Annotated in this window: 56 protein-coding genes and 1 pseudogene (2 of these 57 only partly in view); 39 read left to right on the top strand and 18 right to left on the bottom strand. The window is 62.2% G+C overall.

From position 1 onward, the window contains the following. Positions 1-128: the end of a hypothetical protein gene (locus tag IB266_RS02575; RefSeq protein WP_192259947.1), read on the top strand. The gene continues 157 nt to the left of window position 1, outside the view; only the last 128 of its 285 coding nucleotides appear in the window; its start codon lies off the left edge, out of view; it ends in the stop codon at positions 126-128. A 5-nt stretch (positions 129-133) separates the two neighbouring features. On the opposite strand, the gene IB266_RS02570 is transcribed toward IB266_RS02575, so the two are convergent. Further along, positions 134-586 carry a DMT family transporter gene (locus IB266_RS02570; RefSeq protein WP_103309726.1) on the bottom strand — a complete coding sequence of 151 codons (453 nt, stop codon included), beginning with the start codon at positions 584-586 and terminating at the stop codon, positions 134-136. A 2-nt stretch (positions 587-588) separates the two neighbouring features. Beyond that, complete coding sequence (locus tag IB266_RS02565; protein ID WP_192259946.1) at positions 589-1,086, bottom strand: DMT family transporter; 498 nt, start codon at positions 1,084-1,086, stop codon at positions 589-591. 116 nt (positions 1,087-1,202) lie between these two features. Between IB266_RS02565 and IB266_RS02560 the strand changes: the two genes are divergently transcribed. Continuing rightward, on the top strand, positions 1,203-2,135 hold the full coding sequence (locus IB266_RS02560; RefSeq protein WP_192259945.1) for a LysR family transcriptional regulator: 933 nt from the start codon (positions 1,203-1,205) through the stop codon (positions 2,133-2,135). A gap of 13 nt (positions 2,136-2,148) precedes the next feature. Here the strand turns inward: IB266_RS02560 and IB266_RS02555 are convergent, their stop codons facing one another. Then, entirely contained in the window at positions 2,149-2,751 is a 603-nt protein-coding gene (locus tag IB266_RS02555; RefSeq protein ID WP_092145707.1) for an NADPH-dependent F420 reductase, read from the bottom strand. 142 nt (positions 2,752-2,893) lie between these two features. Here IB266_RS02555 and IB266_RS02550 point away from each other — a divergent pair, with 142 nt between their 5' ends. From IB266_RS02550 to IB266_RS02540, 3 genes are all read left to right on the top strand, one after another. Beyond that, positions 2,894-3,823: a LysR family transcriptional regulator gene (locus IB266_RS02550; protein ID WP_192259943.1), complete on the top strand. Its 930-nt coding sequence runs from the start codon at positions 2,894-2,896 to the stop codon at positions 3,821-3,823. Between the two features lie 98 nt (positions 3,824-3,921). Continuing rightward, the gene (locus IB266_RS02545; RefSeq protein WP_192259941.1) at positions 3,922-4,686 is read left to right on the top strand and encodes a hypothetical protein; all 765 of its coding nucleotides are present in this window, start codon (positions 3,922-3,924) and stop codon (positions 4,684-4,686) included. A gap of 76 nt (positions 4,687-4,762) precedes the next feature. Beyond that, a complete protein-coding gene (locus IB266_RS02540) occupies positions 4,763-5,350 on the top strand; it encodes a hypothetical protein (RefSeq protein ID WP_192259939.1) in 588 nt (195 codons plus the stop codon). A 1,893-nt stretch (positions 5,351-7,243) separates the two neighbouring features. Here the strand turns inward: IB266_RS02540 and IB266_RS02535 are convergent. The 3 genes from IB266_RS02535 to IB266_RS02525 form a co-directional block, all read right to left on the bottom strand. Further along, positions 7,244-7,960: an alpha/beta hydrolase gene (locus IB266_RS02535; protein ID WP_092472662.1), complete on the bottom strand. Its 717-nt coding sequence runs from the start codon at positions 7,958-7,960 to the stop codon at positions 7,244-7,246. 65 nt (positions 7,961-8,025) lie between these two features. After that, entirely contained in the window at positions 8,026-9,138 is a 1,113-nt protein-coding gene (locus IB266_RS02530) for a M14 family metallopeptidase (protein ID WP_060738276.1), read from the bottom strand. A 103-nt stretch (positions 9,139-9,241) separates the two neighbouring features. Beyond that, positions 9,242-10,021: an ABC transporter substrate-binding protein gene (locus IB266_RS02525; RefSeq protein WP_192259937.1), complete on the bottom strand. Its 780-nt coding sequence runs from the start codon at positions 10,019-10,021 to the stop codon at positions 9,242-9,244. A 609-nt stretch (positions 10,022-10,630) separates the two neighbouring features. Here IB266_RS02525 and IB266_RS02520 point away from each other — a divergent pair. Continuing rightward, positions 10,631-10,774, top strand: a pseudogene (locus IB266_RS02520) (fructose-bisphosphate aldolase); the annotation flags it as partial. Positions 10,775-11,006: 232 nt separating this feature from the next. Here IB266_RS02520 and IB266_RS02515 read toward each other — a convergent pair. Beyond that, the gene (locus IB266_RS02515) at positions 11,007-11,441 is read right to left on the bottom strand and encodes a rhodanese-like domain-containing protein (protein ID WP_092326789.1); all 435 of its coding nucleotides are present in this window, start codon (positions 11,439-11,441) and stop codon (positions 11,007-11,009) included. Between the two features lie 103 nt (positions 11,442-11,544). On the opposite strand from IB266_RS02515, the gene ftrA reads away from it, so the two are divergent. Next, positions 11,545-12,504, top strand: a complete 960-nt coding sequence (gene ftrA / locus IB266_RS02510; RefSeq protein ID WP_192259935.1) for a transcriptional regulator FtrA — start codon at positions 11,545-11,547, stop codon at positions 12,502-12,504. Positions 12,505-12,671: 167 nt separating this feature from the next. On the opposite strand, the gene cobF is transcribed toward ftrA, so the two are convergent. Further along, positions 12,672-13,430 carry a precorrin-6A synthase (deacetylating) gene (gene cobF / locus IB266_RS02505; protein WP_192259933.1) on the bottom strand — a complete coding sequence of 253 codons (759 nt, stop codon included), beginning with the start codon at positions 13,428-13,430 and terminating at the stop codon, positions 12,672-12,674. Next, complete coding sequence (locus IB266_RS02500) at positions 13,427-14,005, bottom strand: histidine phosphatase family protein (RefSeq protein ID WP_192259931.1); 579 nt, start codon at positions 14,003-14,005, stop codon at positions 13,427-13,429. The genes cobF and IB266_RS02500 overlap by 4 nt, the downstream gene beginning before the upstream one ends. 300 nt (positions 14,006-14,305) lie before the next feature. Here IB266_RS02500 and IB266_RS02495 point away from each other — a divergent pair, with 300 nt between their 5' ends. The 11 genes from IB266_RS02495 (at position 14,306) to IB266_RS02445 (ending at position 24,439) form a co-directional block, all read left to right on the top strand. Then, the gene (locus tag IB266_RS02495) at positions 14,306-15,160 is read left to right on the top strand and encodes a MurR/RpiR family transcriptional regulator (protein WP_192259929.1); all 855 of its coding nucleotides are present in this window, start codon (positions 14,306-14,308) and stop codon (positions 15,158-15,160) included. Between the two features lie 2 nt (positions 15,161-15,162). Next, positions 15,163-15,807, top strand: coding sequence for an isochorismatase family cysteine hydrolase (locus IB266_RS02490; RefSeq protein WP_192259927.1), 645 nt, complete (start codon positions 15,163-15,165; stop codon positions 15,805-15,807). Continuing rightward, on the top strand, positions 15,804-17,156 hold the full coding sequence (locus IB266_RS02485; protein ID WP_192259926.1) for a glutamine synthetase family protein: 1,353 nt from the start codon (positions 15,804-15,806) through the stop codon (positions 17,154-17,156). The genes IB266_RS02490 and IB266_RS02485 overlap by 4 nt, the downstream gene beginning before the upstream one ends. Then, positions 17,140-17,892 (top strand): N-formylglutamate amidohydrolase, encoded by a 753-nt coding sequence (locus tag IB266_RS02480; RefSeq protein WP_192259925.1) that lies wholly within the window; start codon positions 17,140-17,142, stop codon positions 17,890-17,892. The genes IB266_RS02485 and IB266_RS02480 overlap by 17 nt, the downstream gene beginning before the upstream one ends. 71 nt (positions 17,893-17,963) lie before the next feature. Next, on the top strand, positions 17,964-19,313 hold the full coding sequence (locus IB266_RS02475; protein ID WP_192259924.1) for an APC family permease: 1,350 nt from the start codon (positions 17,964-17,966) through the stop codon (positions 19,311-19,313). Between the two features lie 111 nt (positions 19,314-19,424). Then, positions 19,425-20,441, top strand: a complete 1,017-nt coding sequence (locus IB266_RS02470) for an arginine N-succinyltransferase (protein WP_192259923.1) — start codon at positions 19,425-19,427, stop codon at positions 20,439-20,441. Positions 20,442-20,502: 61 nt separating this feature from the next. Next, positions 20,503-21,537: an arginine N-succinyltransferase gene (gene astA, locus IB266_RS02465; protein WP_192259922.1), complete on the top strand. Its 1,035-nt coding sequence runs from the start codon at positions 20,503-20,505 to the stop codon at positions 21,535-21,537. A gap of 218 nt (positions 21,538-21,755) precedes the next feature. Next, a complete protein-coding gene (locus tag IB266_RS02460) occupies positions 21,756-22,529 on the top strand; it encodes a hypothetical protein (protein ID WP_225613377.1) in 774 nt (257 codons plus the stop codon). Beyond that, positions 22,526-23,167 (top strand): transposase, encoded by a 642-nt coding sequence (locus IB266_RS02455; protein WP_192259921.1) that lies wholly within the window; start codon positions 22,526-22,528, stop codon positions 23,165-23,167. Before IB266_RS02460 ends, IB266_RS02455 begins: the two co-directional genes overlap by 4 nt. A gap of 38 nt (positions 23,168-23,205) precedes the next feature. Beyond that, a complete protein-coding gene (locus IB266_RS02450; protein ID WP_192259920.1) occupies positions 23,206-23,388 on the top strand; it encodes a hypothetical protein in 183 nt (60 codons plus the stop codon). 181 nt (positions 23,389-23,569) lie between these two features. Further along, the gene (locus tag IB266_RS02445; protein WP_060738292.1) at positions 23,570-24,439 is read left to right on the top strand and encodes an isocitrate lyase/PEP mutase family protein; all 870 of its coding nucleotides are present in this window, start codon (positions 23,570-23,572) and stop codon (positions 24,437-24,439) included. A 270-nt stretch (positions 24,440-24,709) separates the two neighbouring features. Here the strand turns inward: IB266_RS02445 and IB266_RS02440 are convergent, their stop codons facing one another. Beyond that, complete coding sequence (locus IB266_RS02440) at positions 24,710-25,939, bottom strand: acyl-CoA dehydrogenase (protein WP_192259919.1); 1,230 nt, start codon at positions 25,937-25,939, stop codon at positions 24,710-24,712. A 189-nt stretch (positions 25,940-26,128) separates the two neighbouring features. Here IB266_RS02440 and IB266_RS02435 point away from each other — a divergent pair, with 189 nt between their 5' ends. From IB266_RS02435 to IB266_RS02425, 3 genes are all read left to right on the top strand, one after another. Continuing rightward, complete coding sequence (locus tag IB266_RS02435) at positions 26,129-27,058, top strand: LysR family transcriptional regulator (RefSeq protein ID WP_060738293.1); 930 nt, start codon at positions 26,129-26,131, stop codon at positions 27,056-27,058. Between the two features lie 187 nt (positions 27,059-27,245). Further along, positions 27,246-27,647 carry a MerR family transcriptional regulator gene (locus tag IB266_RS02430; RefSeq protein ID WP_192259917.1) on the top strand — a complete coding sequence of 134 codons (402 nt, stop codon included), beginning with the start codon at positions 27,246-27,248 and terminating at the stop codon, positions 27,645-27,647. Between the two features lie 151 nt (positions 27,648-27,798). Beyond that, positions 27,799-28,698, top strand: a complete 900-nt coding sequence (locus IB266_RS02425) for a hydroxymethylglutaryl-CoA lyase (RefSeq protein ID WP_060738294.1) — start codon at positions 27,799-27,801, stop codon at positions 28,696-28,698. Between the two features lie 368 nt (positions 28,699-29,066). Here IB266_RS02425 and IB266_RS02420 read toward each other — a convergent pair whose 3' ends face one another. Continuing rightward, positions 29,067-29,309 carry a hypothetical protein gene (locus IB266_RS02420; RefSeq protein ID WP_192260129.1) on the bottom strand — a complete coding sequence of 81 codons (243 nt, stop codon included), beginning with the start codon at positions 29,307-29,309 and terminating at the stop codon, positions 29,067-29,069. Between the two features lie 41 nt (positions 29,310-29,350). Beyond that, entirely contained in the window at positions 29,351-31,048 is a 1,698-nt protein-coding gene (locus IB266_RS02415; protein WP_192259915.1) for an AMP-binding protein, read from the bottom strand. A gap of 197 nt (positions 31,049-31,245) precedes the next feature. Here IB266_RS02415 and IB266_RS02410 point away from each other — a divergent pair, with 197 nt between their 5' ends. The 4 genes from IB266_RS02410 to IB266_RS02395 are packed head-to-tail and all read left to right on the top strand — an operon-like array spanning position 31,246 to position 36,809. After that, positions 31,246-32,409, top strand: coding sequence for an isovaleryl-CoA dehydrogenase (locus IB266_RS02410; RefSeq protein ID WP_192259913.1), 1,164 nt, complete (start codon positions 31,246-31,248; stop codon positions 32,407-32,409). 11 nt (positions 32,410-32,420) lie between these two features. Beyond that, positions 32,421-34,028 (top strand): carboxyl transferase domain-containing protein, encoded by a 1,608-nt coding sequence (locus tag IB266_RS02405; protein ID WP_192259911.1) that lies wholly within the window; start codon positions 32,421-32,423, stop codon positions 34,026-34,028. Between the two features lie 13 nt (positions 34,029-34,041). Beyond that, positions 34,042-34,863, top strand: a complete 822-nt coding sequence (locus IB266_RS02400; protein WP_192259909.1) for a gamma-carboxygeranoyl-CoA hydratase — start codon at positions 34,042-34,044, stop codon at positions 34,861-34,863. Then, the gene (locus tag IB266_RS02395) at positions 34,860-36,809 is read left to right on the top strand and encodes an acetyl/propionyl/methylcrotonyl-CoA carboxylase subunit alpha (RefSeq protein WP_192259907.1); all 1,950 of its coding nucleotides are present in this window, start codon (positions 34,860-34,862) and stop codon (positions 36,807-36,809) included. Before IB266_RS02400 ends, IB266_RS02395 begins: the two co-directional genes overlap by 4 nt. 29 nt (positions 36,810-36,838) lie before the next feature. On the opposite strand, the gene IB266_RS02390 is transcribed toward IB266_RS02395, so the two are convergent. Next, on the bottom strand, positions 36,839-37,486 hold the full coding sequence (locus tag IB266_RS02390; protein ID WP_192259905.1) for a LexA family protein: 648 nt from the start codon (positions 37,484-37,486) through the stop codon (positions 36,839-36,841). Positions 37,487-37,616: 130 nt separating this feature from the next. On the opposite strand from IB266_RS02390, the gene IB266_RS02385 reads away from it, so the two are divergent. Then, entirely contained in the window at positions 37,617-37,958 is a 342-nt protein-coding gene (locus tag IB266_RS02385) for a DUF6124 family protein (RefSeq protein WP_060738301.1), read from the top strand. Between the two features lie 496 nt (positions 37,959-38,454). After that, positions 38,455-39,606 (top strand): M14-type cytosolic carboxypeptidase, encoded by a 1,152-nt coding sequence (locus tag IB266_RS02380; protein WP_192259903.1) that lies wholly within the window; start codon positions 38,455-38,457, stop codon positions 39,604-39,606. A 201-nt stretch (positions 39,607-39,807) separates the two neighbouring features. Here the strand turns inward: IB266_RS02380 and IB266_RS02375 are convergent, their stop codons facing one another. Both IB266_RS02375 and IB266_RS02370 read right to left on the bottom strand, forming a co-directional pair. Continuing rightward, positions 39,808-40,344: a cytochrome b gene (locus IB266_RS02375; RefSeq protein WP_060738303.1), complete on the bottom strand. Its 537-nt coding sequence runs from the start codon at positions 40,342-40,344 to the stop codon at positions 39,808-39,810. Next, positions 40,341-41,423 carry a catalase family peroxidase gene (locus tag IB266_RS02370; protein ID WP_192259901.1) on the bottom strand — a complete coding sequence of 361 codons (1,083 nt, stop codon included), beginning with the start codon at positions 41,421-41,423 and terminating at the stop codon, positions 40,341-40,343. The genes IB266_RS02375 and IB266_RS02370 overlap by 4 nt, the downstream gene beginning before the upstream one ends. A gap of 167 nt (positions 41,424-41,590) precedes the next feature. On the opposite strand from IB266_RS02370, the gene IB266_RS02365 reads away from it, so the two are divergent. Both IB266_RS02365 and IB266_RS02360 read left to right on the top strand, forming a co-directional pair. Beyond that, on the top strand, positions 41,591-42,097 hold the full coding sequence (locus IB266_RS02365) for a sigma-70 family RNA polymerase sigma factor (protein WP_060738305.1): 507 nt from the start codon (positions 41,591-41,593) through the stop codon (positions 42,095-42,097). After that, positions 42,094-42,846 carry an anti-sigma factor family protein gene (locus IB266_RS02360; RefSeq protein ID WP_192259899.1) on the top strand — a complete coding sequence of 251 codons (753 nt, stop codon included), beginning with the start codon at positions 42,094-42,096 and terminating at the stop codon, positions 42,844-42,846. Before IB266_RS02365 ends, IB266_RS02360 begins: the two co-directional genes overlap by 4 nt. Positions 42,847-42,978: 132 nt before the next feature. On the opposite strand, the gene IB266_RS02355 is transcribed toward IB266_RS02360, so the two are convergent. Further along, the gene (locus IB266_RS02355; RefSeq protein ID WP_192259897.1) at positions 42,979-43,815 is read right to left on the bottom strand and encodes an IclR family transcriptional regulator; all 837 of its coding nucleotides are present in this window, start codon (positions 43,813-43,815) and stop codon (positions 42,979-42,981) included. A gap of 247 nt (positions 43,816-44,062) precedes the next feature. Here IB266_RS02355 and IB266_RS02350 point away from each other — a divergent pair, with 247 nt between their 5' ends. The 8 genes from IB266_RS02350 to IB266_RS02315 all read left to right on the top strand — a co-directional run bounded on the left by IB266_RS02350 (position 44,063) and on the right by IB266_RS02315 (position 52,461). Continuing rightward, entirely contained in the window at positions 44,063-45,088 is a 1,026-nt protein-coding gene (locus IB266_RS02350) for an ABC transporter ATP-binding protein (RefSeq protein ID WP_192259895.1), read from the top strand. Further along, on the top strand, positions 45,085-45,954 hold the full coding sequence (locus tag IB266_RS02345; RefSeq protein WP_192259893.1) for an ABC transporter permease: 870 nt from the start codon (positions 45,085-45,087) through the stop codon (positions 45,952-45,954). The genes IB266_RS02350 and IB266_RS02345 overlap by 4 nt, the downstream gene beginning before the upstream one ends. Positions 45,955-45,960: 6 nt before the next feature. Further along, complete coding sequence (locus IB266_RS02340) at positions 45,961-46,755, top strand: ABC transporter permease (protein ID WP_072405341.1); 795 nt, start codon at positions 45,961-45,963, stop codon at positions 46,753-46,755. A gap of 7 nt (positions 46,756-46,762) precedes the next feature. After that, positions 46,763-47,053 (top strand): (2Fe-2S)-binding protein, encoded by a 291-nt coding sequence (locus tag IB266_RS02335; protein WP_003199964.1) that lies wholly within the window; start codon positions 46,763-46,765, stop codon positions 47,051-47,053. A gap of 301 nt (positions 47,054-47,354) precedes the next feature. Further along, on the top strand, positions 47,355-48,710 hold the full coding sequence (locus IB266_RS02330) for an NAD(P)/FAD-dependent oxidoreductase (RefSeq protein ID WP_192259891.1): 1,356 nt from the start codon (positions 47,355-47,357) through the stop codon (positions 48,708-48,710). Next, positions 48,707-49,822, top strand: coding sequence for an NAD(P)/FAD-dependent oxidoreductase (locus IB266_RS02325; RefSeq protein ID WP_192259889.1), 1,116 nt, complete (start codon positions 48,707-48,709; stop codon positions 49,820-49,822). The genes IB266_RS02330 and IB266_RS02325 overlap by 4 nt, the downstream gene beginning before the upstream one ends. Before the next feature lie 18 nt (positions 49,823-49,840). Next, positions 49,841-50,902, top strand: a complete 1,062-nt coding sequence (locus IB266_RS02320; RefSeq protein ID WP_192259887.1) for an ABC transporter substrate-binding protein — start codon at positions 49,841-49,843, stop codon at positions 50,900-50,902. Positions 50,903-51,135: 233 nt separating this feature from the next. Next, a complete protein-coding gene (locus tag IB266_RS02315) occupies positions 51,136-52,461 on the top strand; it encodes a leucine-rich repeat-containing protein kinase family protein (protein WP_192259885.1) in 1,326 nt (441 codons plus the stop codon). Between the two features lie 188 nt (positions 52,462-52,649). Here IB266_RS02315 and IB266_RS02310 read toward each other — a convergent pair whose 3' ends face one another. Beyond that, positions 52,650-53,354 carry a YebC/PmpR family DNA-binding transcriptional regulator gene (locus tag IB266_RS02310; RefSeq protein WP_003183149.1) on the bottom strand — a complete coding sequence of 235 codons (705 nt, stop codon included), beginning with the start codon at positions 53,352-53,354 and terminating at the stop codon, positions 52,650-52,652. Between the two features lie 219 nt (positions 53,355-53,573). Between IB266_RS02310 and IB266_RS02305 the strand changes: the two genes are divergently transcribed. After that, a complete protein-coding gene (locus tag IB266_RS02305) occupies positions 53,574-54,980 on the top strand; it encodes a type VI secretion system Vgr family protein (RefSeq protein WP_192259883.1) in 1,407 nt (468 codons plus the stop codon). 123 nt (positions 54,981-55,103) lie between these two features. Continuing rightward, positions 55,104-55,652 carry a cytochrome b gene (locus tag IB266_RS02300; RefSeq protein ID WP_192259881.1) on the top strand — a complete coding sequence of 183 codons (549 nt, stop codon included), beginning with the start codon at positions 55,104-55,106 and terminating at the stop codon, positions 55,650-55,652. Positions 55,653-55,659: 7 nt separating this feature from the next. Here IB266_RS02300 and IB266_RS02295 read toward each other — a convergent pair whose 3' ends face one another. Further along, positions 55,660-55,905, bottom strand: partial view of a 1-aminocyclopropane-1-carboxylate deaminase/D-cysteine desulfhydrase gene (locus tag IB266_RS02295; protein WP_192259879.1) — the 3' portion only. 663 nt of this gene lie beyond the right edge of the window; the window shows 246 of its 909 coding nt (coding positions 664-909); its start codon lies beyond the right edge, outside the window; the stop codon is at positions 55,660-55,662.

The raw sequence follows: 55,905 nt of genomic DNA, 5'->3' as shown, positions 1-55,905 counted from the left end.
TGCCGGACGATCTGGAGAAGGCCGAGATCGTGGTGTTCAGCGCCGAGGGCCGGCGCCTGAGCGGCATCGTGCGCAGCACTGAACGCCTGGCCGATGGCAGCCTGCAACTCAACGTGGAACCCGACTGAACCGTTCAGGCCTGACGGGCATTGCTGCGATACATGAACACCAGCGCCAATGCCAGGCAGGCCATGGCGAAGACTCGGCTGCCGGACAATTCGATGGCCGGGTTGCCCAGCCAGCCGAAGTTGTCGATCAGCATGCCCATGCCCAGTTGCCCGACGATGACCGCCACGGTGGCCACGGCCGTGCCGACCCTGGGCACCGCGCCCACCATCACCATCATGTACACGACACCGAACAAGGCCCCGCTGAGTTGCCATTTCGGCATGTCCAACAGCGTCAACCCGTGGGCCGGTTCGAAAAACACGATCAGCAGCCCGGTGGTCACCGTGCCCACCGTGAACGTCAGCAAGCTGCTGCGCAACACACCGACCGTCTGGCCCAGGCGTCCGTTGATAGCCGCCTGCACACTCAACACCGCACCGGCCGCGACGACCAGCAGCAACAAAACAAACAGGTTCATGCTCAACCTCGGGCAATCAGGACAAGGGCGACGACAATCAAGGCCAACGCCAGCCAGCGTTCGCCATTGACCCGCTTGCGGGCCGTCCCGAACCAGCCGAAATGATCGATCAGGACACTTTTACCCACCTGGCCGGAGAGAATCGCGACCATGGTCATGGCGATGCCGATGTGCGGCGTGGCGAGTGTCAGCACGACCACATAGATCGGACCGAGGAAACCGCCGATCAATTGCCAGCGTGGCAACTCATGCAAGGCTGGGCCTTGCTGCCGGCCACTGAGCAACAACAGCAGGAAAAGAATCGCCGAACCGACGCCAAAGATGCTCAGCGTGGCCCACAGATGCCCGACCTGGGCCCCGAGCGGCCCGAGCAGGCCGGCTTCCACCGACAAGCCCATGCCGGCCAGGATCACCAGGGGCAGCAATAGCCAGCGCAGCCATGTCCGGGGTCTGGCGGGCGTCGATACCGGCACGGCCTCGCTCAGTGAAGATGTTTGCATGATCAGAACCTGTTCACTTGAAAAAGATGGCCGGCATTATCGGCTGGTGTCGCTGTGCAATAAATGCGAGTATCCCGACAACACTTTTGCGTAATACGCACAGGAACGCCCACCCCATGCACGGCCTCAATGAACTGGGCTTCAAGGCATTGCGATTGTTCGTCGCGGTGCTCGATCACGGCAGTTTTTCGGAAGTCGCACGGCGCGAAGGCCTGGCGCCGTCTTCGATTTCCCGGCAGATCCAGTTGATGGAACAGGCCCTGAACCAACAGTTGCTCTATCGCCACACCCGCGCCGTTTCACCCACCGAGGCTGGCCGCCTGTTGGGGCATCATGCACGGCTGCTGCTGGTGCAACTGGAGGAAGCCGAACAGGCGCTGCAGGAGCAACACAGCGAGCCGTCCGGACTGGTGCGGATCAATGCGCCGGTGGTGTTTGGCCAGCGCCACCTGACACCGTGGCTGGGGCAGCTATGCGAGCGTTATCCGAAGCTGCAACTGGAGATCCAGCAGACCGACAGCTACGTCGACCCACTGCAGGAGGGCGCCGACCTGCTGTTCCGTATCGGTCCGCTGCACGATTCGAGCATGCAGGCGCGCATCCTCGCGCCCCATCGCTTCCAGATCGCCGCCAGCCCGACCTACCTGGCCCGCCACGGCGCACCACTCAAGCCCCAGGACCTGGTTCACCACCGGTGCCTGGCCTACAAGGGCGTGACCGGTCAGCAGCGCTGGTTCTTCCGCCGCCCGGGCCAGGCCTGGACACCCTACAGCATCAGCGGCCCGATCACCGGCAACCACGCCGACACCTTGACCCAGGCCGCCGAACAAGGCCTGGGGCTGGTGATGTTCCCGTCGTGGCTGATCGGCGAAGCCGTGCGTAACGGCACGCTGGTCCCGGTGCTACAGGATTACCAGGCGTCCAACAGCCTCGAACCGCAACAGATCGCCATCCTCTGGCCGGGCAGTCGACGCCTGTCGGTGAAGGTCCGCACGGTCATCGATTTCTTCCTCGAGTGTTTTGGCGAAGTGCCCTACTGGGATCGCTGAACACGGCGCGGCCTCAGTCGAACTTGACCAGGTTCAGCACCGGCAGCGGGCCGCCCGGGAACTGGGTCAAGCGTGCGCCGACACTCAAGGGGCCCAGGTCCACGCCGAAAAAGCCCAGGCGCTCGATCAGCTGCGCGACTTCACCCCGTGCCTGCGCGTCGTCACCGGTCAGAAACAGCACCCGCTTGCCGCCTTCGGACGTTGGGTCTGCCTCCAGCAGGCGCGCCAGCAGATGATTGAAGGCCTTGACCACCCGTGCGCCCGGCACCCACTCGCTGAACACCTCGGTCGAAGCCCGGCCCTGGAGATCCACGGCCTTGAACCCCGGCACTTCGATCGCGTTGTTGGCGTCGATCACGATGCGCCCGGCAAAATCCGGCAGACCGCCCAGCGCCTGGGGCAACTTCGACCAGTTGACCGCCACCAGCACCATCGGCTGGGCGGCGGCCTCCTCCACGGTGCCGGCGCGTACGCTAGGACCGAGGTCAGCCACAAGTTCGGCCAGGCTTTGCGGGCCACGGCTGTTGGCAATCACGACGTTGATGTTCTGGCGGGCCAGGGCGCGGGCGAAAGCACTGCCGATGGCGCCAGCGCCAATGATGCCGATGGTGTCGATGCTGCTCATGTTTTGTGTCCTCAAGGTTGGATAAGCCTGGCGGTGATATCCGCCGTTGAGGTGCATGGTGCCCTTGCCATTACCTTCTGATTAGTCGGTAATATGGCGAATCATTTTCAAGCATTACTATCAGGTCTATGCCATGGAAAGCCTCGCCAACCTCGAATGCTTTGTTCGCAGCGCCGAAACTGGCAGTTTCTCGGCGGCCGCGCGGCTGCTTGCCCTCACTCCCGCTGCCGTGAGCCGCAACGTGGCGATGCTGGAGCGCAACCTGGGGGTGCGACTGTTCCAGCGCTCGACCCGCAAGCTGTCCCTGACCGAAACAGGAGAACATTTCCTGGCCAGCATCGGTGGCAACCTGCACGCCCTGCAGTCGGCCATTGGCGCGGTGACCACGGAGCGCGGCGAACCGGCCGGCGTCTTGCGCGTCAGCCTCTCGCCAAGTTTTGGCATCGGTCAGGTACTGCCGTTGATGCCGCAATGGCTGGCCCGCTACCCGCTGATCCGTCCGGACTGGCATTTCGAAAACCGCCCGGTGGACCTGATCGCCGAAGGTTTCGACGCGGCCATTGGAGGTGGCTTCGCCCTGACGCCCGGGGTGGTATCGCGTACCCTGGCGCCCGCTCACCTGATTGCCGTCGCCAGCCCCGCCTACCTGGCCGAACGCGCCCTGCCCCGGCAACCTGAGGACCTGGCCGGCCTGGACAACATCGTGCTGCGGGCCAGCCGCACCGGCCGGGTGCGCCAGACCGTGCTGCGCAACGCCGCCGGGGACGAATGCGCCGTGCAACTGGCCGAATCCATGATCTTCAATGATCCCGTAGCCATGCGAGAGGCCGCCTTGCTCGGCCTGGGCGTGACCCTGCTGGTGGTGCCCGACGCCCTGCCCTGGCTGGAACGTGGCGAACTGGTGCGGCTGTTACCGGATTGGTACGTCGATCTGGGGGTGATTGCCCTCTACTACCCCAGTCGCACGCTGATGCCGGCCAAGACCCGGGCCTTCATCGACTTCATCACCGAGCATTTCGAGCGCGAGGCGTTGGCTCGGCGCTTCAGGGCCGGGCCGGGTTGAATATCGGCGACGCGACATTGATGGCGCCTCGGCTGTCGGTGGATGATCTGGGCGAGGCGGTGCTAACGTGACGGCCCACCTCCGACAAGGATAATCGCGTGCTGCTGCTCAAACTGCTGGTGATTCCCGCTTTCCTGCTGCTGATTTCCCGGGCGGGCAGGCGTTGGGGACCGAGCGTGGCCGGCTGGCTCTCGGGGTTGCCGGTGGTGGTGGGGCCGATTCTGCTGTTCCTGGCCCTGGAGCAAGGCGAGGTGTTCGCCGCGCAGTCGGCGACCGCGGCACTGGCGGCCATGTTTGCAATGATCGCTTTCTGTGTGGTGTACGCCCAGGTCGCCCAGTATCGCAACTGGCCCTGGGCGCTGGGCATCGCGCTAGGCGCCTGGGCCCTGGTGGCGTTGATGCTGTCCTGGCTACCGGCTTCGCTGCCGTTGTCGAGCCTGATCGCCCTGGTCGCGCTGCTGGGGGCGCCGTATCTGTTCCCGACGGTCCGGCCGGTGATGAGCGGGCCGGCGGCCAAATCCGACAAACTGCTGCTACGCATGATCGCCGGCGCGCTATTGACCCTGGCGGTGACACTGCTGGCCAGCACCGTAGGCGAACGCTGGAGCGGGTTGCTGGCGGTATTCCCGGTGCTGGGCAGTGTGATGGCGGTGTTCTCCCAACAAACCCGCGGGCCGGCCTTCACCGCTGCGCTGCTGCGGGCGACGGCCACCGGCATGTATTGTTTCGCCGCCTTCTGTCTGACCCTGGCTCTCGCCCTGCCGGTGCTGGGCATGCCGGCCTTTGCCTTGGGCGTCGCGGTGTCAGTGGCCATGTTGCTGGTGACCCGCCGCCTGCTGGTGCGGGCTGCATCGCCAAAATGACGGTCTCTTGCTGGAGTCCGGTACGACGCCCATGGGATGATCGGTCTTCAAGCGCGACCCTTTGTGGAGATTTTCAATGTCATTGCTGAGTAAACAAGCCGCCGTCCTGTTGCTGGGAGCCATCGCTAGCCTGGTCGTGGCATTCGCCCAGGCGGCCCCGGCCAAACCTGCCAGCGATGCACCGGCGCAGAAGGTGTCGATGCTGGGCGGCAAGTTCACCTTCACCTTGCCCAAGGGTTTTACGGCGACGCCATTGCCCGCCGGTGAAGCCGCCCAGGGCACCGCCGGGGCGACGGGGACGATGTACAGCAATGCCACCAGCAAGACCGTGGTGATCGCAGCGGAAAACATCATCATCGACGGTGCGAATGTGAAGGATGACGATGGCACGTTCCTCGACACCACCATGGCCGACTTCGCCGCCCAGCGCCTCAAGTCCCTGCCGGATGCCAAGATCCTCAGCGAAAAAAGCCTGAAGCAAAAAGGCACCGGCCTGGGCCTGCGCCAGCTCGACACCCGTGCGACCCAGGGCGGCGGACCGACCCTCGACACCACCTTGCTGGGTGCCTCCGGCACGCGCATGGCGGTGGTGCAGATCATCTCCCGGGCCAGCGACAAGACCGGCCATGAAGCGTTGGTGAAGCAGATCGCCAGCGGTCAATAACCCCCCCGGCACATGTGGGAGCGAGCTTGCTCGCGATGGCGTCGGCACACCCAACCTTGAGGCAAGCTGATCCACCGCCATCGCGAGCAAGCTCAGCTCCCACGGGGTTCTGTATTCGCCGAAGAATCGAGGACAAGCACCGTCAAAAATGTGGGAGCGAGCTTGCTCGCGATGGCGTCGGCACACCCAACTTTGAGGCAAGCTGACCCACCGCTATCGCGAGCAAGCTCAGCTCACACAGGGTTCTGTATTCGCCGAAGAATCGAGGACAAACACCGTCAAAATGTGGGAGCCGAGCTTGCTCGCGATGGCATCGGCACACCCAACTTTGAGGCAAGCTGACCCACCGCTATCGCGAGCAAACTCAGCCCCCACAGGGTTCTGTATTCGCCGAAGAATCGAGGACAATCACCATCAAAATGTGGGAGCCGAGCTTGCTCGCGATGGCGTCGGCACACCCAACTTTGAGGCAAGCTGACCCACCGCTATCGCGAGCAAGCTCAGCTCACACAGGGTTCTGTATTCGCCGAAGAATCGAGGACAAGCACCGTCAAAAATGTGGGAGCCGAGCTTGCTCGCGATGGCATCGGCACACCCAACTTTGAGGCAAGCTGATCCACCGCTATCGCGAGCAAGCTCAGCTCCCACAGGGTTCTGTATTCGCCGAAGAATCGAGGACAAGCACCGTCAAAAATGTGGGAGCCGAGCTTGCTCGCGATGGCGTCGGCACACCCAACCTTGAGGCAAGCTGACCCACCGCCATCGCGAGCAAGCTCAGCTCCCACAGGGTTCTGTCTTCGCCGAAGAATCGAGGACAATCACCGTCAAAAATGTGGGAGCCGAGCTTGCTCGCGATGGCGTCGGCACACCCAACCTTGAGGCAAGCTGACCCACCGCTATCGCGAGCAAACTCAGCCCCCACAGGGTTCTGTATTCGCCGAAGAATCGAGGACAATCACCATCAAAATGTGGGAGCCGAGCTTGCTCGCGATGGCATCGGCACACCCAACCTTGAGGCAAGCTGACCCACCGCCATCGCGAGCAAGCTCAGCTCCCACAGGGTTCTGTATTCGCCGAAGAATCGAGGACAAGCACCGTCAAAAATGTGGGAGCCGAGCTTGCTCGCGATGGCGTCGGCACACCCAACTTTGAGGCAAGCTGACCCACCGCTATCGCGAGCAAGCTCGCTCCCACAGGGTTCTGTATTCGCCGAAGAATCGAGGACAAGCACCGTCAAAAATGTGGGAGCCGAGCTTGCTCGCGATGGCGTCGGCACACCCAACCTTGAGGCAAGCTGACCCACCGCTATCGCGAGCAAACTCAGCCCCCACAGGGTTCTGTATTCGCCGAAGAATCGAGGACAAACACCGTCAAAAATGTGGGAGCCGAGCTTGCTCGCGATGGCATCGGCACACCCAACCTTGAGGCAAGCTGATCCACCGCTATCGCGAGCAAGCTCAGCTCCCACAGGGTTCTGTATTCGCCGAAGAATCGAGGACAAGCACCGTCAAAAATGTGGGAGCCGAGCTTGCTCGCGATGGCGTCGGCACACTCGACTTTGATGCAGGCTGACCCACCGCTATCGCGAGCAAGCTCGCTCCCACAAGGTTCTGTATTCGCCGAAGAATCGAGGACAAGCACCGTCAAAAATGTGGGAGCCGAGCTTGCTCGCGATGGCGTCGGCACACCCAACCTTGAGGCAAGCTGACCCACCGCTATCGCGAGCAAGCTCAGCTCACACAGGGTTCTGTATTCGCCGAAGAATCGAGGACAAGCACCGTCAAAAATGTGGGAGCCGAGCTTGCTCGCGATGGCGTCGGCACATCCAATTTTGATGTAAGCCGACCCACCGCTATCGCGAGCAAGCTCAGCTCCCACTGGGTTCTATTTTGGTCAGGGATTGAGCCGCTCCAGCCAGGCCCGCAGGTCCTGCACTTCCAGGGCACTGATGCTGTGGCCGACGCCGGGGTAGGCATGGAATTCCGGTTCCAGCGCCAGGGTCTTGAGGAAGGTGTTGGCCTCGGTGCCATCGTGGTAGGGAATGATCGGGTCTGCCGTGCCATGGCCGATGAACACCGCCAGCGTCCGTCGTGACTCGTCGGGGGTCAGTTCCGCCCGCAGCGCCGACAGGACCCGCCCGCCCATCGCGGCAATGCCGCCGACGGCTTCGGGGTGTCGCAGGGCCACTTCGTAGCTCATCATCGCGCCCTGGCTGAAACCCACCAGGTAGACCTTGCTCGCGTCGGTCGAATACTTGGCCCGGGCCTTGTCGATGAACTCCAGCAGCATCTGGCCGCTGGCCTTCAGGTCGGAGGTGTCACCGTCGTAGGCGCCCTCGCCCTTTTTGGCGAACCACTGGTAACGGTCCTGCTCCATGCTCTTCGGCGCCCGCACCGAGAGGTAGTTGTAATCGCGCGGCAACTCGTCCTTGAGTGCGAACAGGTCCTGCTCGTTACTGCCGGAACCGTGCAGAAAGATCACCAGCGGTCGGTTCCGAGCCTGCTCATCGACTTGGGCCAAGTAGTTGAGCGGCAAGTCCGTGTGCAGCGAAGGTTGGGCCTGCAACCCGGACGAGACCAGCAGCAGGAACAGGGCGAGCGCTTTGAACATCGATCTTCCTCCATCGTTTCGATAGCCGCACGGCAAGGCGCGTGCGGTGAGGTAGACAGCAGTTATCAGTCGTTGATCAATTTCCCCGTACGAATCGGTTCACGCCCAGCGACTTTTGCCTGCCAGATCCCCGGCTGCGTGTAGCGGCCACGGTCCAGGGCAAACAGCACGCCACTGGTGCCGGCCCGCACGGTGGTGACCCGATCATTCAGCGGATCGACCACTTCGAACAGCGGATCGCCCCGCTCCACCCATTCGCCAGCCTCCCGCAGGAAACTCACCACGCCATGGTGCGGCGCGAACAGGTATTGCGTGCCTTCGAACGGAAAGCCTTCGCAGCACTCGCTGGGTGCGGGCGGCCAGTCCCCAGCGATAAGTCCCTGCTCGGCGAGAAACCCGAGGATGGCTTCACAATTGGCCTGGGCCTGCTCCACCCGGGTATCGCCCATGCTGCCCAATTCCAGCGTCGTCGCCAGGTTCGCCGGTGGAATCGCCGCCCCAGGAAAGGCCTTGGCCAGGCGCAACCAGGGTGAGGAGCAGGACTCATCGAACGAACTGCCGCCCGAATCCTCGCACAGCAAGGCCACACCGGCTTTCAAGCGTGCGGCCAAAGAACGCCACTGCGGCCACTGCTGTGGCAAGGCATACAAATGGATCGCCGCCTCGAAATCGCAATGCAGGTCCAAGGTGATGTCGGCATCGCAGGCATGGCGCAGCAGCAGGCGATGCAGCGCTTCGAGTTGCGAAGGGGGTGGCGGCAGGTCATCGAGGACCTCGGCCATGGTCTGGCGGATCAAGGTGATATTGGCGGCCGGGTCGTCCCCCAGGCGATCACCGATGCGTTGCGCCACCGGCGCACTGAGCTCCACAAAGGAACGGTTGAAATTCTTGCCGCTGCCCAGTTCGAAACGCCCCATGTGGGCGCTTTGCAGGTGTTGATCCAGGCCGATGGGGTTGGCCACCGGCACCAGTTCGATCACCCCCTTGAGCAAGCCCTGGGCCTCCAGATCATTGAGCCGCTGCTTCAGCTCCCAGGCGGTGCGCATGCCCGGCAATTCATCGGCGTGCAGGCTGGCCTGGATGTAGGCCTTGCGCGGCCCATGGCCGTAGCGAAACACACTGAGCCGGCGCTCGGTGCCCAGGTGGCTCCATGGCAGGGTATGGTCGATGCGTTGCATGAGGAACTCCGGATGGCGGCATTACGATAGGCGCAGGGTAAACAATCGCCCATGAAAAAGGTGGCCGGCCGGGTCAACGGCGGGCCACCTTGGGGGTCAGCGATTAATGCCCGTAGACGTCAAAGGCGAAGTATTTGTCCTGCACTTGCTTGTACCTGCCGTTGGCGCGGATTTCGGTGATGGCCGCGTTGAATTGATCGGCCAGGGCCTTATCGCCCTTGCGCACCGCAATGCCGGCACCGCCGCCGAAGTATTTCGCATCTTCATAGGTCGGGCCGACGAAGGCGAAACCTTTGCCGGCGTCGGTTTTCAGGAAACCTTCGTCGAGGTTCACCGAGTCGGCCAGCATGGCGTCGAGGCGGCCGGCGACCATGTCCAGGTTGGCTTCCTGCTGGGAGCCGTAGCGCACCAGGTCGATGCCGGCGGGCACCAGCACTTCGGTGGCGAAACGATCATGGGTGCTGGCGCGCAGCACACCGACTTTCTTGCCCTTGAGCTCGGTCAGCGGGTCCTTGACGTCGGAGCCTTCCTTCATCACGAAGCGCGCTGGGGTGTGGTAGTACTTGATGGTGAAATCGACGTTTTTCTTGCGATCGTCGGTGATGGTCATGGACGACAGGATCGCGTCGATTTTCTTCACTTTCAGCGCAGGGATCAGGCCATCGAACTCCTGCTCGACCCAGACGCACTTGACCTTCATCTGTTCACACAGCGCATCGCCGATATCGACATCGAAGCCGGCCAGCTTGCCGTCGGGGGTTTTCATCGAAAAAGGCGGGTAACCGGCTTCGATCCCGAGGCGGATCGGCTTGGCGTCTTCGGCCACGGCCGACAGGGACAACACGGACAGTGCCAGGGCACCGAACATGGCTAGCTTCTTCATTTTCGCTCCTGAGTGTGCAGGGGTTTTTATTGGCAATTATTGGCAGATTCGTAGGCAGCGTTCGGTCAACGAGGAACCGAAGTGGCCGGGAGTCTAGAGGGGTGCTCAGGAGGGGAATTGTGTAGAAGCGACAATTAGTTATAAAAATAGCTTGGTTTGTAAAAGGCCAAAGCGAGGCGGCCTTATAGCCGGCCTGTCTCTTTGTCGTACTCCGATCCAACTGTGGGAGCGAGCTTGCTCGCGAAAGCGGAGGATCAGTTTGCGGTGATGTCGATTGTGACGACGTCATCGCGAGCAAGCTCGCTCCCACAAGTTTTTGATGCTCCGCGTTCCGTTTCTGAAATCAATTGCTCCCCCTGGCCTTCTGAAAATCTCGTAGGAATTCACTCACCGTGGCGAGGGAGCTTGCTCCCGCTGGGCTGCGAAGCAGCCCCCTCTTTTCGTCAGACCAACCCCATGTCCCAGGGTTTACGGCGGCTGCGCCACCGAGCGGGAGCAAGCTCCCTCGCCACGGGGTTTGTGGGCGTCCTACAGGTCGGTTGTTGCCTCCCCCCCCCCTTCTATAGTCTGGTTCACCTGCTGGCTTTGGTCAGTGGGGAGGGTTTCGCACTCATGGCCTGTACTACCCTGCGCGATTCAGCCGAGGCCGACATCAACACCATCACCAACATCGCCAACATCGCCCGGATCATGGTCCAGGATGTGGCGGATGTTTTTGGGGTGATTGAACAGCGCGGGCTCGAAGGGCAATAAAGCTTCCCTGAGAAGCGAGCTTGCTCAATATCCTCATCGACAGTTACATCGCCTTCGCGAGCAAGCTCGCTCCCACAGGGTGAACGCGTTCACTCTGAACCAGGCCGGCTATAAGGCCGCCTCGCGTTTGATTTTGATCTGGGGCGCCCCGTTAAACCACGCTGGCCGATCACAGGCATTTGCGCAGCGGGCATCCCGGCATGAATGCGGGATAGCCGCGTAGGGCAAAAAGTCAGCAGTCGCAGCGGATCGCCTCGTCCGCCACGCGCTCCACCGAGCCGGTCAGGCGAAAGCCTTCATCGAGCCACCCCATAACCCCGCCAATCATCTCCTTCACCGGATACCCCAAAGTCGCCAGGCGCACCGCCGCCTTGTTCGCACCATTGCAGTGGGGGCCGGCGCAATACACCACGAACAGGGTCGTCTTGGCATAGGCGGCCAATGCCTGGGCGGTGAGCGTGCGGGTCGGCAGGTTGATCGCCCCGGGTACGTGGCCGCGTTCGTAGGCCAGCGGTCCGCGTACATCCACCAGCACAAAATCGACATTGCCGGCCTGTTGACTGGCGTGAACGTCGGAACAATCCGTTTCGAATGACAGACGACGGCTGAAATGCTGTAGGGCGATATCGGAAGGGGCGGCAGGCACTTCGCGAACCAGGCTGGTCATGGGGGTGTACTCCAAGGGTAGATAAAGGCGTGAAGAGACTTTATCCCCCCGAGGCTTGCGGCTACAGTGGCGTACAAGACACTCTGTGGGAATTTTCCGACAAATGCAGCCTCTACCAGGTCTGGTCGCGATCCTCGCCTACGACGGCCTATGCACCTTTGAATTCGGCGTTGCCGTCGAGATCTTCGGATTGGAGCGGCCGGAATTCGATTTCCCCTGGTACGAGCATCGGATCGTCGCGGTCGATGACGGCCCGATGCGCGCCATGGGTGGCTTCCAGGTATTGGCCGATGGCGGCATGGAACTGCTCGAAACCGCCCGGACCATTGTCGTGCCAGGCTGGCGCAGCCGCAGCGAGCCACCTTCCGAGGCGTTGCTCGATGCACTACGCCGGGCCCACGCCCGTGGGGCGCGCCTGCTGTCGATCTGCTCCGGGGCCTTCGTACTGGCCGCCGCCGGGCTGCTCGATGGCCTGGGCGCCACGACTCACTGGCGCTACACCGACGAACTGGCCAAGAGTTTTCCCGCCGTCCGGGTCGACCCGGATGTGCTGTACGTGGACTCGGGACAGGTCATCACTTCGGCGGGCAGCGCCGCCGGCATCGATGCCTGCCTGCACCTGGTGGCACGGGATTATGGCGTCCATGTCGCCAACACCGTGGCGCGCCGGTTGGTGATGTCACCACAACGTACGGGCGGCCAGGCGCAGTTCATTCCCTCGCCGGTCAGCCGTACGCCACGCAGCGACCTGTCGAGCGTCATGCAATGGGCCCGCGAGCGCCTGCACGCCCCCCTCGGTGTGCGCGAACTGGCCAGCCAGGCGGCCATGAGCGAACGCACCTTCCTGCGCCACTTCACCCAGGCCTGCGGCATGTCGCCCAAGGCCTGGCTGCAACACGAACGCCTGGCCCGGGCCCGCGAGCTGCTGGAAAGCACCGGCGACAACACCGACAGTATCGCGCAACTGTGTGGCTACCGCTCGGTGGAAAGCTTTCGCGTGGCGTTTCGCAGCGTCGTGGGGTTGGCGCCGTCGGTGTATCGGGAGCGGTTTGGAAGGGGGTAAATAGCCTACTGGCGATGAAGCTGTCGAACGCTGTCAGGGCGAGGGAATACAGGTGGGAGCAAAGCTTGCTCGCGATATGAGCGCGTCGATTTCTGGAAAACTTACATCGCCTGTATCGCGGGCAAGCCTTGCTCCCACATCCCTCTCGCCACAGGTTGATTGCGGCATCATTGAGGCTTACGCAACAAATACGTATCCATGATCCACCCATTGGCTTTTCGCGCGGCCTTGCGGGTGCGTTCGATGTCATCGGCCACATCCCCCAGCCGGCCGGCGATCAGGATTTCATCCGCCGTCCCCACATAGGCGCCCCAGTAAATCTGCGTATCGGGATCGCTCACCTGGCGATAGGCATCCTCGGCATCGAGCATCACCACCACGCTCGCCGCGTCGCCCACCTGCCCTGCCGCCAAGCGGCGTCCGGTGGTGATTTCCAGCGCACCACCAATGCTGTTCAACGGCACTTTGTGCCGGGCGGCCAGGGCCTGGACACTGGTGATGCCGGGGATCACCTCGAATTCGAAGGCGCAACGGCCCCCGTCGAGAATAGCCTGCAGGATGCGCACGGTACTGTCGTACAACGCCGGATCGCCCCACACCAGAAAACCGCCCCGTTGCCCATCGGACAGTTCTTCATCGACCAAGCGTTCGAAGGTGGCCTGTTTCGCAAGGTTCAGCGCTTCGACGCTGTCCTTGTAGTCCAGGTCGCCGCGTTGGCGTTCCGGGCTGTAGGTTTCGACGAAACGGTAGGTGCGATCAACGATGTAGCGTCGACAAATTTCGCGCCGCAGGTCCAACAGTTTGTCCTTGGCCGGGCCCTTGTCCATGAGGAAGACCACGTCCAAACGGTTCAAGGCTTTCACAGCCTGCATCGTCAGGTGATCCGGATCGCCGGCCCCAATGCCAATGACTGACAGCATTTTCATCGCGGCGACTCCTGGCCAGGCTCCTGGGTGCGCAATCGCCATACGCCGTTGAAACGCAACTCCAGGGTGGACAACGGTTCAATGTCGATTCGATTGAAGGTGGCGGCCGGGCAGCCCAAGACGTTCATCACGGCTGCGCGGATCACGAAGGGGTGGGTGACGGCCAGCAGATGACCCGGTCGGGTTTCCAGGCTGACCAGCCAATCCCCGACACGGCGACACAACCGGGCGACGGACTCACCGCCATGGGGGGCCGCCTCGGCATCGTCGAGCCAGGTTTGCAGGGCCTGCGGTTCCACCTTGAGCAATTCATCGATGGACAACCCGCGCCAGCGTCCCAGATCGCAATCGGCCAGGGCCGGGTCCACCTCAAACTCGTCGCCGAACAGCGCGGCCGTCTGGCGAGTGCGCAGTTCCGGCCCGCACAGCAGTTGCCGGACGTTTCGATAGCCAAGCTCGACCTGCCCGCGTCGCCTCAGCCAGTCGGCGTCCAGCGCTTCGTCCACGCTGAAGCGCGCCTGTTTCTGGGAAACGGTGCGGGCGTGGCAGATCAACGTCAGGCGAGTGGCTTGCACACTGGATTCTCGGGTAATCGAACGGGTCGCATGGACGGGATATTCACGGGTTTAGTTGTACAGCACCTTATACGAAATCAAATAAGTGAGACAAAAAGGCGCTATGTCCTACATGTCCAAGATGCAACGGCTGACATACTCATTCCACCCGGCCGAGACCAACTCCTACAGGGTTTTCGCACAACTTTGGAGCATTTTAAACGGAACGTAAAAACCACTGGACATGTAGCACCAGCTACATAAATACTGTTTTCAGGAGTTATGAAATAAATTCAACATTCATCCAGGCAAGGAGCACGGATGCCGCCCCTCAGAGACCTGATCACCGATCCCGGCCTGGTGTTGACGCCGTCGGAACGCAAGGTCGTACGTGCCCTGCTCGATCACTACCCACGCAACGGCCTCGGTCCGATGTCACGCCTGGCAGACCATGCCGGTGTCAGCGACCCGACCATCGTGCGGCTGGTGAAAAAACTCGGGTTTGGCGGTTATGCCGAATTCCAGGATGCGCTGCTCAGTGACATGGACCATCGCCTGCGCTCCCCTCGCACGCTGCTGCAACCGCGGGCCAAATTGCAGCAAGGCGATACCTGGAGCCAGTACCTGGCCGCCAGCCAACGCAACCTCATCGACACCCAGGCCCTGACCCAACCCGAAGACGTGCGCATTCTCGTGCAGTGGTTGCTCGACAGCCGCCACCAGGTGCATTGTTTCGGCGGGCGATTCAGCAGCTTCCTGGCCCACTACCTGCTCAACCATTTGCGGCTGCTGCGCGCCGGCTGTTTTGCCCTGGAAGACAATGCCCAACTGCCTGACCGCCTGTTCGACGTGCAGCGCCAGGACGTGGTGCTGATTTTCGATTACCGCCGCTACCAGGCCCAGGCCCTGCGCGTGGCCAGCGCGGCCAAGGCGCGGCACGCCCGGGTCGTCCTGTTCAGCGACGTCTATGCTTCGCCGTTGCGCGAACTGGCCGACCTGATCATCAGCGCCCCGGTGGAATCGGCTTCGGCCTTCGACAGCCTGGTGCCGGCGCTGGCCCAGGTCGAGGCCCTGATCGCCTGCCTGACCCTGCAATGCCCCGAGCTGGCCGAACGCCTGGAAGGCATCGACGCCCTGCGCAGGGAATTCAACACGCACCTGTTGGAGGAAAAATAAGGATGTTCTCGCTCCCCCACCGCTCGCCCCGGGATTTACCGTTCGTTCGCGAGCACACAGCCTTGCTGCTGGTAGACATGCAACGCGCCTGGCTGGAACCACAATTCGATGCCCACCTGCACAGCCCCGAGGCCGAGTATTTCCTCCAGCGGGCTCGCCGGCAGGTCATTCCCAACCAGCAGCGCTTGCTCGAGGCGATGCGCGCGGCGCGGCACAACGTTTTGCACACCCACATCGAAAGCCTCACCGCCGATGGCCGCGACCGCTCCCTGGATCACAAGCTGTCGGACATGCACCTGCCCAAGGGCAGCCCCGAGGCGCAGATCATTGCCGAACTGGCGCCGCAGGAAAACGAAATCGTGCTGCCCAAGACCTCCTCCGGGGTGTTCAATTCCACCAACATCGATTACGTGCTGCGCAACCTGCAGACCCGGCACCTGATCGTCGCCGGGATCGTCACCGACCAGTGCGTCGACATGGCCGTGCGTGACGCCGCCGACCGCGGCTACCTGGTCACGCTGGTGGAAGACGCCTGTGCGACCCACACCGAACAACGGCACCTGGCGTGCCTGAACGCGATCAAGGGCTACTGCTGGATCACCGACACCGACACCGTACTCGCTCGTTTGCAGGAGATGCAGCCATGAGCCGTCTCGATGCCGCTGCCCTCCTCGCACCGCTGCCGGTCACGACCCTGGTGACCACCGACCTGATCGGCGTGACCCGCGGGCGCTCGTTTCCCAGCGATGAGTTGCCCCACTACGTCACTGCCGGTTGCGGCTGGGTGCCGGCCAACAGCGCGTTGACGCCCCAGGATGTCATCGCCTCGACCAACCCCTGGGGCGCCTATGGCGACCTGCGGCTGGTACCGGACCTGTCCAGCCGGGTGACCGTCAACAATGGCCCCGACGCCCAGGCGCCGGCCCTGGACTTCATCCATTGCGATATCCGGGAGACCGACGGCCGCCCCTGGAGCGCCTGCCCGCGCACGCTCCTGCAGGACGAAGTGGAGCGTTATCGCAGCGAACTGGGCCTGCAGGTTTTCGCCGCGTTCGAACATGAATTCAACCTGGCTGCCGCGCCTGCGCAGCCTGATCGCCTGGCCTTCAGCCTCCAGGCCCAGCGCCAGCAGGCCGGGTTCGCCGGGTGGCTGCTCAGTGCCCTGCGGGCCGGCGGCGTCGAACCGGAAATGTTCCTGCCGGAATACGGCAAGCAGCAATACGAGATCACCTGCCGCCCGACCCTGGGCGTGGCCGCTGCCGATCGGGCGGTGAACGTACGGGAAATCACCCGCGAGATCGCCCGGCAGATGGGCCTGGACGTGAGTTTTGCCCCCAAGACCTCGGAAAATGCCGTGTGCAACGGCGTGCATCTGCATCTGAGCCTGCAAGACCTGAGCGCAGACCCGGTGCTGCATGACGCCGCCAGCAGCAACGGCTTGTCCAGCCTCGGCCAGCATTGGGCCGCAGGTGTGCTGCATTATCTGCCGGCGCTGTGCGCGCTGACCGCGCCGACGCCGTTGTCCTACGAGCGCCTGCAACCTCATCATTGGAGCGCATCCTATGCGTGCCTGGGACAGCGCAACCGCGAAGCGGCGCTGCGCATCTGCCCGACCGTGAGCCTGGGTGGCAAGCCGCTGGCGAACCAGTACAACCTGGAGTTTCGCGCCATGGACGCCACGGCCTCACCGCACCTGGCAATGGCCGCGTTGTTGATTGCCGGGCGTCTGGGCATCCAGCAACGGCGAGAACTGCAGGCTGTCACCGATGAAATACCCGATGAGCTGGATGAAACACAACGTCGCGCCCGTGGCATTATCGCCCTGCCGACAACCCTGGCCCAGGCACTGGACTGCCTGCGCCACAGCGGGGCGCTGCTCGAGACCCTGCCCGGCCCGCTGGTCGAAACCTATTTCGCCTTGAAGGCCCAGGAGCTGGCCTTGACCCAGGCGCTCTCACCTGCCGAACGTTGCGAGCACTATGCACGAATCTATTGAATGTGCTGAATCGGGCCTCTACACCAGGCCAGCCTATCGACTGACCCGGGAGGAATCCGACCACCCGGTGCTGCTGGTGTGCGAACACGCCAGCCGTTTCATTCCCGCAGCGCTGAACGACCTGGGCCTGGATGAAACCGCGTCCCAGGAACACATCGCCTGGGACATCGGCGCCCTGCTGCTGGCCGAACGCCTGTCCGAAACCCTTGGCGCGACCTTGCTGTCGGCCAATTATTCACGGCTGTTGATCGACCTCAACCGCCCACTGCACGTGCCGGACAGCATTCCGGCCCAGAGCGAGATCTACCAGGTCCCGGGCAACCACGACCTGGACGAGGCCACGCGCGAGTATCGCCAGCAGCGCCTGTTCCATCCCTTCCATGATCGCTTGCGAGCGCTGATCGACCAGCGTCTGGCCGCCAACCGGCTGGTGCGCGTGGTGGGCATCCACAGTTTCACCCCAGTGTTCTATGGCCAGCCACGCGCCCTGGAAGCCGGCGTGCTGTTCGGCGAAGCCAAGGAGTACGCCCAGCGCATCGTCGACGGACTGAGCCGGCATTCTTTGCGGGCAGCGGGCAACCAGCCCTACAAGATCAACCCCCTGACCGACATGACGGTCCCGGTGCACGGCGATGGCCGCGGCCTGGACTCGGTGCTGATCGAAGTGCGCAACGACCAGCTGCGCAGCCCCGAAGGGGTACGGACCTGGAGCACCTACCTGGCGCCCCTGCTGTAGCGGCAGCGGCAAGTTACCAGCGACAGACAGCAAGCAAGCGCAACCCACACAGCTGAAAAGGAAAACGGCTCATGAGCATCGAGGCATTTGGCTACAAACAGGAATTGAAACGCGGCCTGTCGCTGACAGACCTGGTGGTATACGGGATGATTTTCATGATTCCCATCGCACCGTTCGGCGTGTATGGCTACGTCAACGCCGAGGCTCCGGAAATGGTGCCGCTGGCGTACATCATCGGCATGGTGGCGATGCTGTTTACCGCCTTGAGCTACGGCAGCATGGCCCGGGCCTTTCCGGTGGCAGGTTCTGTCTATTCCTACGCGCAACGAGGCCTTAACCCACACGTCGGGTTCATCGCTGGCTGGCTGATGCTGCTGGACTACCTGCTGATCCCGCCGCTGCTCTATGTCTACGCCGCCATGGCGCTGAACCATTTGTACCCGGACATTCCCAAGGTCGGTTTCATCCTGGCATTCCTGGTGAGTGCGACCTTCGTCAACCTGCGGGGCATCACGTTCACCGCACGGATGAACATCATTTTCCTGCTGGCACAGCTGGTGGTGCTGGGGATTTTCCTGTTCTACGCCTGGAATGCCCTGCACGGCGGGGCCGGCCACGGCCAACTGACCCTGGCGCCGCTGTACAGCCCGGAACACTTCAACTTTGCCCTGCTGATGCAAGCCGTGTCCATCGCAGTACTGTCGTTCCTGGGCTTCGACGCCATTTCCACCCTGGCCGAAGAAATCAAGGGCGACCCGGGCCGCAGCGTCGGCAAGGCTGCGTTGGTGACCTTGCTGGTGATGGGGGCGATTTTCGTGGTGCAGACCTGGATCGCCACCGATCTGGCAGCCGGCATGGGCTTCAAGTCCGCCGATACCGCGTTTTATGAAATCGCCGAATTGGCAGCCGGCAGTTGGCTGGCCACCTTGACCGCGGTGGCCACAGCCCTGGCCTGGGGCGTAGCGGTAGCGATCACCTCCCAGGCAGCGGTGTCGCGCCTGTTGTTCGGCATGGCCCGGGACGGCCAGTTGCCCAAGGTGCTGGCCAAGGTCCATCCGAAACACAACACCCCCTACATGAGCATCTACCTGGTGGCGGTGCTGTCGTTGCTGATCTGCTACCTGTTCATCAACGCCGTGGACACCCTGACCTCCCTGGTCAACTTCGGCGCCCTGAGCGGCTTTATGTTGCTGCACATCACAGTCATCAACCATTACTGGCGCCGCCAGCGGTCCGGCCAATTGATTCGTCACTTGATCTGCCCGCTGGTCGGCTTCGTGATCGTCGCGGCCATCATGTACAACATGGGCGTGGCCGCGCAGAAACTCGGCCTGATCTGGATCGCCGCGGGCGTGGTCTATCTGTGCCTGCTCAACAAATTCGGCAGTCGTACCGCCCTGCCCGATCCGGCGGGTCAATGAGAAACGGCGGTCGAAGGGTTCGGCCAGCCGTGGTTGTAACGCGTGGACATCGACAGTGATCGTCAAGCCCGGTGCCGGTCACCGGGCTCTCTGGGAACAGGAGTGCAATCCATGCTGGCCTTACGTCCAGTTCAATTAGCCGATCTGCCGCAACTGCAACAACTGGCCCGTGACAGCCTGGTGGGCGTCACGTCGCTGCCGGACGATACCCGGCGGCTGGAGGAAAAAATCCTCGACTCGTGCGCCTCGTTCGCCGCCGATGCGCAGGGACCGGGGGCAGAGAATTACTTTTTCGTCTTGCAGGACCTGGAATCCGGACGCCTGGTCGGTTGTTCGGAAATCCTCTCCAGCACTGGTTGCAACGAACCGTTCTACAGCCTGCGCAACCGGCCGTTTTCCAGCGAATCCCGGGAGTTGAACATCCAGCACGGCGTACCCGCGTTGTCACTGTGCCAGGACCTCAACGGACAAACACTGCTGCGTGGCTTCCACATCGACGCCGAACGGGTGCGCACGCCGGAATCAGAGCTGCTGTCCCGGGCCCGGCTGATGTTCATCGCCGCCCACCCCCAGCGTTTTGCCGAATCGGTCATCACCGAAATCGTCGGTTTCAGCAGCGAAGACGGCCAGTCGCCCTTCTGGGACGCCATCGGCCAGCACTTCTTCGACCTGCCCTACGCCGAAGCCGAACGGTTGTGTGGCTTGCAAAGCCGGACCTTTCTCGCCGAGCTGATGCCGCAGTACCCGATCTACGTGCCCATGTTGCCGCCCGCAGCCCAGGCCTGCATCGGCCGGGTGCATCCCGACGGCCAGGAAGCCTTCGACATCCTCGAGCGCGAGGGTTTCGAGACCAACAGCTACGTCGATATCTTCGACGGCGGGCCGACCTTGCATGCCCGTATCGCCAATATCCGTTCCATCACGCAAAGTCGCACCACTACGGCCAGGCAGAGCCCGCAGATTGACGCACGGGGCCTGTACCTGGTGAGCAACGAGCACCTTGCCAGCTACCGGGCCATCGTCGCCGAGCTGGACGTCGGCGCCGACGGCCCTGTGGCCCTGTCGCCCGCCATGCTGACGGCCCTGGACATCCAGGATGGCGCGCGGATCCGGGTGATTGCCCTATGAACCTCACTCGATCCCATGGCCTGCACCGACGTTTGGACCGACACGATGAAGGAGTTGCATCATGATTGTCCGTCCGGTGGCCCTCACCGATCTGCCTGCTTTGCTGGACCTGGCCCGTTGCGCGGGCCCGGGGTTTACCAGCCTGCCGGCCAACGAAGAGCGTCTGGCCCACCGCGTTCGCTGGGCCCAACGGACCTTCGCCGGCCAAGTCGAACGTGCCGACGCCGACTACCTGTTCGTGCTCGAAGACGATGACCGGCAGGTGGTGGGCATCAGCGCCCTGACCGGGGCGGTGGGGCTGCGTGAGCCCTGGTACAACTATCGGGTCGGGGTCACGGTCAGCTCGGCGCCGGAGTTGGGAATCCAGCGGCAGATCCCGACGCTGTTTCTCAACAACGAGATGTCCGGGCAATCGGAAATCTGCTCGTTGTTCCTGCACCCCGAGCAGCGTCACGGGCACAACGGACGCCTGCTGTCCCTGGCGCGTCTGCTGTTCGTGGCCGAGTTTTCCCAGCTGTTCGGCGAAAAACTCATTGCCGAGCTGCGGGGCCATGCCGACGAACAAGGCTGTTCGCCGTTCTGGGACAGCCTGGGACGGCATTTTTTCCAGAAGGATTTCAGCTACGCCGACCAGTTGTCCGGGATGGGCAACAAGTCGTTCATCGCCGAGCTGATGCCACGCCAGCCGCTGTACACCTGCCTGCTCACCGAACAGGCCCAGGCGGTGATCGGCAAGGCTCACCCGAACACCGAACCGGCCCTGAAAATCCTCAGCGCCGAAGGTTTCAGCCATAGGGGCTACATCGACATTTTCGACGGCGGCCCGGTGATCGAAGCGCCGGTGTCGAAAATCCGCAGCGTACGCGATAGCCAGACACTGACCCTGGCCATTGGTACTCCGGACGAACAAGCACCGGTCTGGCTGATTCACAACCGGCGCCTGGAAAACTGCCGCGTCACCAGCGCCCGCGCACGCGTGCATGGCAACAGCCTGCTCGTCGATCGCCTCACCGCCAAACGCCTGCAAGTGCAACCGGGTGATACGGTGCGCGCCGTGGCGTTGCTCAGGCAGGGGCAGCAGGCAGTGGCGGCATAGCTTTTCTCGCGCCTCGTACACCGATATCCGATCACCGCCGCCCCGGCGGCCGGTCTTATCGTCCTGCCAAAAGCGCAGCGTTACCGAGTTGCCCCGTGCTGCCTCTTTAACAACTCAAGTATTGTTCATCGGCAATACTTCCCGACAATTCCATAATTGCCTCCACCCCCTCCCAAAACCATACTTATGCCCATCGCCCTACTGTAACGAACCCGCTCATGATCAAGACTCTAATTTCCACACACCGGCCGCCTGAAGAGATGGCAGAACAAATAAAAACATTGGACATGACCGCGCAAATCAATCAATTAATTGCCGAGCTGAACAACCAGCCAACATTTGCCACTGCCCGTTCTCGACGTGCAGCCATCATGAACATTACCAACTTGCACACGGCCACCATCACGTTGTATTGCACGAACATTGGCAATATCAGCATCAAGCCACTGGCATCCGTCGATGTCTCTTCGCAACTGTATTCAATACCCGGCCAAAGTATTCTGTTCGCCGTTGATCGACCATTCGACGTACAGCGATATACCCTCAAGGGGCCTCGGCTTGAAAAGGCCGACACCGTACGCATAGATAAAAACAACCCGCTGGTGATCGATGGCAGCCGGACACTCTTTGACTACTGCCGCCCAGCGCAAACGAACACCGGGCTGATGGGCAGGATCAATCTGCCGGACAGAAGTGCAGACATCGGTGTATTCGATCGTGCCTCGTTACGCAAGATCGCCTGGTTGCCCCATGACGACAGCGCCGCCCGCTACCTGGTGAGCCTGGAACTGCTCGAAACGGTTCAAGACCCCGAACGCAGCCGCGTCGCCGGGGAGCTGGTCTACCACTATCACCCGGCCGTGGCGTGGAAAGCCTTCCAGGTGCTCTATCGGGCGAAGCCCCAGGACGCCTTGAGCTACATTGCGCTCCTGAAAAAACACCGGGATTCGCGCCTGGACAATTTGCTCCAACCGTTCGAGCAGGCGGCATGAAGCTGGAAGCCTTTGTCGAGCGATTGAAAACCCATGACCTGCAGCGAGATAAATCCCGGATTATCGAAGACCTGCGGCAGTTGGCCAACAATCGCGCTTTGTTGAGCGATCATCTGTATGCCACGATCCAACGAGATGGCTTTGATACCCGCAGCAGCCTCTATAACGCCTATGGGTTTGTTCTGCACCGCAATGACTCGTTCAGCCTTCGCTTGAATTTCTGGGCACCGGCAGGAACGCCTGATGAAAAAGAAACGTTCATCTATAACCTGAACCACAGTCACGACTTCGAGATTTATGCCGTCGGTTACAGCGGTGACGGCTATACCACTATCACCCGCGAGATACTCGACGACCTACCGCTGCAAAAGAATAAGAGACCGCGCCTGGGTAAAGAGCGACGACTAAAACTTGCGCCCGGCGAAGTGCTGTACATGCCAGCACTCAAAGAAATCCATAGACAGATCCCGCCGATGTCAATGTCGGCGTCATTGAGCCTGCTCGTTCATCCGCAACATTGGCTCAAACTCGATGAAGCCTGGTGTTTCGATAAAGACTACCGACCGCTTTACCCAGGTGTAGCGACGCAAGAAATCGCGCTATTCACAGACACATTGTCATTGCTCAACACCGGATAGTCGTTTCGTTGTCCGGCATTTAAAAGAAGGAGAAAACCATGAATGACCTGATGCAAGACTGGGATGAAGCGCCCTTGTTGCGAGCCAGCACCCAGGTGATCGACACCGCAACGCAGTTGATCAACGAAACCCAATGCACAATCCCCGGGTTCCCCACTCGCTTCAACGTTGCAAACATCCACGAGATCAAGCAACTGTGGAGCGTACCAACCTCAGACTGAGCGACACACCAAGGACGCTTTCGCTGGCCGCAGACCCACCGGGTTGCGGCCTCTTCCCATGCAGCGAAAGCATCGCCCATACACATTCGTCATCATCTTTACGCTTGCCACGTGATAGCCTTTGGATCTTTCGGCGTTGACACTTTTGTTCAAGCCTTTCCATTCCATTGGTGGAACTCATATGTCCAGGCTTTCCCATCAAGATTTGCGTCGTAACTTTCGTCAACTGCTGGCTTCCAAGACCTGCTACCACACCGCCTCGGTGTTTGACCCGATGTCGGCGCGTATCGCCGCCGACCTGGGTTTTGAAGTAGGTATCCTGGGAGGCTCGGTCGCGTCGTTGCAAGTATTGGGCGCGCCGGACTTCGCCCTGATCACCCTCAGTGAATTTGCCGAACAGGCCACTCGCATCGGTCGCGTGGCCCAGTTGCCGGTCATTGCCGACGCCGATCATGGCTACGGCAATGCCCTGAACGTGATGCGCACCATCATCGAACTGGAACGGGCCGGCGTCGCGGCGCTGACCATCGAAGACACCTTGCTGCCGGCCCAGTTCGGGCGTAAATCCACCGACCTGATCGGTGTAGCCGAAGGCGTCGGCAAGATTCGGGCAGCGCTGGAAGCACGCGTCGATCCGGAAATGGCGATCATCGCCCGGACCAACGCCGGGATCTTGCCGGTCCAGGAAATCATCAGCCGGACCCAGCAATATGAGCGTGCCGGGGCCGACGGGATTTGCATGGTGGGCGTGCAAGACTTCGATCATCTGGAAAAAATCAGTGAAAACCTGACGGTGCCGTTGATGCTTGTCACCTACGGCAATCCACTGCTGCGCGACGACAAGCGCCTGGCGGACTTGGGCGTACGCGTGACCATCGACGGCCACGGCGCCTACTTCGCCGCGATCAAGGCCACCTACGACAGCCTTCGCGAACAACGGCAGATCTTCACCCAGGCCTCGGACCTCAGCGCCACCGAACTGACCCACACCTACACCCAGCCCGAGGACTACATCCGTTGGGCCGAGGAGTACATGAGCGTCAAGGAGTAGTCCTAGAGGCCGCCATCGCGAGCAAGCTCGCTCCCACAGTGGGTTGGCGGTGCGACATCTATCTCGGGCACACCCCACACTCCCACAGTGGGTTGGCGGTGCGACGTCTATCTCGGGCAAATACCCCATTCCCTGTGGGAGCGAGCTTGCTCGCGATAGCGGCGGTTCAGCTTGCATAAGTGTTGGATGTGCCAACGCCATCGCGAGCAGGCTCACTCCCACAGGGGATTTGTGGTGAGCGCGATGGCGTTGCCAGGGTGAAACAGGCCTTCAGCGGCCGCTACGCAACATTTCCTTGGGCACGTACTTGCCGATCTCGAACTTGCCGATAGCCGCGCGGTGGACTTCATCCGGGCCGTCTGCCAGGCGCAGGGTGCGTTGCATGGCGTACATGTAGGCCAGCGGGAAATCGTTGGAAACCCCGGCGCCACCGTGGATCTGGATCGCCCGGTCGATGACCTTCAAGGCCACGTTCGGCGCAACGACCTTGATCTGGGCGATTTCACTTTTCGCCACCTTATTGCCTACCGTGTCCATCATGTACGCCGCCTTCAACGTCAGCAGGCGCGCCATGTCGATCTCCATCCGCGAGTCGGCGATCTTATCGATGTTACCGCCCAGGCGCGCCAACGGCTGGCCGAAAGCGGTGCGGCTGACGGCACGTTTGCACATCAATTCCAAGGCGCGTTCGGCCATGCCGATGGAACGCATGCAGTGGTGAATCCGGCCTGGGCCGAGTCGACCCTGGGCTATCTCAAAACCACGGCCGTCGCCCAGCAGGACATTTTCGTACGGCACCCGCACGTTATCGAACAGCACTTCGGCATGCCCGTGAGGCGCATCATCGTAGCCAAACACCGGCAACGGCCGGACGATCTTGACCCCCGGGGTATCCACCGGGACCAGGATCATCGAGTGCTGGGCATGGCGCGGCGCATCGGGGTTGCTCAGGCCCATGAAGATCAGGATCTTGCAGCGCGGGTCGCAGGCGCCCGAGGTCCACCATTTCTTGCCGTTGATCACCCACTGGTCGCCGTCACGCTCGGCGCGGGCAGCCATGTTGGTGGCGTCCGAAGAGGCCACATCCGGCTCGGTCATGGCAAAGGCCGAACGAATCTCGCCGCGCAGCAGCGGCTCGAGCCAGCGTTGCTTCTGTTCTTCGTTGGCGTAGCGCACCAGCACTTCCATGTTGCCGGTGTCCGGTGCCGAGCAGTTGAACGGCTCCGGCCCCAGCAGCGAGCGCCCCATGATCTCTGCCAGCGGCGCATATTCCAGATTGGTCAGGCCGGCGCCCAGCTCGGATTCCGGCAGAAACAGGTTCCACAGGCCTTCTGCCTTGGCCTTGGCCTTGAGCTCTTCCATGATGGCCGTGGGTTGCCAGCGGTCGCCCTCGGCCACTTGTCGTTCGAACACCGCTTCGGCCGGGTAGACGTAGGCGTCCATGAACGCCGTGACGCGTTCACGCAGTTCCTGAACCTTGGGGGAATAGGCAAAATCCATGAGCAGCACCTTCTTGGCAGAGGTTGTTTTAGGTCATGAAATCGATGCTAGTTCAGCTACGAAAATTTACCTAACCTATTCTCGGCGTGTATTAACATTCATCACCGATATATGTTTCACTGATTCGCATCGCCACCCGGCACCTCACAACAAGCCTAAGAACAAGCCCAAAAATAAGAGTGCAGCGCCATGAATCTGAGCAAGGTCGACCTCAACCTTTTCATTGTCTTCGATGCGATCTACACCGAAGCCAACCTGACCCGCGCCGGGCAGATCGTCGGCATCACTCAGCCAGCCGTGTCCAATGCCCTGGCGCGTCTGCGCGAGACCTTCAACGACCCGCTCTTCGTGCGCACCGCCCAAGGGATGGTGCCGACGCCCATGGCCCAGAACATCATCGGCCCGGTGCGCAATGCCTTGTCGCTACTGCGGGTGTCGGTGCAGGAAAGCCGGATCTTCAACCCGCTGCAGGCCGTCAAGACCTACCGCATCAGCATGACCGACCTCACCGAAGGCGTGATCCTGCCGCTGCTGTTCCAGCGCTTGCGCCGCCTGGCGCCGACCGTGGCGATCGAGAGCTTCCTGTCCAAGCGCCGTGAAACCACCAAGGAACTGGCCGCCGGCCGCCTCGACTTCGCCGTGGACGCGCCGCTCAACACCGACCCACAGGTGCGCCACGTCAAGTTGATGGAAGATCGCTACGTGTGCGCCATGCGCAAGGGCCATCCGCTGGCGGGCAAGGAAAAGATCACCCTCGATGATTACCTGGCCCAGACCCACGTGCACATTTCCAGCCGCCGCAACGGGCTGGGTTACGTCGACCTGGCCCTCGGCAAGATGGGCATCCAGCGCAAGATCGCCCTGCGTTCCCAGCATTACCTGATGGCCTCCCAGGTGCTGCAGCAGACCGACATGGTCATGACCGTTCCCGAGCGCTTTGCACGGCGTCACGATTTGCACGCCTTCCTGCTCCCGGTCAACGACGTGCCCCCGGTGGAGACCCATCTCTACTGGCACGAAAGCACCGACCAGGACCCGGCCAACCGCTGGATGCGCGAGCAGATGATCGAGCTGTGCCAGCAGGTGACGGCCCATGAGAAGAAGCTCGATAAGGTTTAAAAGATCGAAACGGTGGGAGCGAGCTTGCTCGCGATAGCGGTAGACCGGCCAATATCCAGGGCGACTGATCCGACGCCATCGCGAGCAAGCTCGCTCCCACAGGTTTTGTGTGCAGAACCTCACTGCTTGACGCGAACGTCAACCTGCCTTTAGCTTAGCGCCAGCCCCTTTCGTTTCGAGCGCTTCCATGAGCAGCCAGACCTACAGCATCTCCGACCTCGCCCGCGAATTGGATATCACCACACGGGCCATCCGTTTCTATGAAGAACAAGGCCTGTTGAGCCCGGAGCGACGGGGCCAGGAGCGCATTTATTCGCCGCGGGACAAGGTCAGCCTGAAGCTGATCCTGCGCGGCAAGCGCATTGGCTTTTCCCTGGCCGAGTGCCGCGAGCTGATCGAACTCTACGACCCCTCCAGCGGCAATCAGAAACAGCTGCACAGCATGATGGCGAAAATCGCCGAGCGCCGGGAACAGCTCGAACAGCAATTGCTGGACATCGAACATATGAAACTGGAACTCGACACCGCCGAAGAACGCTGCATCCAGGCGTTGGAGCAGACGATCAAGGGCGAGGAAATCGTCCAGTAACACTCTCCCTGTGGGAGCGAGCTTGCTCGCGATAGCGTCGGATCAGTTGGAGTTGATGTGGCTGACACACCGCTATCGCGAGCAAGCTCGCTCCCACAATGGGTTCATCATTGCGCTCGACATATTGGCAACTCACCACAGGTCAATCCCCATGTCCCTCCCCTCGTTTGTACGCTTGATCGAAGTCGGCCCCCGCGACGGGCTGCAGAATGAAGCACAGCCCATCAGCGTCGCCGACAAGGTGCGCCTGGTGGATGCCCTGAGCGCCGCCGGCCTGGGCTATATCGAAGTCGGCAGTTTTGTCTCGCCCAAGTGGGTGCCGCAAATGGCCGGGTCCGCCGAGGTGTTCGCGCAGATCCAGCGCAAGCCCGGTGTGACCTATGGCGCCCTGGCGCCGAACCTGCGGGGGTTCGAAGACGCGCTGGCGGCGGGCGTGAAAGAGGTGGCGGTGTTCGCCGCCGCGTCCGAAGCGTTTTCCCAGCGCAACATCAACTGCTCCATCAAGGACAGCCTGGAGCGCTTCGCGCCGATCATGGCGGCCGCAAAACAGCACGGTGTCAGTGTGCGCGGCTACGTGTCCTGCGTGCTGGGTTGCCCCTATGAAGGGGCGGTCAAGCCTGAGCAGGTGGCGTGGGTCGCCCGGGAGCTGTATGCGATGGGCTGCTACGAGGTCTCCCTGGGCGACACCATCGGCACCGGTACCGCTGGCGCCACACGCAGGCTATTCGAAGTGGTAGGCGCCGAAGTGCCCCGGGACAAACTCGCTGGACACTTCCACGATACCTACGGCCAGGCCATGGCCAATGTCTACGCCAGCCTGCTGGAAGGCATCGCGGTGTTCGACAGCTCCATCGCCGGCCTTGGCGGTTGCCCGTACGCCAAGGGCGCCAGCGGTAACGTCGCCACCGAAGACGTGCTGTACCTGCTCGACGGGCTGGGTATCGAAACCGGTGTCGACCTGGACGCACTGATCGCCGCGGGCCGACAGATTTGTGATGTGCTCGGCCGCCCGAGTGGTTCGCGCGTGGCCAAGGCCCGCAACGCACACTGAGGTGTTACCGCCGGCTTTGTAACAGCGGCGAAACGAGTAACACGGAAACAATTTGTCAGGTTTGGTCGGTCAGATTTTTCAGACAAAAATTTCAACTATTTGATTTATATAGACTTTTAAAAGTTGGCACGCCACCTGCTATATCTCTTGCATAACAAGAATAAAAAAACGCAGCAAACCCAATAAAAACAAGACGAAACGACTCTGACATAACAAAAACAACACGGCAGAGACGCAGCTAACAGATTTTTTTGGAGAAGATGTGCTTTTCAGGGTGCTTCCAGGAGCAACCCGCAACCGGGCAGAGAACAATAAAACTACCTTCAGGTAGCTCCCGAATCGGTTGGATCGCCAGGCGAAAAAGCAGATCAGCGCTCAAAAAAATACGTTTGCTCTTGATCCCGGATGGGGATCGCCAAAAACAGCGGTAAAGGGTCACGGCTACCAAAAACAACAACAGGCCGCCCCTCAATAATAAAAAAAGAGCACGCGACGACAAAATTAAAGGGGAGCTTCGGCTCCCCTTTGTGCTTTCTGCCGTTTGGATTTTTTCTTGTGGGAGCGGGCTTGCTCGCGAAAGCGGTGTGCCACGCAACATAAATGTTGACCATGCCGCCGTCTTCGCGAGCAAGCCCGCTCCCACAGATGTGCCTCAGCCGTCGCTATCGCGCAGTTCTTCGATACTGATCTCGCGCATGCGGAATTTCTGGATCTTGCCGGTGACGGTCATGGGGAATTCTTCGACGAATTTGAAATGACGCGGCGTCTTGAAGTGGGCGATGCGCTCCTTGCACCAGGCTTGCAGCTCTTGCTCGCTGGCGCTGTGGCCAGGATGGAACTTGATCCACGCCACGATTTCTTCGCCATAGCGTGAACACGGGATGCCGATCACTTGTACGTCCGCCACCGCCGGGTGGGTGAAGAAGAACTCCTCCAGCTCACGGGGGTAAATATTCTCCCCGCCACGGATGATCATGTCCTTGTTACGCCCGACGATGCAGACGTAGCCCTGCTCATCCATGGTCGCCAAGTCGCCGGTGTGCATCCAGCCCTCCGGGTCGATGGCATCGGCGGTGCCCTTGGGGTTGTTCCAGTAGCCGAGCATCACGCTGTAGCCGCGGGTACACAATTCGCCGACAGCGCCACGCGGGACGAGATTGCCCGCCTCATCGATAATCTTGCTTTCCAGTTGCGGCTGGGTGCGGCCGACGGTGGTTACACGCAGTTCCAGTTCGTCTGAAGGACCGGTCTGCAACGACACCGGGCTGGTTTCCGTCATGCCGTAGGCAATCTGCACTTCGGCCATGTGCATTTCGTTGATGACCCGTCGCATCACTTCGATGGGGCATGTGGCCCCGGCCATGATGCCCGTGCGCAGGCTGGACAGGTCGAAATCGCCCCGCTGCGGCTGGTCCAGCAGGGCAATGAACATCGTGGGCACGCCATACAACGCAGTGGCTTTTTCTTCGGCCACGGCCTTGAGCGTCAGCAGCGGGTCGAAGGCATCGTTGGGGTAGATCATGGTGCTGCCATGGGTCATGCAACCCAGGTTACCCATGACCATGCCGAAGCAATGGTAGAGCGGCACCGGGATCACCAGCCGGTCGCCGGCCGTCAGGCCCAGGCTTTCACCAACCATATACCCGTTGTTGAGAATGTTGTGATGGCTGAGGGTTGCGCCTTTGGGAAAGCCCGTGGTGCCGGAGGTGTACTGGATATTCACCGGCTGATCGAACCGCAGGCTGGATTGACGCTCGGCCAATTGTCCAGGCGTCACCGCCGCGCCCAGGGCGGCCAGTTGTGACCAGGGCAGGAAGCCTGAGGGTGGCTGGGAATCGAGGCTGATCACACCGCGCAACTCCGGCAGGCGCTCGCTCTGCATCTGGCCGATCGGTTGCTCTGCCAGCTCCGGTGCCAGCGCTTGCAGCATGGCGTGATAATCCGAGGTCTTGAACGCGCCGGCGCACACCAGCCATTGGCATCCGGATTGTTTGAGCACGTATTCGAGTTCGGAAACGCGATAGGCCGGATTGATGTTGACCAGAATCACGCCGAGCTTCGCACTGGCGAACTGGCTGATACACCACTGGGCGCAATTGGGCGCCCACACGCCGAGGCGATCGCCGGTTTTCAAGCCTAGCGCCAACAAGGCTCGGGCGTGCAGATCGACGGCCTCGGCCAGTTGTTGCCAGGTATAGCGCAGCGCTTGATGGCGAACCACCAACGCCTCGCCCTCCGGATAACGGGCCACCGTCTGGTCGAAAACCTCGCCGATGGTTTGGGCCAGCAAGGCCTTGGCCGCGGAACCACGGGTGTAGCTGAGCTGCGAATGCGAACCGGGTTGATCCATGACGCCCCCTCTTGTCTTTATTAGTGGGTGTAGCGGTAACCTGATGCAACAACATGCCTTGGTGCGCACTTACTCTGGCCCAAGTTGACGTTAACGTAAAGGGCGATTGACAGCTTCTCGCCGCAGGCTTACGTTAACGTAAAGGTGAGAGCCACTCCCCCGCTCTCCGCACCCGATAAAAAAGCCAAAGGTGTCCCATGAGCTACCCATCCCTGAACTTTGCCCTCGGCGAAACCATCGACATGTTGCGCGACCAGGTGCAGGCCTTCGTCAAGGCCGAGCTGGCACCCCGCGCAGCGCAGATCGATATCGACAACCTGTTTCCCGCCGACATGTGGCGCAAGTTCGGTGACATGGGCCTGCTGGGCATCACCGTACCGGAAGAATACGGCGGCGCTGGCCTGGGCTATCTGGCCCACGTGGTGGCCATGGAAGAAATCAGCCGCGGCTCGGCCTCGGTCGCCCTCTCCTACGGTGCCCATTCCAACCTCTGCGTGAACCAGATCAACCGCAACGGCAATCACGAACAGAAAACCAAGTACCTGCCCAAGCTGATCAGCGGCGAACACATCGGCGCCCTGGCGATGAGCGAACCGAACGCCGGTTCCGATGTGGTTTCGATGAGACTGCGAGCCGACAAGCGTGGCGACCGTTACGTGCTCAACGGCAGCAAGACCTGGATCACCAACGGTCCCGATGCCAACACCTACGTGATCTACGCCAAGACCGACCTGGAAAAGGGTCCTCACGGCATCACCGCCTTCATCGTCGAGCGCGACTGGAAAGGCTTCAGCCGCAGCAACAAATTCGACAAGCTCGGCATGCGCGGTTCCAACACGTGCGAGCTGTTTTTCGACGACGTCGAAGTGCCGGAAGAAAACATCCTCGGCGCGCTCAACGGTGGCGTGAAAGTCCTGATGAGCGGCCTCGACTACGAGCGCGTGGTGCTGTCCGGCGGCCCGACCGGGATCATGCAGGCCTGCATGGACCTGATCGTGCCCTACATCCACGACCGCAAACAATTCGGCCAGAGCATCGGCGAATTCCAGCTGATCCAGGGCAAGGTCGCGGACATGTACACCCAACTCAACGCCAGCCGCGCCTACCTGTATGCGGTGGCCCAGGCTTGCGAGCGCGGTGAAACCACCCGCAAGGACGCCGCCGGGGTGATCCTCTACAGCGCCGAACGCGCCACGCAAATGGCCCTCGACGCCATCCAGATCCTGGGGGGCAATGGCTACATCAATGAATTCCCCGCCGGTCGTCTGCTGCGTGACGCCAAGCTGTACGAAATCGGTGCCGGCACCAGTGAGATTCGTCGGATGTTGATCGGCCGCGAACTGTTCAACGAAACCCGCTAACGGAGCTGACCATGGCCACGCTGCACACTCAGCTCAACCCGCGTTCGCCGGACTTCATCGCCAACCGCGAGGCGATGCTCGGACACGTCGAGGCCCTGCGCACCCTGCTCGCGCAAATCCGCCAGGGCGGCGGCCTCAAGGCCCAGGAGCGGCACACCTCGCGGGGCAAGTTGCTACCCCGTGAACGCATCAACCGGCTGCTGGATCCGGGCTCGCCGTTTTTGGAAATCAGCCCATTGGCGGCCCACGAAGTTTATGGCGAAGACGTGCCGGCGGCCGGCGTGATTGCCGGCATCGGCCGCGTGGAAGGCGTCGAATGCATGATTGTCGCCAACGACGCGACGGTCAAAGGTGGTTCGTACTACCCGCTGACGGTGAAAAAACACCTGCGCGCCCAGACCATTGCCCAGCAGAATCGCCTGCCGTGCATTTACCTGGTGGATTCCGGCGGCGCCAACCTGCCGCGCCAGGATGAAGTGTTCCCCGACCGCGAGCACTTCGGCCGGATCTTCTTCAACCAGGCCAACATGAGTGCCCAGGGCATCCCGCAGATCGCCGTGGTCATGGGCTCCTGCACCGCCGGCGGTGCCTATGTGCCGGCCATGGCGGACGAGGCGATCATGGTCCGCCAGCAGGCGACGATTTTCCTCGCCGGCCCACCGCTGGTGAAAGCCGCTACCGGTGAGGTGGTCAGTGCCGAAGACCTGGGCGGTGCCGATGTGCACTGCAAGATCTCCGGCGTGGCGGATCACTATGCCGACAGCGACGAACATGCCCTGGCCCTGGCCCGACGCAGCGTGGCCAACCTCAACTGGCGCAAACTCGGTGAGCTGCAGCAACGCCAGCCCATCGCCCCACTGTATTCGAGTGACGAGCTGTACGGTGTGGTGTCGGCCGATGCCAAGCAGCCGTTCGATGTGCGGGAGGTGATCGCGCGCCTGGTGGACGGTTCGGTGTTCGATGAGTTCAAGGCGCTGTTCGGCACGACCCTGGTGTGTGGTTTCGCTCATTTGCATGGCTACCCGGTCGCGATCCTGGCCAACAATGGCATCCTCTTCGCCGAGGCCGCGCAGAAAGGCGCGCACTTCATCGAACTGGCGTGTCAGCGCGGGATCCCGCTGCTGTTCCTGCAGAACATCACCGGCTTCATGGTCGGGCAGAAATACGAAGCCGGTGGCATCGCCAAACATGGCGCAAAACTGGTGACCGCGGTGGCCTGCGCCAAGGTGCCGAAATTCACCGTGATCATCGGCGGCAGTTTCGGCGCGGGGAACTACGGCATGTGCGGCCGCGCCTATGACCCGCGATTCCTGTGGATGTGGCCAAACGCGCGGATTGGCGTGATGGGTGCCGAGCAGGCGGCCGGCGTGCTGGTGCAGGTCAAGCGTGAACAGGCCGAACGCAGTGGCCACCCCTTCAGCGCCGAGCAGGAAGCCGAGATCAAGCAACCGATCCTCGATCAGTACGAAGAACAGGGTCACCCCTATTATTCCAGCGCACGGCTGTGGGACGACGGCGTCATCGACCCGGCCCAGACCCGCGATGTACTGGGCCTGGCCTTGTCCGCGTCGCTGAACGCCCCCATCGAACCGAGCCGCTTCGGCGTGTTCCGGATGTAAACGAGGAATGCCCATGGATAATTTCAACACCCTCGAACTGCACAGCGACCCACGGGGCGTTGCCACCCTGTGGCTCAGCCGCGAGTCGAAAAACAACGCGTTCAACGCCGAAATGATCCGCGAACTGATCCTCGCCCTGGACCACATCAGCAGCGATCCTAACCTGCGCTTCCTGCTGATCCGCGGTCGCGGCAAGCACTTCAGCGCTGGCGCCGACCTGGCCTGGATGCAGCAATCGGCCGAACTCGACTACCACACCAACCTCGATGACGCCCGGGAACTGGCAGAGTTGATGTACAACCTCGCCAAACTGAAAATTCCTACGCTGGCCGTCGTCCAGGGTGCGGCGTTTGGTGGCGCGCTGGGGCTTATCAGTGCTTGTGACATGGCCATTGGCGCCGATGAAGCACAGTTCTGCCTGTCGGAAGTGCGCATTGGCCTGGCACCGGCGGTGATCAGCCCGTTCGTGGTGCAAGCCATCGGCGAGCGGGCGGCGCGTCGTTATGCCCTGACGGCTGAACGCTTCGACGGGCAACGTGCGAAAGAGATCGGTTTGCTGTCGGAAAGTTACCCAGTCGAGACCCTGGACCAGCAGGTCGAACAGTGGATCGACAACCTGTTGCTCAACAGTCCGGCCGCCATGCGCGCCAGCAAGGAACTGCTGCGTGAAGTCGGCAACGGCGCCCTTACCCCGGCGCTGCGGCGCTACACCGAAAACGCCATCGCCCGCATCCGCGTCAGCCCGGAGGGCCAGGAAGGCCTGCGCGCCTTCCTGCAAAAACGTGCGCCGAACTGGCAAGCCGAATCGAATAACAACAAGGAGCCGCGTCGATGAGCGCCCCTGCCCTCACCACGTTGCTGGTGGCCAACCGTGGCGAAATCGCCTGCCGCGTAATGCGCACCGCCAAGGCCATGGGCCTGACCACCGTTGCCGTACACAGCGCCACCGACCGTGATGCCCGCCACAGCCGTGAAGCCGACATTCGCGTCGACCTGGGCGGCAGCAAAGCCGCCGACAGTTACCTGCAAATCGACAAACTGATCGCCGCAGCGAAAGCCAGCGGCGCCCAGGCCATCCACCCCGGTTATGGCTTTCTGTCCGAGAACGCCGGGTTCGCCCGGGCGATTGAAAATGCCGGGCTGATCTTCCTCGGCCCACCGGCTTCGGCCATCGACGCCATGGGCAGCAAATCGGCGGCCAAGACGCTGATGGAAACCGCCGGCGTGCCCCTGGTGCCCGGTTATCACGGCGAAGCCCAGGATCTGGAGACCTTTCGCGACGCCGCCGAGCGCATCGGCTACCCGGTATTGCTCAAGGCCACTGCCGGTGGTGGCGGCAAAGGCATGAAAGTCGTCGAGGACGTCAGCCAACTGGCCGAAGCCCTGGCCTCGGCCCAGCGCGAAGCACAGTCCTCGTTCGGCGATTCACGGATGCTGGTGGAAAAATACCTGCTCAAGCCGCGCCATGTGGAGATCCAGGTCTTTGCCGATCAACACGGCAACTGCCTGTACCTCAACGAGCGCGATTGTTCGATCCAACGCCGCCACCAGAAAGTCGTGGAAGAAGCCCCCGCCCCCGGCCTGACCCCGCAACTGCGCCGGGCGATGGGGGAAGCCGCCGTACGCGCGGCCCAGGCGATCGGTTATGTCGGGGCCGGTACGGTGGAGTTCCTGCTGGATGCCCGGGGCGAATTTTTCTTCATGGAAATGAACACTCGGTTGCAGGTCGAGCACCCGGTCACCGAGGCGATCACCGGGCTGGACCTGGTGGCCTGGCAGATCCGCGTCGCCCAAGGCGAGCCATTGCCCATCACTCAAGCGCAAGTGCCGCTGCTCGGTCACGCCATCGAAGTGCGGTTGTATGCCGAGGACCCGGGCAACGATTTCCTGCCGGCCACCGGGCGCCTGGCGTTGTATCGCGAGTCGGCCGAGGGGCCGGGTCGGCGGGTCGACAGCGGGGTTGAAGAAGGCGATGAAATCTCGCCGTTCTACGACCCGATGCTCGGCAAGCTGATTGCCTGGGGTGAAGACCGTGAGCAGGCGCGCTTGCGACTGTTGAGCATGCTCGATGAGTTTGTCATTGGCGGGCTGAAAACCAATATCGGGTTTCTGCGCCGAATCGTCGCCCATCCCGCCTTCGCGGCGGCAGAGCTGGACACCGGATTTATCCCACGTTACCAGGCGCAATTACTGCCAGAGCCTGGCGAATTGGATGACGCGTTCTGGTTCGCCGCCGCCCAGGGAGTCGCCTTGAGCCTGGCACCGCACGTACGCGGCGATGACGCCAGTTCACCGTGGGCCAGTACCACCGGCATGCGCCTGGGGTTGCCGAGGGAAACCACCTTGCACCTGAGCTGTGAAGGTCAGGATCGTGCGCTGACGCTGGACGTCACAGCCCATTGCGCGGAGCTCGAGGGCGAGCGACTGACGATCGAGCACCACGGTGTGCGCCGCAGCCATCGGGCCATTCGCCAGATCGACAGCCTGTATCTGCAGTGGGAAGGTGACTTGCATCGGATCGACCTGTACGACCCGCTGGCCGCCGCCGAAGCCAGCCACAGCCATCAAGGCGGCCTGGTCGCGCCCATGAACGGCAGCATCGTGCGGGTCTTGGTGGGTGTCGGCCAGACGGTGGAAGCCGGGGCTCAACTGGTGGTACTGGAGGCCATGAAAATGGAGCACAGCATTCGTGCGCCCAAGGCCGGTGTGATCAAGGCGCTGTATTGCCAGGAAGGCGAAATGGTCAGCGAGGGCAGTGCCCTGGTGGCGTTCGAAGAATAGGCATCGGCCCGCTCCCAGGGCCGATCCAGTCAGAACCTGATGGTGGCCTGCACCACCACACCGATGATGCGGCATTGCTCGGTGTACAGGTTTTTCGGGTAAGTCGGATTGAGCGGAACCAGGTAACGCTGCCCGCTCTCTTCGATCAATTTGCGAAAGGTCGCGTCACTGCTGCCGGGCAGGCAGGCGACCACCAGTTTGCCGGGCACCGCCTCGATGGCCGGATCCACCAGGATCGACATGCCCTCGGGAATGCTCAACCCACTGGGTGCGGTCATCGCATCGCCCACCACCACCAGCCAGAATGCCTCGCCCAGGGCGTGATAGTCCGTCAGTTCGTAGCGCGCCTGGCTGTAGGCACCGGGATCGCCTTCGCGAACCGCGCCAACCTCGTGCCACTCGCTGACCGGGTAACGGAAGTACGGGTTGTACTTCTGCGCCAGGGCCATGCCTTCTTCGGTGGAGGTGTCCGGCTCGCGGATCACCATGGCCACTTCCAGAAACTCCAGCCCCAGCTCCCGCAGGACCCGGTTCATGTCGTCGACACTGGGCTGCCGGCGCTTGGTCAGCCAATGGCCGACGCCGCCCTGGGACATTCCCAACCGCTCTGCGAGCACCACTTGCGTGATGCGCAGCTCCTTCATCTTGGCCTTGACCAACTCTATCCATTTATCCATGTGCGGCACGATACGTGGGTGGCTCCGACCCGCAAAACACAAATTGTAGTATTTAAATTGTCGTCACAATTACGGTAAGTACTATTCTGGATTCAGGAGTTCAGCCCCTCACACGGAGATTTTCATCGCCATGGACACACCCAATACAGACCAGCCCAGCAGCCCTTTCGACGGCACGTTCCCTTCATTGCAGGATTGCCCGGCAGCCAAACGCGCCCTTGATTACTACTTGAAACCAGGTGTTTCGCCAGCCCAGGCAGAACATCGTTTTTTCGAGGTCAGCCACAGCGTCAGCGCGGAGGAAGCCCTGGTCCATGCGTGCGACCTGCTGCGCTGTGCAGCGGCAACCGCCCATGAGTCGGCCAACCAGTTAGACGGTTCGAGCCGTGACCTGGCATTTTCGGTGGTGCACATGATCGATCTGGTCAAGGTGATGCTTGACCGATCCCTGGATGGCTACCCTACTCGCTAGCGGCAACCCTTGGGAATGTCGTCGCGAACGCGGACGACGAGAAAAAATTTTCCAATCGATGCGATAAAACCATTTGACTTGCAAATGATAATGATTATTATTGCATCAGCTGGTCGCGAGATCAGTCGATAGACCAGAAGACCTTAGGTCGGACTTCTGGAATATCTCCTCATCAGGCTAATCACGGTTTTTGACCCGGCTTTTTGCCGGGTCTTTTTTTGCCGATTTTTCGGCTTATGTCTTCAGGCTAATGAAGTCTTTTTAGGGTGCTGCCAATTCGATGGCGGCGATGATAGCAAATGAATATCCGTTTACAAGCATCCCCCTGCCACACGGGCGAAAACTATCGACATCCAGCACTTGAGAATCAATTGCAGACTCTCTAAGCTGGCTCGGCGTCCAGGGAGGACGCCCCCTCTTTCACGTGACGTAAATCGTCCCGGTTTCCCCTTTCTTGCGTGTAAAGTAACGGCCATGAAAATCCTTTCCAGGAATCGTGACCGTGGCTAAATCTTCCTTTGATATCAGTGCCAATTTCGACAGCGGCAACATCGAAGTCGTCGACATCAGCAACCCGTTGCAGTCGTTGCTCAAGATCAGGCCCGACACCCGCAGCGCCCATTTCCAGTGGTTCCACTTCAAGGCCAGCGGCTTGCACGTCGGCCAGGAATATTCCTTCCGCCTGCTCAATGCCAGTCAATCGTCTTACAACAAGGCCTGGACGGGCTACCAGACCGTCGCCTCCTACGATCACGTCAATTGGTTCCGCATTCCGACCCAGTTTGAAGGCGACGCCCTGCGCTTTCATCTGGAAGCCGAACAACCCCACGCCTGGTTCGCCTACTTCGAACCCTACAGCCGTGGCCGTCATGACTGGCTGATCGAGCAAGCGCAGCACAAGGCCGGCACCGAGCTATTGGCCGTTGGTAAAAGCGTGGAAGGCCGTGACATTCAATTGCTGCGCAAGGGCAGCGGTGCCGAAGGCCGGCGCAAAATCTGGATCATCGCCCAGCAGCACCCCGGCGAGCACATGGCCGAGTGGTTCATGGAAGGCGTGATTGAACGCCTCCAGCAGCATGACGATGGGCAACTGAACCGGTTGCTCGCCAAGGCCGACCTGTACCTGGTGCCGAACATGAACCCGGACGGCGCGTTCCACGGTCATCTGCGGACCAACGCCATGGGCCAGGACCTCAACCGCGCCTGGCAGAACGCCAGTCCGGAAATCAGCCCCGAAGTCTTTTTCGTGCAGCAGCAAATGGAAAAGTACGGCGTCGATCTGTTCCTCGACGCTCATGGCGATGAGGAAATCCCCCATGTCTTCACCGCCGGTTGCGAAGGCAACCCGGGCTACACGCCGCGCATCGCCGAACTCGAAGAGCGCTTTCGCAGCCATCTCAAGCACCAGACCAAAGACTTCCAGACCGCTCACGGCTACACCCGTGACGAACCGGGCCAGGCCAACATGACCCTGGCCTGTAACGCGGTCGGACAGAAATATGACTGCCTGTCCCTGACCCTGGAAATGCCATTCAAGGACCATGACGATCACCCGAACCCGATCACCGGCTGGTCTGGCAAACGCTCGATGCAACTGGGCAAGGATGTGTTGAGCACCATTGAGGCCATGGTTGACCAATTGCGCTGATCCAACGACCTGATCAACCCTATCCAAAGTGGACACGCTGGGTGGGAGCAAGCTTTGCTCCCACCATCATCCAAGTCCCCTGAATCCCTGTGGGAGCGAGCTCGCTCGCGATAGCGGCGGGTCAGCTTGCAGAGATGTTGGCTGTGCTGCCGTCATCGCGAGCAAGCTCGCTCCCACAGTATTTTGAGTCGTTCACCCACTTCAGCCCTTGCCGCGCAACATACTGTCCAGCACCTCATCCCGGCGCACCCACGCGTGAAACAGCGCCGCCGCCAGATGCACCAGCACGGTCAGGAACAACAAGTAAGCCAGGTACCCGTGGGCCTTGCGCAGCAGTGCGAACGTCTGGGCGTGGGCGGGCAGGATCGAGGGCAGTTGCAGCCAGTTACCGAGCATCACCGGATCCCCCGCCGCCGAAATCATGCCCCAGCCCAACAGGGGCAGAACCAGCATCAAGGCGTACAACAACACGTGGGAGACGTTTGCCGCCAACACTTGCCAGCCCGGCAGATCGGCTGGCAGCGGCGGCTGGCGGGTAGTGAAACGCACCACCAGGCGCACGATCACCAACAGCAAAATCGCGATGCCCAATGGTTTGTGCAACTGCAGCAACCATTCATGGCGCGCGGACACCGAAGCGACCATGCCAGCGCCGATAAACAGCATGGCGATGATCATCAATGCCATCAGCCAGTGCAGCAGCCGAGCCAGCGGTGCGAAGTGACGAGGGGCGCTCATGGGCGGGACTCCTGGGTGGCGGGCAATTGGCTCACTTCGCTGGTACGACGCAGATAGGAACTGGCATAAGCAGCGGAACGCGCGACCAACAGCGGATCGTCAGACCCTTCGATCCCTTGGGGCAGGATCAGCGGGTCATAGTTGATGTCGCGGCATTCGCCGTTGTCCTGCGCCTGGGTGCGCTCCAGCACCAGCGTGCCGGCGTTGAGCACCTTGCGGTCAGCGGGCCAGGCCTTGCTGGCGTCGTTCACCGGATCCCCCGGGTTGGCCAAGGTGATGTTCAGTTGCCAGCGCAACGGCCCGGCGGCGAGACGCTTCGCCAGGTCTTGCTCAAGGAAATCGGCGCCCTGGGGTGGCGTCGCATCGGCAGCGTCCTGGCTCAGCGGTACCACGCCCCAGCGCACGGCCTGGCGCTGCCCGGCGGGGTTGACCAGATAGAAGGCGTTGATGCCGTTATAGGTTTCGGTGGCATAGCTGGCCGACGGCTTGGCGGTCTTGATCCATTGCAGGAACGGCACGGCCTCGGGATGGGCGGCAAAGAACGCCGGTACGGCCGTAGGATTCGGTTTCCCTGTGGCGGGGTCCGGCGACTGGGCTTGCTGGAGCTGGTAGAAGGCTTCGGGCGTGCCCACCGGAAACACCGGCATGCTGTTCATGCCAGTGCGCCATTGCTGGCCGTTGGCCTGGGTAAAACGCAGCGCCAGGCTGCGAATCGGCACACTGCCGTCCGGTGCATAAGGGTTGCCGCTGGGCAAGGCGAAACGCCCAACCACGGGCGTTTTCGGCAGCGAGAACACCTGGGCGCTGGAATAGGCGCTGGCCTCGCCCGAGCTTTGGAAATAACCCGCGACGCAGATCCCTTTCGAGTGGTTGCGTCGAAAGCCCGGGTGAACGCCGTTGTTTTTTTCCAAGACATTGACCAGCGCTTCCGGTGTCAGGCGCTGTGGGTCAAGGCTGCCATTGACGTAGGCAAACAGCCCGGCCAGCGCGGCGACAATCACGGCAATGCCACTCAGGCGCAGTGTCAGGGCGGCGGCACTCAAGGGCGGCCGGCTCGCCGAGGGAGAAGGATCAACCATGAGAAAGCTCCAGGGCGCGAGGCCATTTGTTGGAAAGGATCCGTCAGACGAAGGCCTGGCAGGTTTATTCCCACGCCTCGTATTTATTTTTCCAGCACTGGAATAATCTCGTTCGCGGATCGTCTTTCCAGTCCCGGCGCAGTGACTGCCTACAGAAGCCACCTTCCATGAATGCACTCGACGAACAGTTGCGCGAACTCATCCCCCGGCTACGGCGCTTTGCCGTGTCGCTGACGCGCAACCCGAGCAACGCCGACGACTTGGTGCAGATGTGCCTGGAACGGGCGTTGTCCAAATGGAACGACAAGCGCCCGGACGGCGATCTGCGAGCCTGGCTGTTTTCGATCCTGTATCGGCAGTTTCTCGACGGCCATCGCCGTTCCCGCCGGTACGCGCGCATGCTGGAGTTTTTCACCGGCCGCGACGATGCCCACCCTTCGGCCGAGCGCAGCGTGATCGCACAGTCGTCTTTGCAGGCCTTCGATCAGCTCACGACGGAACAGCGTGCGCTGTTGTTGTGGGTGTCGGTGGAAGGCTTGAGCTACCAGCAAGTCGCCGACATCCTCGGCGTACCGACCGGCACGGTGATGTCCCGCCTGTCCCGCGCCCGCCAGGCGCTGCGCCAACTCAGCGACGGCGAAATCACCCGCCCCACCCTGCGGATACTCAAATGATCAGCATGCCCCCCAGCGACAGCGACCTGCACGCCTACGTCGATCGCCAACTGAGCGAGGCCGACCAGCGCCTGGTCGAGACCTACCTGGCCAACCAGCCCGAAGTCGCCGCCCGCGTCCGGGCCTGGCAACAGGACGCGCAGCACCTGCGCACGGCCCTGAGCGGAACCTTGCAACAACCGCCCAACCCGGACCTCGACCCGGCCATGATTCGCCAGCGCCTGAAACATCGCGCCCATCGCCACCTGGCCAGCGCCGCGGTGTTGCTGCTGGCTGTCAGCGTGGGAGGCTTCGGTGGCTGGCAGGCGCGGCAAATGACCCTGCTCAGCGCGGCTGCGCCCATGGCCGATGCCCTCCAGGCGTACCGGTTGATTGCCCAGCAGGGCATCCTTCCAGCCGATTACCAGAGCGGCGACGAGCAGCACATGCAAGATTGGCTCGACCGCTACTTCACCCAGGCCGGCCGGCTGCCCGACCTGTCCAGCGCCGGTTTCAAACCGGTCAGCGGGCGTTTGCTCAGCACCGAGCAAGGCGCGGCGGCGATGGTGGTCTATCAGGACCCGAGCGGTCAGAAAATCAGCTTCTACGTGCGCCCACCCGGCCCGAAAAACTTCCTGCTGCCCCGGGGCAGTCGCCGCGATGGCGAGTTGCAAGCCGAGTACTGGTCCGGGCCGGGCTACAACTATGCGATGGTCATACCGAGTGACACGCCGACGATGCAAAGACTTAAGCAGACATTGGACTTCTGAGCATCACCATCCCCTGTGGGAGCGGGCTTGCTCGCGAAGGCGGTGTGTCAGGCGACATCATCTTGGCAGATACACCGCTTTCGCGAGCAAGCCCGCTCCCACAAGGGATTTGTGGAAGGCTTCAAGGTGTGTTCACCCCTGCCCGAACACCTGCGAAGGCCTGCGCAGCAACGGGTCGAACGGGTTGATCCGCGGCCCGATCAAGGCCGCCTCGCGCTTGAGCATGTCCACCACCGTCGGCAGGCGATCGGGCCCCAACCGGTCGCTCACGGTTGCCACGCTCAAGGCGGCCACGGCCCGGCCATCACGGTCCAGGATCGGCACGGCCACCCCGGCCATGCCTTGCAATACGCCGGTGTTGCGCCCGGCGTAACCCAGCGCGCGCACGTTCTGCACTTCCGAACGCAGGAAGACTTCGTCGTACAGATGGAAATCCTTGAGCCGTGGCAGGTTGTATTGAATCACCGTGTCGCGCTCCTCTTCCGGCAGGAACGCCAGGATCGCCAGGCTGCCCTGCCCCACGCCCAACGCCACGCGGCCACCAATGTCACCGGTGAACGTGCGGATCGGAAACGGTCCCTCGCTGCGGTCCAGGCAGATGGCATCGAAACCACTGCGGGCGAGCAAAAACAACGAGTCCCCCAAGGACGCCGACAACCGCAGCATGGCCGGGCGCACCAGATCGCGCAGGTTGCCGGTATTGCCGGCGCGGGCCGCCAGGGCGAAGAACTCCAGGCTCAGGCGATAGCGTTTGCTGCGGGCATCCTGCTCGACCATGCCCTCGTCCATCAGGCTGCGCAGCAAGCGATGTGTGGTGGGCTGGGACAGGCCGATGCGCTGGGCCAATTGCGTCACTCGCTCGCCGCCTTCGACGGTGTCACCCAAGCTGCGCAGCACGGCAAACAGCCTGGAGACCGCTCCGACACCGACTTCGCCTTTGTCATTATTCCGATCAGTGGAATTAACCATGTAATTTCTCATTATTAAATTTACTCACTGAATGAAACCGAAAATAGTCTTCATCTCAGTGAAATAGTCCATTGAGCCCATCCTATTCTTCGTCCTACTCTTCGTCCAGACAGGGGCGATTCGAACAACAGCGGCAGCCGACTCAAGGTCGAGCGCCAACGCACCCCAGCAGCACCCTTTCGTATCTGCCCATACAAAAAAGCGCGCCCTTGCGGCGACGCATAACAATCCCAGGTGGAGCGCAGCGATGGCTTTTGTGCAACTTGAAGGACTTGGCAAACGCTACGGCGACATCGACGCCGTGGTCGCCACCAACCTGTCGGTGGAAAAAGGCGAGTTTGTCTCGCTACTGGGGCCTTCCGGCTGCGGCAAGACCACAACCCTGCAAATGATTGCCGGCTTCGTCGAAGTCAGCAGCGGGCGCATCCTGCTGGACGGGCGCGACATTACCCACGCCAAGCCCGCCAGCCGTGGCCTGGGGGTAGTGTTCCAGAGCTACGCGCTGTTCCCCCACATGACCGTCAAGGACAACGTCGCCTTCGGCCTGCGCATGCGCAAGGTGGCCAACGCCGAACTGCAACAACGGGTGGACCGGGTGTTGAAACTGGTCCGCCTGGACCGCCACGCCGACCGCTACCCACGAGAACTCTCGGGCGGTCAGCGCCAACGCGTGGCACTGGCCCGGGCTTTGGTGATCGAACCGCCGGTGCTGTTGCTCGACGAGCCGCTGTCCAACCTCGACGCCAACTTGCGCGAAGAGATGCAATACGAGATTCGCCGCATCCAGCGCGAAGTCGGAATCACCACACTGATGGTGACCCATGACCAGTCCGAAGCCCTGTCGATCAGTGACCGGGTCGTGGTGATGCAGGCCGGGCGCATCACCCAGATCGACGCGCCGTACACCCTTTACGAGCACCCGCGCACCGAGTTCATTTCCAGCTTCGTCGGCAAAGCCAACCTGCTGCCCGGCGTGCGGGACAGTGCGGGCGTCGTTCAAGCCTGCAGCCAGGCCGATGGCGAGCTGACCCTGAGCCTGCGCCCGGAAAAAATCGACTTGTGCGAGGCCGGTTCGGGGCGACTGCAAGGCACCCTCGTCAGCCGTTTTTTCCTGGGCAGCCAATGGCTGTACGGCGTGTCCACCGGCCTGGGTGAGCTCTGCGTGGTGCGCCGCAACGACGGCTCGGCGCCCTTGGTCGAAGGCACGGCAGTGGGCCTGGACTGGGATCCGGAACTGCTGCGGGTGCTGAGCGTGGACGAGGTACCGGCATGAAGCTGATCGATGCGATGCGCCGCGGTCGGCAAGGCTACCTGATGTCCGCGCCGGCCCTGGCCTTGTACCTGGGCTTGCTGGTGATTCCCTTGGGCTTGACCTTGGTGCTGTCGTTCAACGTCTTCGACTACAGTTCGGGCATCGACGGCGACGCCTATACCTTCGAGCACTACACCAGCCTGCTGGGTGATCCGTACTTCTACGAGATCTTTTTGCGCACATTCTGGATCAGCGCCCTGACCACTGTTTTGTGCGTGCTGATCGGCGTGCCCGAGGCGTACATCCTCAGCCGCATGGGCGCGCCATGGCGCTCGATTTTCCTGATCCTGATTCTCACGCCGCTGCTGATTTCGGTGGTGGTGCGGGCCTTCGGCTGGAGCCTGTTGCTCGGCGCCGACGGCCTGATCAACCAGGCCCTGCAAGCCTTCGGCAGTGCGCCGATGAAGCTGCTCTATACACCGTTCGCCGTGGTCATCGCCCTGGTCCACGTGATGTTGCCGTTCATGATCATTCCAGTCTGGACCTCGTTGCAGAAACTCGACCCGGCCGCCGAACAGGCCGCGCTGTCCCTGGGGGCGAGCCAGTTCACGGTGATCCGCAAAATAGTGTTGCCGCAAATCATGCCCGGCGTGCTGTCCGGCACCCTCATTGTGTTCGGCCTCGCTGCCAGCTCCTTCGCGATTCCCGGCCTGCTAGGCGGACGGCGCTTGAAGATGGTCGCCACGTTGATCTACGACCAGTACCTGTCGGAGCTGAACTGGCCGATGGGCGCGGCCATCGCCGTCGCGCTGCTGCTGCTCAACCTGCTGATCATGCTGTCGTGGAACCGGATGATCGAAGGCCGCTACAAGAAGTCATTGGGATAATTCGTCATGTCCAGAAACGGTCCTTTCGCGCTGCTGTTCCACGCCTTGGTGGTGGTCTTCATGCTCGCGCCGCTGGTGGTGGTCTGCCTCGTCGCCTTCACTCCGGAAAACACCCTGAGCCTGCCGACCACCGAGTTTTCCCTGCGCTGGTTTCGCGCGGTGTTCGAACGCGCGGATTTTGTCGACGCGTTCTACAACAGCTTGGTTCTGGCGTTCTGCGCGGCCTCCCTGGCGACGCTGATTGCGGTGCCGGCGGCCCTGGCGATCACCCGGCTCGAGTTCCCGGGCCGGGATTTCTTCAACGGCCTGTTCCTGTCGCCGATCATCATTCCGCACCTGGTGCTGGGGGTCGCCTTGCTGCGCCTGTTTGCGCTGATGGGCGTGAACGGCAGCTTCGCCTGGTTGATCTTCGCCCATGTGCTGGTGATCACGCCGTATGTGCTGCGCCTGGTGCTGGCCTCGGCCATCGGCCTGGACCGCAGCGCCGAACAGGCCGCGCAATCGTTGGGGGCCGGGCGCTTCACGCTGTTCCGGCAAATCACCTTGCCAATGATCCTGCCAGGGGTGGCCGGGGGCTGGCTGCTGGCGTTCATCAACAGTTTCGATGAAGTCACGCTGTCGATCTTCGTCACCTCGCCGGCCACGCAAACCTTGCCGGTGCGCATGTACGTGTACGCCACCGAATCCATCGACCCGATGATGGCGGCAGTGTCGGCGCTGGTCATCGGGCTCACCGCGCTGACCATGATTCTGCTCGATCGGGTCTATGGCCTGGATCGGGTTCTGGTAGGCAAACAATGAGGGTGTCATGGCACTGCTGAAACGACTGGCCGAAGGCGACCGCCCGGCCCTGGACTTTACCCTCGACGGCCAGCCCGCCACCGGGCTGCTGGGGGACACGCTGCTGACCGCCGTGCTGACCTGCAGCGAACACCTGCGCGGCAGTGACTTCAGCGCCGAGCCCCGGGCCGGCTTCTGCCTGATGGGTGCATGCCAGGACTGCTGGGTGCGCCTGGGCGACGGCCGCCGCGTACGCGCCTGCTCGACCCTGCTCGAAGCCGGGCAGCACATCAGCCGCGAACCGGGGCGCCAGGTATGAACACTGTCGCCAGGGATGGACTCATCGCGAGCAAGCTCGCTCCCACAGGGGATTTGCGGCGTGCACAAGATAAAGCATCACCCCAAATCAAATGTGGGAGCGGGCTTGCTCGCGAAAGCGGTCTGTCTGCCGAAACCGTCGTTGGATGTGCCGCCGTCTTCGCGAGCAAGCCCGCTCCCACAGGGGGACCGTGGCGTGCACAAAACCAGACTCCACAACCGATCTATTGTGGGAGCGAGCTTGCTCGCGATGACCGTTTCGACAACCCCACAAATCCCCCGGCCCTGCCCGTGAGGTGGCGATGAAACCGATAGCCATCATCGGCGCCGGCCCGGCCGGTATCCGCGCCGCGCAGACCCTGGTCGCCCACGGCCTGTACCCGGTCCTGCTGGACGAAGCCGCTCGCGGTGGCGGGCAGATCTATCGGCGCCAACCGGCCAATTTCAAGCGTTCGCCTAGCGAGCTCTATGGCTTCGAAGCGCACAAGGCCAACGCCGTCCACCAGACGCTTGACGCGTTGCGCGAACAGCTCGATTACCGTCCCGACACCCTGGTGTGGAACGCCGAGGCCGGCCTGCTCGATACCCTGCATGAAGGCCGCGCCGACCGCCTCGAGTACGCCAGCGTGATCGTCGCAACCGGCGCCACCGACCGGGTCCTGCCCGTGCCGGGATGGACCCTGCCCGGGGTCTACAGCCTGGGCGCGGCGCAGATTGCCCTGAAGTTCCAGGGCTGCGCCATCGGCGAACGGGTGGTGTTCGCTGGCAGCGGTCCCTTGTTGTATCTGGTGGCCTATCAATACGCCCGGGCTGGCGCCAATGTGGTCGCCGTCCTCGACAGTTCGCCCTTTGGCGCCCAAGTCCGCGCCCTGCCCGGCCTGCTGGCACAACCGGTCACCCTCGCCAAGGGCCTCTACTACCGCGCCTGGTTGGCCGCCCGCGGCATCGCCGTGCATCAAGGCGCGAGCCTGACGCGTCTGGATGGAGAACGTCGGGTGCAGTCGCTGCAATGGCGCAACACCAGCGGTAAACACACCCTCGACTGTGACGCGGTGGCCTTCGCCCACGGCTTGCGCAGCGAAACCCAACTGGCCGACCTGCTGGGCTGTGCGTTTACCTGGAACGCCCTCAACCGCGCCTGGCTGCCCCAACGAGACCACGCCGGGCGCAGCAGCGTGCCAGGGATTTACCTGGCCGGTGACGGCGCCGGGATCATGGGCGCCGACGCGGCGCAATTGGCCGGTGAACGGGCGGCCCTGGCCTTGCTCGAAGACCTCGGCTACTCGACCGACCCGCAGCGTTGCACGCAACTGGAACAAACCCTTGAGCGCATCGGCCGATTCCGGGAAGGCCTGGAGCGCGCCTTTGCCTTTCCTGAACACTGGGCCGCCGACGCTGCCGATCACCTGATGATCTGCCGCTGCGAAGAAGTCAGCGCCGGCGATATCCGCCGGGTGGTGGGCGAAGGCCATTGGGAGATCAACCGGGTCAAGGCCCATTGCCGGGTCGGCATGGGCCGCTGCCAGGGGCGGATGTGCGGCGCCGCTGCCGCGGAAATCATTGCCTGCGAAAGTGGCCGCGCCGTCGCCAGCATCGGCCGCTTGCGGGCCCAGGCACCGATCAAGCCCGTGCCGTTCGGCCTGGAGGTCGAGCCATGATCGAAGTGGATGCAGTGATCATTGGTGGCGGTATCGTCGGCGCCTCGGCCGCGTTGTTCCTGAGCCAGGCCGGACGCCGGGTGGCGTTGCTGGAGCGCGACTTCTGCGGCTCGCACTCCAGCGGCGTGAACTACGGCGGTGTGCGTCGCCAGGGCCGCCCCCTGTCGCAACTGCCCCTGTCGCAACGGGCCCATGAAATCTGGCGCCAGTTGCCCCAATTGATCGGCATCGACGGCGAGTACCAGCGCAGCGGTCATCTGAAGCTGGCCCGCAGTGCTGAAGACCTGCAAGCGCTGCACGACTACGCCGTCGCCAGCCAAGGCTTCGGCCTGGATTTGCAACTGCTCGATCGCACCGCCCTGCGCACGCGCTTTCCGTGGGTCGGCGCCGTCGCGGTCGGGGCGTCGCTGTGCCCGGAGGACGGCCATGCCAATCCGCGCCTGGTATCCCCAGCCTTTGCCCAGGCCGCTCGCCGGCAGGGTGCGCAAGTCCATGAACAATGCACCGTCAGCGCCGTGGTGCACGACGGCCAACGCTTTGTCGTACGCACCGCAACGGGCCTGACGTTCCATGCGCCCTGGCTGCTGAACTGCGCCGGAGCCTGGGCCAGCCAGTTCGCCGCGCAATTCGGCGAAGCGGTGCCGATGCACGCCGGGCACCCGGCGATGCTGGTCACCGAACCCTTGCCCCTGGTCATGGACGCCAGCACCGGTGTCGAGGGGGGCGGTATCTACGCCCGCCAGGTCTCGCGCGGCAATTGCGTGCTGGGAGGCGGCCAGGGCTTTGCCCTGGATGCCGCTCGCGCCCGGCCCGGCCAGAACGCCGTGCTGGAAATCCTGCGCCAGGCCGTCGAACTCTACCCGTTTTTGGAGGGCGCCCAGGCGATTCGTACCTGGAGCGGCACCGAAGGTTACCTGCCTGATCGCCAGCCGGTGATCGGCCACAGCAGCACCCAGCCCGGTCTATTGCACGCGTTTGGCTTTGCCGGCGCGGGCTTCCAGATCGGTCCGGCGGTGGGCCAGGTGCTCACCGAGATCATCTGCAGCGGGGCTTCGACCACGCCGCTGGATGCGTTTTCCATCACCCGGTTTCACTCCATCTCCGTTGCTTGATAGAGGAAGGTCGCGCCAATGAATAACGTCAAACGCAGTGCACTGTTCGGCTTCTGCTCGCTGGGTTCCGCTTGCCTGGGCGTCCTGCTCCCGGTCACCCAGGCGTTGGCCGAGCCGACGCTTTACCTGGGCATGAACGGCGGCACCATGGAGCGGCTCTACGCCGACAAAGTCTTGCCGGCGTTCGAGAAAGCCAACAATGTCAAAGTGGTCATCGTGCCCGGCACCTCCGCCGACATCCTGGCGAAAGTCCAGGCCAGCAAAGGCAACCCGCAGATGCACGTGATGTTCCTCGATGACGGCATCATGTACCGCGCCATCGCCATGGGGCTGTGCGACAAACTCGAGGACAGCCCGACCCTGGCGCAGATCCCAGCCAAGGGGCGTATCAAGGATCAGGCCGTGGCCGTCAGCCTCGGGGTGACGGGGCTGGCCTACAACACGCGGCTGTTCAAGGAAAAAGGCTGGAATACACCCACTTCATGGATGGACCTGGCCGATCCGCGCTTCAAGGACAAAGTGGTGTTCCAGTCGATGGCCTCGTCCACCTTCGGCCTGCACGGCTTTTTGATGTTCAACCGGATCCAGGGCGGCAGCGAAACCGACGTCGAGCCAGGTTTCAAGGCGTGGCCGAACACGGTGGGGCGCAACGTGCTGGAGTACATCCCGAGCTCGGCGAAGATATCCGAAATGCTACAGACCGACGAAGCCGCGCTGTTCCCGCTGACACCGACCCAGGTGACCGCGCTGAAACTCAAGGGCATGCCCGTCGAGTATGCCCAGCCGAAGGAAGGCGCCGTGGTCCTCAACGTCGCCGAATGCACCATCGCGCAAAACACCCAGCCGGAACTGGCGCAAAAGCTCGCCGCTTTCCTGCTGAGCCCACAAGCCCAGGCCATTGCCCTGGAGGAAGGCGACCAGATTCCTTCCAACCCCAACACCCCGACCACCGACAAGACCCGTGGCCAGGTGGAGGCGATGAAGCAATACCTGGAAACAGCGATTGCCGTGGATTGGGACCAGGTCAACGAACAACGCCCGGCCTGGAACGCCCGTTGGAACCGCAGCATCGAGCGCTAGCCCGATTGACTGTGGCCAGCGGAGCAGCACTGTTATGGAAAAACTGCTGTGGGAGCAAGGCTTGTCCGCGATGCAGGCGCCTCGTTTTCTCAGAGACCCCGTCGTCTTCATCGCGGGCAAGCCTTGCTCCCACAGATAAATCCCCTCGCCACAGGGTGTTGTACTGAGCTGATTATTGGTTAACTGTCTGGCTACAGGCGCCAGCCCCCCCTTGATCAACAGCGAACCCTGCCATGCACACCCTCGCCCAACTACGCGCCGGCCAGCTCTCGGGCACTACCCGGCTGGACCTGGCCTGCGGCTTGACGGAGTTTCCCCGGGAAATCTTCGAGCTGGCCGACTCCCTCGAGATCCTCAACCTCAGCGGCAATCAGTTGGACACGCTGCCCGACGACCTGCATCGGCTGACTCGCCTGCGCGTGCTGTTCTGTTCCGACAACCGCTTCACTGAACTGCCCGAATGCCTGGGCCGTTGCAGCGCGTTGACCATGGTCGGTTTCAAAGCCAACCGCATCACCCGCGTCACGGGCGCCGCGCTGCCACAACAGCTGCGCTGGCTGATCCTGACCGACAACGACGTCAGCCACTTGCCGGACGAGCTGGGCCAACGCCCACACCTGCAAAAACTGATGCTGGCCGGCAACCGTTTGCAGCAGTTACCGGCGAGCCTGGGCCAGTGTCATCGCCTGGAACTGCTGCGCATCGCCGCCAACCAACTGACCGAACTGCCGCAATGGTTGCTGGAGCTGCCGAGCCTCAGTTGGCTGGCCTACGCCGGCAACCCACTGGAAACCCAGGCCGATGCCGCAGCCTTGAACACCACGACGCCCATCGACTGGTCGCAACTGACGCTGCAACGACAATTGGGCGAAGGCGCCTCCGGGGTGATTCACCAAGCGCTCTGGCAGACGCCCGGCCAGGTGGCGCGAAACGTCGCGGTGAAGCTGTACAAAGGCCAGATGACCAGCGACGGCTCACCCCTGCATGAAATGCATGCCTGCATCACGGCCGGTCGACACCCGAACCTGATTGACGTGTTGGGCCAGGTCGCCGGGCACCCCGAGCAACAGGCCGGGCTGATCATGGCACTGATCGAACCCAGCTATCGCAACCTCGCCGGGCTGCCGAGCCTGGCGTCATGCACCCGCGACATATATGCCGATGAACTGCGCCTGAGCGCCCCGGCAGCCTTGCGCATCGCCCACGGCATCGCCTCGGTGGCGGCGCACCTGCACCATCAGGGCATCACCCATGGGGATCTGTACGGGCACAATATCCTGTGCAATGACCAGGGCGATTGCCTGCTGGGGGACTTTGGCGCGGCGTCGTTCCACGCCACGGTCGACACCGTGCAAACCCGCGCACTGCAACGCATCGAGGTGCGGGCCTTCGGGATCTTGCTGGGGGAATTGCTGGCGCGAATCGAACCGGCGTCCAGTGCCGTGGAGTTGGCAACGTTGCAGGAGTTGCAGGCACGCTGCTGTCAGCCAGACGTGCTGGCACGGCCGGGTTTTGATGAGATTGAAAGGTTGCTCAGCGAGTTCAAACACATCGACTAAACCAGCACCCCAAACTAACAAACACACGACTTATTGTGACGAGGGGATTTATCTGTGGGAGCAAGGCTTGCCCGCGATGAAGACGGCGCGGTCTCTGAAAAAACGAGATCTGCGCATCGCGGGCAAGCCTTGCTCCCACAGAGTGAACCGCACCCAAGGATAAATCCCCTCGCCACAGGGGGTAGTGCTTAACCCGCCAACCCGACAAACATGTCCTGCACGTCATCATGGTTGTCGAGGCCTTCGAGGAAGGCTTCGACTTCAGCCATCTGCTCGTCGGTCAAGCCGCTGACCGGGTTCTTCGGCTGGTAGCCCAGCTTGGCCGACAACACGGTGAAGCCCTGCTCCGGCAACGCCTTCTGCACGGCATCGAGGTCGGCAGGATCGGTGAGGAACAACGTCGCGCCGTCTTCGCCCGGCTCGAAATCCTGGGCACCGGCCTCGATGGCGGCCATTTCCGGATCGGCGTCCGGGCTGTCCGGCGCGGCTTCGATCATGCCGACATGGTTGAAGTCCCACGCCACCGAACCCGAGGCGCCCAGTTGCCCCTTGCGGAACGCGACGCGAATTTCAGCGACGGTACGGTTGATGTTATCGGTCACGCATTCAACGATCAGCGGCACCTGGTGCGGCGCGAACCCTTCGTAGGTGACGCGGTGGTATTGCACGGTTTCACCGAGCTGGCCGGAACCTTTCTTGATCGCACGCTCCAGGGTCTCGCGGGGCATCGAGGCCTTCTTCGCCTGCTCGACCACCAGACGCAAGTGCGCGTTGGTCGCGGTATCGGCACCATTGCGCGCGGCAATGGTGATTTCCTTCACCAGTTTGCCGAAGATCTTGCCCTTGGCGTTGGCAGCCGCTTCTTTGTGTTTAACCTTCCACTGTGCGCCCATTACTCACTCTCTTGTCTGACGCGCCGAGACATCTGCCGGCCGGCGCTGTGGCGCAAGTTTATACGGCCTAAACCGGCTGATCGACCAAAAAATTCAGCCTGCCGGATCGACATTTTCACAGTGTGTTGTAGGGCTTTTCTGAAATAGCGGCTCGCAAGCACCGTTCCCCCCCGTGGTTTCGTACCCTCTGGGCCTCTGTCCCTGCCAGTAGGAGGCGCGATGCGCAACGACACGGAAAGTCCCTTCAGCCTGACGCTCACGCAAAACGACTTGCAGTTGCAAGTCTTGCGCTTCAATGGCCGCGAAGCCCTCAACCAGCCGTACCGCTTTGACCTCGAACTGATCGGCCTGGCCCCACCGATAAACCCCGACCTGCTGTTGGGGCATCCGGCGTTCCTGCGCCTGGACGGCGAGTCGGGCATCCATGGGATTGTCCACAGCGTCAGCCTGAGTGCCTCGGCACCCCGGCGCATCGGCTACCGCTTGACGTTGGTTCCCTACCTGCTGCGATTGGAACAAGGCCCGCGGCGCCGGGTTTTCCATCGGCTCAGCGTGGTGCAACTGCTGCAACGCCTGCTGCAAGACAACGCTCTGCCCGCCGACAGTTACCGTTTCGAGCTGCCCCATGGGCAGTATCCGTGTCGCCCATTCTGTATCCAGTACGACGAAAGCGACCTGGCCCTCCTGCAACGGCTGTGTGAGGAAGAAGGCATTCATTACCACTTCGAACACACTCCCCAGGGCCACGTCCTGGTGTTTGCCGAAGACCCGAAGAGTTTCCCCGCGCGCCCCATCGAGCTGCCCCTGCGCCCAAACGACAACTCGATACCGGCCATCAAGCGCTTGTATTTGCGCCACCACGCGGTGGTACCTGGCGTGCCTGTCGGGTTCCGTGACCGGGCGGTGACCGAAACCGAAGCCCAGGCGGCGAATCACCCCCTCGAGCAGATCGACCATGAGGCCATGCACCGCGACCCGGCCTTGACTCACCGTTACCAGGCCGGACGCCGCCATCTGGAACGGTTGCGCTGTCGGCAACGGGAAATCCATGGCCACAGTGATCAACCGGCGCTGCACAGCGGCGACATCGTGCAGATCTGCGAACACCCGGTTTCCACCTTCAACGATCAATGGCTGATCACCGAGGTGCAACATCGCGGGCGGCAGTTTTCGATCCTTGAACCGGACCTGCCCACCACACCGTCGGCCCGTGACTACCGCAACCGCTTCACCGCCATCCCCTGGTCCACCGTGTTCAGGCCGGCCCTCAAGCATCCCAAACCGTGCATTCCCGGGTATCACCTGGCCCATGTGCTCGGCCGCACCGGCCAGTCGGCCCCGTTCGATGAGCGCGGCCACGTGAGTGTCAGCCTCTGGGCACCGGACCAGGAAGGCATCACGCTGCCCGTGTCGCGACTGACGCTGGGCGACAGCCCTCCCCTGATGGCCGGCAGCGAAGTGCTGGTGAGCTTTCTCGATGGCGACCCCGACCGACCGGTGCTGTGCCCAGGGGCTGTCGATACCGGCGCAGGACACACCGCCGCCCCACCGAAACCGTCCCGTGGCAATCACGATGCCGGGCTGCTGTTGGACTGGCTGCTGAACCCGCCAGACTTCACACCCTGATCCTGCCTTTTGGCTTCTTGCCGGCAAACCTGATCTGGCTCATGCAAACCCAGCGAAACGGGCTTACAGTAAAGACACGCCGCGCTAGACGGCGCTCTACCCTGATTGTTGGAGATACCCGCAATGCCCTGGAAAAACTCGGAAAGCCGCTACAGTACCGTCACGGTAACCTTGCATTGGCTGATGCTGGTCCTGCTGGCCGTGGTTTATGCCTGCATTGAGTTGCGGGGAATTTTTCCCAAGGGCAGCGGCGGCCGGACATTGATCAAGGAAGCGCATTTCATGCTCGGCCTGACGGTGTTCGTGCTGGTCTGGCTGCGCCTGTTCGCCCGCAGCATGGGCAAGGCACCGGCGATTTTCCCGGCATCGCCTGCCTGGCAAACCGTCCTCGCCCGCCTGATGCACTGGGCACTGTACCTGTTCATGATCGCCATGCCGCTGCTGGGCTGGCTGATCACCAGCGCCGAAGGGCACCAGGTGATGTTCTACGGTTTCGATCTGCCGTTGCTCATCGATCAAGACAAGGATTTCGCCAAGCAGCTGGAAGGCTGGCACGTGCTGGGCGGCACCATCGGCTATTGGTTGATTGGCCTGCATGCCTTGGCGGGGCTGTATCACCACTACGTGGTACGGGACAACACGCTGCTGCGGATGATGCCCAAACGCGGCTGATCGCCCGTCAATCGAACCCTCGGCGGCCTTGCAAACCGCCGGTGTGGACAAAGACCAGGCGCGTGCCGGGGGCAAAGCCTCCCGCCTCGACCCGTGCCTTGAGTACCATCAAGGCCTTGCCAGTGTACAAAGGCTCCAGTTCGATGGCCGTCGTGGTTTCGATGAAGGCCGTGAGTTCGGCATCGACCCGGGCGAACCCGCCACGGCTGCCGTCGAACAACTCATGACGCGGGCTGGAAAGCCCCGCTTCCCC

It is taken from the genome of Pseudomonas sp. Pdm06 (genome assembly GCF_014851795.1).
GTDB lineage: Bacteria > Pseudomonadota > Gammaproteobacteria > Pseudomonadales > Pseudomonadaceae > Aquipseudomonas > Aquipseudomonas fluorescens_AA.
This window is presented reverse-complemented; position numbering and strand designations above follow the sequence as displayed.

Excerpts from the sequence above, each read along its gene's own strand:
- IB266_RS02570 (WP_103309726.1), bottom strand. The coding sequence starts at position 586 with ATGAACCTGTTTGTTTTGTTGCTGCTGGTCGTCGCGGCCGGTGCGGTG.
- IB266_RS02565 (WP_192259946.1), bottom strand. The coding sequence starts at position 1,086 with ATGCAAACATCTTCACTGAGCGAGGCCGTGCCGGTATCGACGCCCGCC.
- IB266_RS02560 (WP_192259945.1), top strand. The coding sequence starts at position 1,203 with ATGCACGGCCTCAATGAACTGGGCTTCAAGGCATTGCGATTGTTCGTC.
- IB266_RS02550 (WP_192259943.1), top strand. The coding sequence starts at position 2,894 with ATGGAAAGCCTCGCCAACCTCGAATGCTTTGTTCGCAGCGCCGAAACT.
- IB266_RS02540 (WP_192259939.1), top strand. The coding sequence starts at position 4,763 with ATGTCATTGCTGAGTAAACAAGCCGCCGTCCTGTTGCTGGGAGCCATC.
- IB266_RS02535 (WP_092472662.1), bottom strand. The coding sequence starts at position 7,960 with ATGTTCAAAGCGCTCGCCCTGTTCCTGCTGCTGGTCTCGTCCGGGTTG.
- IB266_RS02530 (WP_060738276.1), bottom strand. The coding sequence starts at position 9,138 with ATGCAACGCATCGACCATACCCTGCCATGGAGCCACCTGGGCACCGAG.
- IB266_RS02525 (WP_192259937.1), bottom strand. The coding sequence starts at position 10,021 with ATGAAGAAGCTAGCCATGTTCGGTGCCCTGGCACTGTCCGTGTTGTCC.
- IB266_RS02515 (WP_092326789.1), bottom strand. The coding sequence starts at position 11,441 with ATGACCAGCCTGGTTCGCGAAGTGCCTGCCGCCCCTTCCGATATCGCC.
- ftrA (WP_192259935.1), top strand. The coding sequence starts at position 11,545 with ATGCAGCCTCTACCAGGTCTGGTCGCGATCCTCGCCTACGACGGCCTA.
- cobF (WP_192259933.1), bottom strand. The coding sequence starts at position 13,430 with ATGAAAATGCTGTCAGTCATTGGCATTGGGGCCGGCGATCCGGATCAC.
- IB266_RS02495 (WP_192259929.1), top strand. The coding sequence starts at position 14,306 with ATGCCGCCCCTCAGAGACCTGATCACCGATCCCGGCCTGGTGTTGACG.
- IB266_RS02490 (WP_192259927.1), top strand. The coding sequence starts at position 15,163 with ATGTTCTCGCTCCCCCACCGCTCGCCCCGGGATTTACCGTTCGTTCGC.
- IB266_RS02485 (WP_192259926.1), top strand. The coding sequence starts at position 15,804 with ATGAGCCGTCTCGATGCCGCTGCCCTCCTCGCACCGCTGCCGGTCACG.
- IB266_RS02480 (WP_192259925.1), top strand. The coding sequence starts at position 17,140 with ATGCACGAATCTATTGAATGTGCTGAATCGGGCCTCTACACCAGGCCA.
- IB266_RS02475 (WP_192259924.1), top strand. The coding sequence starts at position 17,964 with ATGAGCATCGAGGCATTTGGCTACAAACAGGAATTGAAACGCGGCCTG.
- IB266_RS02470 (WP_192259923.1), top strand. The coding sequence starts at position 19,425 with ATGCTGGCCTTACGTCCAGTTCAATTAGCCGATCTGCCGCAACTGCAA.
- astA (WP_192259922.1), top strand. The coding sequence starts at position 20,503 with ATGATTGTCCGTCCGGTGGCCCTCACCGATCTGCCTGCTTTGCTGGAC.
- IB266_RS02460 (WP_225613377.1), top strand. The coding sequence starts at position 21,756 with ATGATCAAGACTCTAATTTCCACACACCGGCCGCCTGAAGAGATGGCA.
- IB266_RS02455 (WP_192259921.1), top strand. The coding sequence starts at position 22,526 with ATGAAGCTGGAAGCCTTTGTCGAGCGATTGAAAACCCATGACCTGCAG.
- IB266_RS02450 (WP_192259920.1), top strand. The coding sequence starts at position 23,206 with ATGAATGACCTGATGCAAGACTGGGATGAAGCGCCCTTGTTGCGAGCC.
- IB266_RS02445 (WP_060738292.1), top strand. The coding sequence starts at position 23,570 with ATGTCCAGGCTTTCCCATCAAGATTTGCGTCGTAACTTTCGTCAACTG.
- IB266_RS02440 (WP_192259919.1), bottom strand. The coding sequence starts at position 25,939 with ATGGATTTTGCCTATTCCCCCAAGGTTCAGGAACTGCGTGAACGCGTC.
- IB266_RS02435 (WP_060738293.1), top strand. The coding sequence starts at position 26,129 with ATGAATCTGAGCAAGGTCGACCTCAACCTTTTCATTGTCTTCGATGCG.
- IB266_RS02430 (WP_192259917.1), top strand. The coding sequence starts at position 27,246 with ATGAGCAGCCAGACCTACAGCATCTCCGACCTCGCCCGCGAATTGGAT.
- IB266_RS02425 (WP_060738294.1), top strand. The coding sequence starts at position 27,799 with ATGTCCCTCCCCTCGTTTGTACGCTTGATCGAAGTCGGCCCCCGCGAC.
- IB266_RS02420 (WP_192260129.1), bottom strand. The coding sequence starts at position 29,309 with ATGGTCAACATTTATGTTGCGTGGCACACCGCTTTCGCGAGCAAGCCC.
- IB266_RS02415 (WP_192259915.1), bottom strand. The coding sequence starts at position 31,048 with ATGGATCAACCCGGTTCGCATTCGCAGCTCAGCTACACCCGTGGTTCC.
- IB266_RS02410 (WP_192259913.1), top strand. The coding sequence starts at position 31,246 with ATGAGCTACCCATCCCTGAACTTTGCCCTCGGCGAAACCATCGACATG.
- IB266_RS02405 (WP_192259911.1), top strand. The coding sequence starts at position 32,421 with ATGGCCACGCTGCACACTCAGCTCAACCCGCGTTCGCCGGACTTCATC.
- IB266_RS02400 (WP_192259909.1), top strand. The coding sequence starts at position 34,042 with ATGGATAATTTCAACACCCTCGAACTGCACAGCGACCCACGGGGCGTT.
- IB266_RS02395 (WP_192259907.1), top strand. The coding sequence starts at position 34,860 with ATGAGCGCCCCTGCCCTCACCACGTTGCTGGTGGCCAACCGTGGCGAA.
- IB266_RS02390 (WP_192259905.1), bottom strand. The coding sequence starts at position 37,486 with ATGGATAAATGGATAGAGTTGGTCAAGGCCAAGATGAAGGAGCTGCGC.
- IB266_RS02385 (WP_060738301.1), top strand. The coding sequence starts at position 37,617 with ATGGACACACCCAATACAGACCAGCCCAGCAGCCCTTTCGACGGCACG.
- IB266_RS02375 (WP_060738303.1), bottom strand. The coding sequence starts at position 40,344 with ATGAGCGCCCCTCGTCACTTCGCACCGCTGGCTCGGCTGCTGCACTGG.
- IB266_RS02370 (WP_192259901.1), bottom strand. The coding sequence starts at position 41,423 with ATGGTTGATCCTTCTCCCTCGGCGAGCCGGCCGCCCTTGAGTGCCGCC.
- IB266_RS02365 (WP_060738305.1), top strand. The coding sequence starts at position 41,591 with ATGAATGCACTCGACGAACAGTTGCGCGAACTCATCCCCCGGCTACGG.
- IB266_RS02360 (WP_192259899.1), top strand. The coding sequence starts at position 42,094 with ATGATCAGCATGCCCCCCAGCGACAGCGACCTGCACGCCTACGTCGAT.
- IB266_RS02355 (WP_192259897.1), bottom strand. The coding sequence starts at position 43,815 with ATGGTTAATTCCACTGATCGGAATAATGACAAAGGCGAAGTCGGTGTC.
- IB266_RS02350 (WP_192259895.1), top strand. The coding sequence starts at position 44,063 with ATGGCTTTTGTGCAACTTGAAGGACTTGGCAAACGCTACGGCGACATC.
- IB266_RS02345 (WP_192259893.1), top strand. The coding sequence starts at position 45,085 with ATGAAGCTGATCGATGCGATGCGCCGCGGTCGGCAAGGCTACCTGATG.
- IB266_RS02340 (WP_072405341.1), top strand. The coding sequence starts at position 45,961 with ATGTCCAGAAACGGTCCTTTCGCGCTGCTGTTCCACGCCTTGGTGGTG.
- IB266_RS02335 (WP_003199964.1), top strand. The coding sequence starts at position 46,763 with ATGGCACTGCTGAAACGACTGGCCGAAGGCGACCGCCCGGCCCTGGAC.
- IB266_RS02330 (WP_192259891.1), top strand. The coding sequence starts at position 47,355 with ATGAAACCGATAGCCATCATCGGCGCCGGCCCGGCCGGTATCCGCGCC.
- IB266_RS02325 (WP_192259889.1), top strand. The coding sequence starts at position 48,707 with ATGATCGAAGTGGATGCAGTGATCATTGGTGGCGGTATCGTCGGCGCC.
- IB266_RS02320 (WP_192259887.1), top strand. The coding sequence starts at position 49,841 with ATGAATAACGTCAAACGCAGTGCACTGTTCGGCTTCTGCTCGCTGGGT.
- IB266_RS02315 (WP_192259885.1), top strand. The coding sequence starts at position 51,136 with ATGCACACCCTCGCCCAACTACGCGCCGGCCAGCTCTCGGGCACTACC.
- IB266_RS02310 (WP_003183149.1), bottom strand. The coding sequence starts at position 53,354 with ATGGGCGCACAGTGGAAGGTTAAACACAAAGAAGCGGCTGCCAACGCC.
- IB266_RS02305 (WP_192259883.1), top strand. The coding sequence starts at position 53,574 with ATGCGCAACGACACGGAAAGTCCCTTCAGCCTGACGCTCACGCAAAAC.
- IB266_RS02300 (WP_192259881.1), top strand. The coding sequence starts at position 55,104 with ATGCCCTGGAAAAACTCGGAAAGCCGCTACAGTACCGTCACGGTAACC.